The sequence below is a fragment of the Streptomyces collinus Tu 365 genome (assembly GCF_000444875.1).
GTDB classification, from domain to species: Bacteria; Actinomycetota; Actinomycetes; order Streptomycetales; family Streptomycetaceae; genus Streptomyces; species Streptomyces collinus_A.
On record NC_021985.1, the window covers coordinates 8,027,309 to 8,084,979 of the forward strand.

General features: G+C 71.4%; 39 protein-coding genes and 3 pseudogenes (2 of these 42 running past the window's edge). 17 read left to right on the plus strand and 25 right to left on the minus strand.

The window, feature by feature from the left end:
• Positions 1-210: pseudogene (locus B446_RS37690) on the plus strand (IS5/IS1182 family transposase); its annotated part reaches 66 nt to the left of the window's first position; the annotation flags it as partial.
• 99 nt (positions 211-309) lie between these two features.
• Here the strand turns inward: B446_RS37690 and B446_RS34400 are convergent.
• From B446_RS34400 to B446_RS34460, 12 genes are all read right to left on the minus strand, one after another.
• Complete coding sequence (locus B446_RS34400; protein ID WP_020937521.1) at positions 310-1,890, minus strand: AMP-binding protein; 1,581 nt, start codon at positions 1,888-1,890, stop codon at positions 310-312.
• 91 nt (positions 1,891-1,981) lie between these two features.
• Positions 1,982-2,347: a 4'-phosphopantetheinyl transferase family protein gene (locus B446_RS34405; protein WP_202807756.1), complete on the minus strand. Its 366-nt coding sequence runs from the start codon at positions 2,345-2,347 to the stop codon at positions 1,982-1,984.
• Positions 2,348-2,595: 248 nt separating this feature from the next.
• On the minus strand, positions 2,596-3,825 hold the full coding sequence (locus B446_RS34410) for an acyl-CoA dehydrogenase family protein (protein WP_020937519.1): 1,230 nt from the start codon (positions 3,823-3,825) through the stop codon (positions 2,596-2,598).
• Positions 3,818-4,978, minus strand: coding sequence for an acyl-CoA dehydrogenase family protein (locus B446_RS34415; RefSeq protein ID WP_020937518.1), 1,161 nt, complete (start codon positions 4,976-4,978; stop codon positions 3,818-3,820). Before B446_RS34415 ends, B446_RS34410 begins: the two co-directional genes overlap by 8 nt.
• The gene (locus tag B446_RS34420) at positions 4,975-5,238 is read right to left on the minus strand and encodes an acyl carrier protein (RefSeq protein WP_020937517.1); all 264 of its coding nucleotides are present in this window, start codon (positions 5,236-5,238) and stop codon (positions 4,975-4,977) included. Before B446_RS34420 ends, B446_RS34415 begins: the two co-directional genes overlap by 4 nt.
• Before the next feature lie 23 nt (positions 5,239-5,261).
• Positions 5,262-6,395, minus strand: coding sequence for an acyl carrier protein (locus B446_RS34425; protein WP_020937516.1), 1,134 nt, complete (start codon positions 6,393-6,395; stop codon positions 5,262-5,264).
• A gap of 41 nt (positions 6,396-6,436) precedes the next feature.
• On the minus strand, positions 6,437-7,150 hold the full coding sequence (locus tag B446_RS34430; RefSeq protein WP_020937515.1) for a maleylpyruvate isomerase family mycothiol-dependent enzyme: 714 nt from the start codon (positions 7,148-7,150) through the stop codon (positions 6,437-6,439).
• The gene (locus tag B446_RS34435; RefSeq protein ID WP_020937514.1) at positions 7,147-8,451 is read right to left on the minus strand and encodes a pyridoxal phosphate-dependent aminotransferase; all 1,305 of its coding nucleotides are present in this window, start codon (positions 8,449-8,451) and stop codon (positions 7,147-7,149) included. The genes B446_RS34430 and B446_RS34435 overlap by 4 nt, the downstream gene beginning before the upstream one ends.
• Positions 8,448-9,782, minus strand: coding sequence for a KamA family radical SAM protein (locus B446_RS34440; RefSeq protein WP_020937513.1), 1,335 nt, complete (start codon positions 9,780-9,782; stop codon positions 8,448-8,450). Before B446_RS34440 ends, B446_RS34435 begins: the two co-directional genes overlap by 4 nt.
• A complete protein-coding gene (locus tag B446_RS34445) occupies positions 9,782-11,446 on the minus strand; it encodes a carbamoyltransferase C-terminal domain-containing protein (protein ID WP_020937512.1) in 1,665 nt (554 codons plus the stop codon). The genes B446_RS34440 and B446_RS34445 overlap by 1 nt, the downstream gene beginning before the upstream one ends.
• Positions 11,447-11,480: 34 nt before the next feature.
• A complete protein-coding gene (locus tag B446_RS36520) occupies positions 11,481-13,880 on the minus strand; it encodes an ATP-grasp domain-containing protein (RefSeq protein ID WP_020937511.1) in 2,400 nt (799 codons plus the stop codon).
• Positions 13,881-13,957: 77 nt separating this feature from the next.
• Entirely contained in the window at positions 13,958-15,214 is a 1,257-nt protein-coding gene (locus tag B446_RS34460; RefSeq protein ID WP_020937510.1) for a condensation domain-containing protein, read from the minus strand.
• 254 nt (positions 15,215-15,468) lie between these two features.
• Between B446_RS34460 and B446_RS34465 the strand changes: the two genes are divergently transcribed.
• From B446_RS34465 to B446_RS34490, 6 genes are all read left to right on the plus strand, one after another.
• Positions 15,469-17,088: an amino acid adenylation domain-containing protein gene (locus tag B446_RS34465; RefSeq protein WP_020937509.1), complete on the plus strand. Its 1,620-nt coding sequence runs from the start codon at positions 15,469-15,471 to the stop codon at positions 17,086-17,088.
• A gap of 60 nt (positions 17,089-17,148) precedes the next feature.
• Positions 17,149-18,396, plus strand: coding sequence for an MFS transporter (locus tag B446_RS34470; RefSeq protein ID WP_020937508.1), 1,248 nt, complete (start codon positions 17,149-17,151; stop codon positions 18,394-18,396).
• Between the two features lie 87 nt (positions 18,397-18,483).
• Positions 18,484-19,809 carry an ATP-grasp domain-containing protein gene (locus B446_RS34475; protein ID WP_052352094.1) on the plus strand — a complete coding sequence of 442 codons (1,326 nt, stop codon included), beginning with the start codon at positions 18,484-18,486 and terminating at the stop codon, positions 19,807-19,809.
• A gap of 427 nt (positions 19,810-20,236) precedes the next feature.
• Positions 20,237-20,920 (plus strand): hypothetical protein, encoded by a 684-nt coding sequence (locus B446_RS36275; protein WP_020937506.1) that lies wholly within the window; start codon positions 20,237-20,239, stop codon positions 20,918-20,920.
• Complete coding sequence (locus tag B446_RS34485) at positions 20,917-21,255, plus strand: winged helix-turn-helix domain-containing protein (protein ID WP_020937505.1); 339 nt, start codon at positions 20,917-20,919, stop codon at positions 21,253-21,255. The genes B446_RS36275 and B446_RS34485 overlap by 4 nt, the downstream gene beginning before the upstream one ends.
• 101 nt (positions 21,256-21,356) lie before the next feature.
• Positions 21,357-22,562 (plus strand): alpha/beta hydrolase family protein, encoded by a 1,206-nt coding sequence (locus B446_RS34490; RefSeq protein ID WP_020937504.1) that lies wholly within the window; start codon positions 21,357-21,359, stop codon positions 22,560-22,562.
• 1,627 nt (positions 22,563-24,189) lie between these two features.
• Here the strand turns inward: B446_RS34490 and B446_RS34500 are convergent.
• Positions 24,190-24,768 carry a glycoside hydrolase family 25 protein gene (locus B446_RS34500; protein ID WP_020937503.1) on the minus strand — a complete coding sequence of 193 codons (579 nt, stop codon included), beginning with the start codon at positions 24,766-24,768 and terminating at the stop codon, positions 24,190-24,192.
• 628 nt (positions 24,769-25,396) lie between these two features.
• Here B446_RS34500 and B446_RS37700 point away from each other — a divergent pair.
• A pseudogene (locus B446_RS37700) lies at positions 25,397-26,003 on the plus strand (hypothetical protein); the annotation flags it as partial.
• 75 nt (positions 26,004-26,078) lie between these two features.
• Here B446_RS37700 and B446_RS34510 read toward each other — a convergent pair.
• The gene (locus B446_RS34510) at positions 26,079-27,029 is read right to left on the minus strand and encodes a DUF6424 family protein (protein WP_337587797.1); all 951 of its coding nucleotides are present in this window, start codon (positions 27,027-27,029) and stop codon (positions 26,079-26,081) included.
• A 386-nt stretch (positions 27,030-27,415) separates the two neighbouring features.
• Between B446_RS34510 and B446_RS37705 the strand changes: the two genes are divergently transcribed.
• Positions 27,416-28,009 (plus strand): lasso peptide biosynthesis B2 protein, encoded by a 594-nt coding sequence (locus tag B446_RS37705; RefSeq protein ID WP_020937500.1) that lies wholly within the window; start codon positions 27,416-27,418, stop codon positions 28,007-28,009.
• 1 nt (position 28,010) lies between these two features.
• Complete coding sequence (locus tag B446_RS34520; RefSeq protein WP_020937499.1) at positions 28,011-29,789, plus strand: asparagine synthase-related protein; 1,779 nt, start codon at positions 28,011-28,013, stop codon at positions 29,787-29,789.
• Here the strand turns inward: B446_RS34520 and B446_RS34525 are convergent.
• The 4 genes from B446_RS34525 to B446_RS34540 form a co-directional block, all read right to left on the minus strand.
• Positions 29,773-31,005 carry a hypothetical protein gene (locus B446_RS34525; protein ID WP_237751101.1) on the minus strand — a complete coding sequence of 411 codons (1,233 nt, stop codon included), beginning with the start codon at positions 31,003-31,005 and terminating at the stop codon, positions 29,773-29,775. The two genes, B446_RS34520 and B446_RS34525, sit on opposite strands and share 17 nt — an antisense overlap.
• Positions 31,006-31,362: 357 nt before the next feature.
• Positions 31,363-31,620, minus strand: a complete 258-nt coding sequence (locus B446_RS34530) for a peptidoglycan-binding domain-containing protein (protein WP_237751100.1) — start codon at positions 31,618-31,620, stop codon at positions 31,363-31,365.
• 15 nt (positions 31,621-31,635) lie between these two features.
• Positions 31,636-33,144 (minus strand): esterase/lipase family protein, encoded by a 1,509-nt coding sequence (locus B446_RS34535; protein WP_043477098.1) that lies wholly within the window; start codon positions 33,142-33,144, stop codon positions 31,636-31,638.
• 92 nt (positions 33,145-33,236) lie between these two features.
• The gene (locus B446_RS34540; RefSeq protein ID WP_078614863.1) at positions 33,237-33,926 is read right to left on the minus strand and encodes an AfsR/SARP family transcriptional regulator; all 690 of its coding nucleotides are present in this window, start codon (positions 33,924-33,926) and stop codon (positions 33,237-33,239) included.
• Between the two features lie 174 nt (positions 33,927-34,100).
• Here B446_RS34540 and B446_RS34545 point away from each other — a divergent pair, with 174 nt between their 5' ends.
• The 4 genes from B446_RS34545 to B446_RS34560 all read left to right on the plus strand — a co-directional run bounded on the left by B446_RS34545 (position 34,101) and on the right by B446_RS34560 (position 43,230).
• Positions 34,101-34,655: a PASTA domain-containing protein gene (locus B446_RS34545; RefSeq protein ID WP_020937494.1), complete on the plus strand. Its 555-nt coding sequence runs from the start codon at positions 34,101-34,103 to the stop codon at positions 34,653-34,655.
• A gap of 219 nt (positions 34,656-34,874) precedes the next feature.
• Positions 34,875-38,123, plus strand: coding sequence for a hypothetical protein (locus B446_RS39930; RefSeq protein ID WP_193384420.1), 3,249 nt, complete (start codon positions 34,875-34,877; stop codon positions 38,121-38,123).
• A 5-nt stretch (positions 38,124-38,128) separates the two neighbouring features.
• Positions 38,129-42,718, plus strand: a complete 4,590-nt coding sequence (locus B446_RS39385; RefSeq protein WP_020937492.1) for a peptidoglycan-binding domain-containing protein — start codon at positions 38,129-38,131, stop codon at positions 42,716-42,718.
• Positions 42,719-42,783: 65 nt separating this feature from the next.
• Positions 42,784-43,230, plus strand: coding sequence for a hypothetical protein (locus B446_RS34560; protein WP_020937491.1), 447 nt, complete (start codon positions 42,784-42,786; stop codon positions 43,228-43,230).
• Between the two features lie 103 nt (positions 43,231-43,333).
• Here the strand turns inward: B446_RS34560 and B446_RS40595 are convergent.
• A pseudogene (locus tag B446_RS40595) lies at positions 43,334-43,450 on the minus strand (transglycosylase family protein); the annotation flags it as partial.
• A gap of 356 nt (positions 43,451-43,806) precedes the next feature.
• Between B446_RS40595 and B446_RS34565 the strand changes: the two are divergent.
• Positions 43,807-44,295 carry a hypothetical protein gene (locus tag B446_RS34565; protein ID WP_020937490.1) on the plus strand — a complete coding sequence of 163 codons (489 nt, stop codon included), beginning with the start codon at positions 43,807-43,809 and terminating at the stop codon, positions 44,293-44,295.
• Positions 44,296-44,638: 343 nt separating this feature from the next.
• Here B446_RS34565 and B446_RS34570 read toward each other — a convergent pair whose 3' ends face one another.
• The 4 genes from B446_RS34570 to B446_RS41015 are packed head-to-tail and all read right to left on the minus strand — an operon-like array spanning position 44,639 to position 51,124.
• Positions 44,639-44,926, minus strand: coding sequence for a hypothetical protein (locus tag B446_RS34570; protein ID WP_020937489.1), 288 nt, complete (start codon positions 44,924-44,926; stop codon positions 44,639-44,641).
• Positions 44,926-49,632 carry a putative T7SS-secreted protein gene (locus B446_RS34575; protein ID WP_020937488.1) on the minus strand — a complete coding sequence of 1,569 codons (4,707 nt, stop codon included), beginning with the start codon at positions 49,630-49,632 and terminating at the stop codon, positions 44,926-44,928. The genes B446_RS34570 and B446_RS34575 overlap by 1 nt, the downstream gene beginning before the upstream one ends.
• The gene (locus tag B446_RS34580; protein WP_020937487.1) at positions 49,632-50,309 is read right to left on the minus strand and encodes a hypothetical protein; all 678 of its coding nucleotides are present in this window, start codon (positions 50,307-50,309) and stop codon (positions 49,632-49,634) included. Before B446_RS34580 ends, B446_RS34575 begins: the two co-directional genes overlap by 1 nt.
• Entirely contained in the window at positions 50,309-51,124 is an 816-nt protein-coding gene (locus tag B446_RS41015; RefSeq protein ID WP_337587801.1) for an SseB family protein, read from the minus strand. The genes B446_RS34580 and B446_RS41015 overlap by 1 nt, the downstream gene beginning before the upstream one ends.
• 471 nt (positions 51,125-51,595) lie before the next feature.
• Here B446_RS41015 and B446_RS34590 point away from each other — a divergent pair, with 471 nt between their 5' ends.
• The gene (locus B446_RS34590) at positions 51,596-52,876 is read left to right on the plus strand and encodes an MFS transporter (protein WP_043477090.1); all 1,281 of its coding nucleotides are present in this window, start codon (positions 51,596-51,598) and stop codon (positions 52,874-52,876) included.
• Between the two features lie 207 nt (positions 52,877-53,083).
• On the opposite strand, the gene B446_RS34595 is transcribed toward B446_RS34590, so the two are convergent.
• Together B446_RS34595 and B446_RS34600 are read right to left on the minus strand one after the other, a co-directional pair.
• Positions 53,084-55,594: an ATP-binding protein gene (locus B446_RS34595; protein ID WP_063632786.1), complete on the minus strand. Its 2,511-nt coding sequence runs from the start codon at positions 55,592-55,594 to the stop codon at positions 53,084-53,086.
• A gap of 98 nt (positions 55,595-55,692) precedes the next feature.
• The gene (locus tag B446_RS34600) at positions 55,693-56,502 is read right to left on the minus strand and encodes an intradiol ring-cleavage dioxygenase (protein ID WP_020937483.1); all 810 of its coding nucleotides are present in this window, start codon (positions 56,500-56,502) and stop codon (positions 55,693-55,695) included.
• Between the two features lie 779 nt (positions 56,503-57,281).
• Between B446_RS34600 and lanL the strand changes: the two genes are divergently transcribed.
• Positions 57,282-57,671, plus strand: the 5' end (the start) of a protein-coding gene (gene lanL, locus B446_RS37720) for a class IV lanthionine synthetase LanL (RefSeq protein WP_020937482.1). Its footprint extends 2,679 nt past the window's final position; the window shows 390 of its 3,069 coding nt (coding positions 1-390); the start codon lies at positions 57,282-57,284; the stop codon falls past the right edge of the window.

The window sequence follows — 57,671 nt, forward strand, 5'->3', positions numbered from 1 at the left end:
CTCCGGCCGCGCAAGCGGTTCCGCGAGGACGCCGTGCTCACCGTGGACGGCACCCTGGTGCCCACCCGCGATCGACGCCGACAGCCGTCTGGTCGTCGTGGTCGGCCCGCCGCTGCCCGGTGACCGCGCCGACTGCAACGCATGGGAGGAATCCGGGGTCAAGGCCGCCCTCGGCAGCACCATACGATCGCGGACGGCGACCGACCCGGCCATCTCCATTCGGAGATAAGTCAGGGACCACGCCGGGACGGTGATGCCGGCATCCTCGGATTTCGTGGGACACATCAAGCCGGCAGCAGCCCGGGAGGCTCAGGGCGAGACTCTCGTCTCCGATCGTCGATCCCCGTGACCGACCAGCTCCGCCACCGCACGCCGGTCCACCTTGCCGTTTCCGTTGAGCGGCAGCGCTGGGACCGGAACCACGCGGGCCGGGACCATGTAGGGCGGAAGCCGACGACGCAGCGCGTCGCGGGGCTCCTCCTCGACCCGGCCTGTGCAGGCTGCGGTGAGTTCGACACTGCCGTCCGGGGTGGGCAGGGCGAGGACCACCGCGTCCCGTACTCCGGGAAGGGAGCGCAACGCCTCCTCGACCTCGCTGAGTTCGACGCGGTAGCCGTGCACCTGGACCTGGTGGTCGAGGCGCCCGACATGGACCAGGAGGGTACCGGGGACGAGCGGTCCATCGGGCGGGGTGGGCCCGGTGAGCGGGGCCACCCGGTCGCCGGTGCGGTACCAGTGGGCGTCCGTCAGCTCGGTGGACGAGTCGTGCGCGGTGCCGTCGGCGGCGAGGAAGCGGCCCGCGTCGTCGGCCGGGTCCAGATAGCCGGGGAAGCGCTGCGGGCCCCGGACGCAGAGTTCGCCGTCGAGAAGGCGTCCTTCCAGGCCTGGGTGCAGAGAGCCGACGGGCACCGTGCCGTTGGCGGTTGAGGGCCAGTCGGCGGGGTCGGCCGGTAGCCGGTAGGTGGTGCACGTGACGGTCAGTTCGGTGGGGCCGTAGGCGTTCTCGACCGTACTGTGCGAGGCTGCCGCCGCCCATGCCCGGGCCTGACGCAGTGTCAGGGGCTCGCCGCAGAACACGGAGTGGCGCAGGGTGGGGAGGGAGCCGGGTTTGAGCGCACGCAGACGTTCGGCGAGCGAGATCACCGACGGTACGGAGTTCCAGTGGGTCAGGGCGCGGCCGGTGGCGAACCTCACCGGGCGCAGCAGGTCCCCACGGTTCGCCGCGACCAGCGTGGCGCCGGTTCCCCAGGCCGTGTACAGGTCGAGCACGGAGGGGTCGAAGGTCAGGTCGAAGGTCTGCGAGACGCGGTCGCCGGGACCGGTGTCGTGGTGCGGCACGGCGTGGGCCAAATAGGCGCAGATGTTGCGGTGCCGGACGGGCACGCCCTTGGGAGTACCGGTGGAGCCCGAGGTGAAGAGCAGATAGGCGACGTCGTCAGGGGCGGCGGTGCAGGCCGGCAGGGGAGGGGGCGGACTGGTCGTCAGGTCGGCAAGGGTGTCGCCGGTGACGGTCAGCAGGGGGGCGGGAAGCTGTTCGGCGTGGTCGCAGGTGCCGTCCGTGAGGATGGCGTCGAGGGTGGCGGCGGTGGCGACGACGGTGTTCCTGGCGACGGGGAAGGCGGGGCCGAGGGGGACGACGGTGGCTCCGAGACGCTGGACGGCGAGGTAACCGGCGTAGGCGACGGCGGTACGGCCGGTGAGCAGTCCCACCCTGCGCGGCGACTCGCCGCCGCACAGACGGAGAAGTCGCGCCGCCAGGTGCTCGGAAAGGTGCGCGAGTCCGGCGTATGACAGTCGGGTGTCACCGATCTCCAGGGCGGGCGCGCAGGGGTGCTCGGCGGCCGTGCGCGCGAACCAGTGGTGCAGGGTGGGAAGGTGCTCGTGTGTCACGTGCGGCTGTCGCCTTTCGCAAGTGGTGTGGAAGGGGGCACGTTCGCGGGTGGGCTGGGTGTGTGCGCCGCAGGGGTGCGCGCGACACCGTTCACTCCTCCCGGCAGGCCTCGAAGGCACAGCTCAGCGGCGTGTGGGAGTACTCACGCAGAGAGATCCAGCGATAGGGCCCCCAGCGTCCGCGGGAGGCGCCGGGCGCCACGTCGATGGCCCACGGCCGGCCCGCGAGACCGGATCCCGCGGCCTTGACGCACGCCTCCTGTGCGGTCCACACCCACGCCACCGTCTCGGCGGCCTCGGCGGGTGGCAGAACCAGGACCGCGGGGGCATGGGAGCGCAGCAGACGGTGGGCAAGACCGGCCCCGAGGGAGTCGGCGGGACGCTGGACGTCGACCCCGATGGCGCGGCCGGCGGCGAAGGCGCAGGCCAGTCGCCCCTCGCTGTGCGAGATGCTCACGCCCGCCCGGGGAAAACCCGCCAACCAGGGTTTTCCCCGCTCGTCGAGGACGACATCGGCTCCGGCCAGACGCGGGACAGTGGTGCCGAGGAGCTCGCGGAGCAGCCCTCGGCCGCGGAGGAAGCGGCCGGCCCGCCACCGCGGCAGACCTGCGGCGCGGCGAAGGTCGTCCCGGTGAGCGCTGGGCGGCACCTCCGCGGCGGCCCTGGTCAGCACCCACACGCCGTCTTCGACCTGGATCGCCGCGTTCACGAGGGCGTGCCGCGACCGGCCGGCCCCACCGGGAGTGGGCCGGGATGGGCCAGCTCCGCCAGGATCTGGTCGGCGCCTTCGGCGACGGTGTCCAGGACGACCTCGGTGGCGCCGCCGCCGATGCCGAAGAGGGCGGCCTGGGCGCGGATCTCCTGGATGCCGCCGTCGGCGAACCCTGCGGCGCCCCACAGCTGGGCGCACTCGCCCAGCACGTACGGAACGGTGGTGCCGGCCGCGGCCTTGAGCGTGGCCGCGGCCCGGGAATCGTGACGCAGGGCGACCCTGGGGCCGAACCGGTCGGCCAGGGCCCTGAGTTCCTGGACCCGCACGAGACAGGCGGCGAAGCGCTGACGGATGTGCGGGAGGTCCCACAAGGTCGCGTCGCCGTGGGCGCGGTCGGCGAGGCGGCTGCGCGTCGTGGCGAGGACGCGGCGGCAGAGGGCCACGCCCCACAGGGCGCCCGCCAGGCGTTCGACGGCGATGTGCCGGGCGAAGAGCGGCAGCCCCATGCCGACCCGGCCGACGAGATGGTCCCGGCCCAGCCGTACGGCGTCGAAGGTGACATGGCCGGCGCCGGAGGACGCGTAGAGGGCGGAGGGCGCGGGCCGGACCGTCACGCCGGGGGCGCCGGCGGGGACGAGGACCCAGGAGAAGCTGGTGAAGTGGCGGCCTGGCCGGTGCCGGGCGAGGACCAGGAAGGCCTCGGCCGTGGTCGTGTTGGCGATCCACTCCTTGCGGCCGGTGACGCGGACCGAGTCGTCGTCCAGGACGGCTTCGGTGCGCAGGGCGGTGAGGTCGGTGCCTGCGGTGGTGTCGGTGGAGGCGAGGGCAAGGGTGGCCCGCCCGGTCAGGGTTCGGCGCAAGGTCCGTTCGACGACCGGCCCGGTGCCGGTGGCCAGGACGGGCAGCGCGGTGGCGAGCTGGACGCTGGCCGAGAGGGTGGCCGGAATGGACCAGCGGGCGTCGGCGGCGGCGAGGAGGCCGGCCAGGCCATGGGGGTCCACACCGGCACGGACGTCGCCGCCCCGGTAGGCGCTGGTCAGCAGCCCGGCCGCGCCGAGGGCCGCCCAGACCTCGGCGCCGTCGGCGTTCGCGGGCAGCGCGTCGAGGTCGGGTGACGCGGCGGGAGGCGTCGGCGCCGAGTCGCCTCGTGTGCCGCTGTGCGGGCTCGGGTGGGCGCAGGCGCGGGTGGATCCGGGGGTATGGGATGGCCGTACGTCAGGCAAAGGTCACTCCGAGGTCGCGCAGCGCCAGTCGGCCGTCGGCCAGGTTCAACCGGTCGTTGTGGTAGTTCAGCGAGGCCGACCTGAGGTCCCGCAGGGCCAGTTCGAGGCGGGTGGGTGAGTCCTTGAGGTAGCCGTGGCGCAGTCCGACGGCCTCCACCAGGTCGTCGACGGCGGCCAGGCACTCCTCGGAGGCGGTGACCTTCAGGGAGTTGAGGAGGAGCTGGCGTGGGGGCCGGGAGAGGTCCCCGCCGCTCTCGACGTCCGCCAGGGCCCGGTGCAGAAGGGCGTGGACGGCGTCGAGCCGCCGGCGGGCGCGGGCGAGCCGGCTCAGCAGCAGCTCGGAGGAGAGGTCGAAGCGTCCCCGGCCCGCGGGGCTGCGGAGCAGGCGCAGAACGCGTGAGAGCGCGCCGGCCGCGGTGCCGAGCCAGGCCGCCGACCAGCCGAGGTGGGCGAGGGGGCCGAAGACCTGGAGGGCGATGTCGTGGAATCGGCCGTGGCCGCCGATCACGTGGTGGCCGGGAACGCTGCCCGTCAGGTGCAGCGGCACGCTGTGACTGGCCCGCATGCCCATCGGTTGCCAGTCACCCGAGCCCTCGATGGTGAGCTGGGCGCGGTCGGCGTAGACGAGGGAGACCTCGTGCGCGGTGGTGTCGCCGGGGGCGCCCATGGTGACGAGGAAGCCGTCGGCGTGGGCCCCGCCGGTGACGATCGGCGCGAACCGGTCGAGGGTCAGGACGTCGTCGTCCCGGTCCAGCTTGGCGTCGGCGCTCAGGAGGTGACCGCCTGTGCCGGTCTCGGTGGTGACCGAGGCGAGGTAGACCTCGCCGGCGGCGACGCGGGGGAGCAGGTCCTTGCGCAGACGGTCGTCGGCGTACCGGGTGAGGGCGGCGGTCTGCTGGCAGTGCATCGCGAAGATCATGGAGACGGACATGTCGGTGCGCCCCAGCACTTGCGCCGCCGCGACCAGGTCGCGGGGCGAACCGCCGAGGCCGCCCTCGTCGGCGGGGACGAGCAGACCGAGCAGGCCCGTGCGACGCAGGGCGTCCAGGGCCTCCACGGGGAAGGCGGCGTCCCGGTCCACGCGGGCCAGGTGTGCCTCGGTCACCTCGGAGACTTCCGAGAGCCGGGCGGTGAGGTCGGGTACGGCGGTCACGCGGACGCCTCCGCCGCCCGGTCCGGCAGTTGGCGCGAGACCGCCTGCCAGAGACTGCCGGCGGTGGCGAAGGTGGCGTCGTTCATCTCCTCGTCCGGCAGGGCGATGCCGAAGGTGTCCTCCAGCGAGAAGAGCAGCTCGATCGCCTGCATGGAGTCGACGCCGAGGCGGCGCAGGTCGGTGTCGGGTGTGATGGTGATCTCACCGGCACCGGCCAACTTGAGGAAGGGGCGCAGGAGTTCGGCGAAGCGGGGATCCATGGGGATCGGTTCCTTTCGGGAAGTCACGCCGGGCGGGCGATGCGGCACAGGTCGTCGACCCGACGCAGGTTTTCGGGGATCAGCTCGTCGGCGTCCAGTTCGCGGCCGAGTTCGCTCTCGACCCGTTCGACTATCTCGACGAGCCGGAAGGAGCTGAAGGAGGGCAGGGAGTCGAAGGCGGCGTCGGCCAGGAGAACCTCGGAGGGGACGTCGAGGACGCCGGCGGCGACGGCGGCCACGCGACGGCGCAGCTCGGGGTCGACGGCGTCGCCGTCCGTCGCGACGGGCGCGTCGGCGAACACCTCGTGGTCGGCTGCGAGGAGTTCACGCAGGCGCTCGACCGTGCCCGGCGGTTCGGCGCGGCTTCGGCCGACGCGGCGTGCGGCCAGGTAGGTCTGCTCGACGAGCTTGTCCCATGCCGCGAGGTGTGCCTGCTCGGCGTCGCTCTCCACCGTGTGGCCGGCGACCTGAGCGCGGCGGGCGGCGTGCAGCTTGCGGGCACGCGCCAGCAGCCAGGTCTCGGCGGAGAGCTGTTCCAGGGCACGGGCGCGGTCCGGCCAGGTCGCGTACGCCGTCAGGTAGGGCCCGGTTTCATAGGCCGCGACCGTAGGGGTGGCCGGGGCGGGCGGGACGGGGGCGAAGGTGATGGCCTCGGCGGAGTCGAGGCCGCGGAGAGCGGCGGGGTCGAGGACGTGGGTGCCGGGGGAGGCGGCGCCCCACCGTGTCTCGATGCGGTAGCCGTCGGTGATGTGCACGCCCTCCGGCCCCGTGACGAGCAGGAAGCTGTGCTCCATGTGGGCGTTGCCGTGGTAGGGCAGCCAGGGCAGGTGGAAGGCGTCGGCGACGACGTACAGGACACCGCCGTGCCGCGCCGACTCGTCCAGCAGGGCGGTTCCGGAGAGGTGGGCGCGCCGGACCGGGTCGAGGCCGGCCTGCGGCGCGGCGCTCTTCAGCCGGTCGTCCAGAGCCGGGTCGGCGGTGGGCAGCCCGTCGGGCAGGAGGCGTAGGGGCAGATCGAGGCGGGCGCCCAGGCGCAGATGGGTGCCGGTGCCGTGGAAGTGGTCGGCGAGCACGGCGAGGTTGACCTGTACGCAGTCGAGCAGGTCGGTGCGGACGCCGTCGAGCGGCAGCGGACCGGGGGCGGGGATAGCGGACATCGGGGTCGCGGTCCTCCTGGGTGCGGGGGCGGTGGCGTCGGTCAGATCCACGGGGGCAGGTCCGGCAGTTCGCCGGGGGCGGTCAGGGCGGCGCCGTCGGAGCGGCCGCTCAACCAGGCGAGGAGGTCGGACGGTTTCCCCGAGACGTCGGGTCCGCCGTCCCCGAACCGCGCGACCGGGGTGCCGTCGGCGTCGCGCAGGGTGAACGCCGGTAGGCCGTCGGCCTGGGCGTAGTAGCCGAGCACGTCGTCCAGGACGATGTCGCGGACGCCCGGCGGGATGTCGTCGATCTCGTGGCCGAGGTCCAGGTCGACCAGGTGGAGGGCGAGTTCGCGCAGTCGGATCACGAGGATGCGGCGCGGGGTGCACAGCTCGCCCGTGAACGGGCGGATCGTGGCGTCCCAGGTCCTCTCGGGCAGCGACTCGACCGTGGCCTGCCAGTGGGTGGCGCTGTCCCTCACCCGGGAGACGAGGGCGGCGGCGGGGAGGCGGCTGCCGCTCTCGATCTCGGCGTCCCGGGCCGCGCGGCTCGCGTACTGCGGGGTCTCGACGCCGGTCCGGGCCCAGGTCAGCAGACGTTCCAGGGCCGGGGCCTGGGCGGCGAGATGGCTCAGGACGTGACCGCGCGTCCAGCCGGGCAGGCGCGAGGGGGCGGCGGCGCCGGCGTCGGTGAGCCCGTCGACAGCGGCCAGCAACCGGTCGGCCGCGGCGGCGAGTGCGTGGAACGACGTGGCGTCGGGCGCGATCTCCTTCATCGTGCCTCCTCCGGGTGGGGGTGGGCGGAGGCCGGACGGCCGGTGAGACGGGCGAAACCGGCGGCTATCCGCGCCAGTTGGTCGGAGATGTGCGGCAGGCGGACGGGGTCGTTCGCGCAGAGCGCCTCCTCCTGCTCCTTCTCGTCGCCGTACAGGAGGCTGGTGGCGGCCTTGAAGCGCAAGGCGCCGGGATCGTCGCCCAGGAGATGGCCGCCCAGGACCACGACGCCGGACTCGTCCAGGAGTCTGTGGGCCAGCGAGGCGGAGTCGGTGACGCCCCGTGCCGTCAACTCGGCCCGCAGCGGCTCGAAGTCGGGGTAGACGTAGAAGGCGCCGGTCGGTGGGCGGCAGCGGGCGCCGGCGTCCACGGCGATGCGGTGCACGGCGCGGGCCACGGCGCCGTGCAGCCGCGCCGCGGCGCGCAGTCGCTCCACGATCTCCGGGGGCTCGGCGAAGGCGTATTCGGCGACCTGCTGCATGGGTCCCGCCAGCGTCGACCACAGCTCACTGGCGGCGGCGAGGACCCCGTCCCGCAGGCGCCGGCCCGTCGTCGCGGCGGGGAAGCGGGCCGCGCCGATCCGCCAGCCGCCCAGGCCGAGGTTCTTGGACAGGCCGGTGGTGACGACGGTGCGCTCGGGGGCGACCTCGGCGGGGCTGAGGAACCCGGTCGCGGAGGGGTCGTGGACGACGTCCCGGTAGATCTCGTCGGAGACGATCACCAGGTCCTCGGCCCGTGCGAGGTCGCACACCGCACGCACGAGGGAGGCGGGGGCCAGGGTGCCGGTGGGGTTGTCCGGCAAGGTGACGACGAGCAGCCGCGGGTCGCGGCCGGCGGCGCGGGCGCGGGTGATCGCGGTGCGCAGTGCGGCGGGGTCGGGCACGCCGCCGCACTCGTCGGGCACGGGCACGCCGATCGTCCGCTTGCCCGCGTAGGTGGCCTGCGGGGCGTAAGTGTTCCAGGCGGGCCGGGGGAGCAGCACATCGCCGGGCACGGCGAGTTGCAGTGCCATCAGCAGGGGCTTGCTGCCGGGAGCGACGACGATCTGGCCGGGGTCCGTGGGCAGGCCGCGCCGGGCGAAGTACCCGGCGACCGCCGCCCGGACGCCCGCGCCGCCGGCGACCGGACCGTACGCGGCGCGGGCCGCACCCTTGGCCAGCTGTTCGGCGAGCTGCGGCAGCAGGGGCAGGCGTGCCTCCCCGAACGCCAGATGCACCAGCGTCTCGCCGGCGGCCCGCCGCTCGGCGACGAGTTGGTTCAGGGCGAGGTTCGCGGAGGGGGGCGGTGGCGCGGCGGTGGTCATGCCGGACTCCTTTCGGCGAGCGTGCCGCCGCGGACGGCGGCGGCGATGTCGGCCGGGGTCGCAGGATCCAGTTCCAGCTCGTCCAGCCAGGCGGCCTCGGACGAGAAGCGGGCCCTGAAGGGGCGACCGACCAGTGCGGGGTCGCGGGCCTGGAGCATCCGCAGCCGGAAGAAGGAGCCCTGGGGGGTGTCCTCGACGCCGTCGACGACGACCTTGCCGGGCGTGGCCGACATGACCGGGCCGCGCACGGTGCGGGCCAGCCCGGGAAGGGTTCGGTAGGCGGTCCGGAAGATGTCCGCCGCGCGGGCCAGCGGCACCTTGAAGTACTCGTGCGGTCCGGTGTCCCGCTCCACGAACAGGTAGTACGGCACCGCGCCGGCCGCCAGCTCGGCCCGCCACAGCGCGGCCCACACCTCCGCGTCGTCGTTGACGTGGGCGGTCAAGGGGGCCTGGCAGTAGACGACGGCACCGGTGGCACGGATGCGGGCCAGGGCCCGCCGGGCCAGGGAGGTCTCCAGTTCGCGAGGATGGCTGAAGTGGGCCATCACCGCGAGCTGTTTGCCGGCGGCCACCACCTCCTCGAACAGGCGCAGCACGTCGTCGGCGTCGGTGTCCGTGGTGAAGCGCTGTGGCCAGTACGCCACCGACTTGGTGCCGATCCGGATGGTGTCGACCGACTCCACGGCCAGGAGCGGCGTCAGGTGGCGGCGCAGCCGCTCGGTGGTCATCACCATGGGGTCGCCGCCGGTGACCAGGACGTCGCTGACCTCGGGGTGTGCGCCGAGGTAGGCGAGCAGGCCGCCGGGGTCCGGGACGGCGAAGCGCAGGTCGGCGTCGCCGATGAACTGGGCCCAGCGGAAGCAGTAGGTGCAGTACGCGTGGCAGGTCTGCCCCTGGGCGGGGAAGTACAGGACCGTCTCGCCGTACTTGTGCTGCAGACCGGGCACTTCGACGCCGTTCAGGTGCGGCACGTTGTACCGCTGCTGGCCCGACGGGTGGGGGTTGAGGCCGGCGCGGATGTCCGCGATCGCCTCGCGCAGCAGGAGCTTGTCACCGGGGTCGGCGGACAGTTTGCCCAGGAGTTCCTCGTCGGCGAGGGGGAGCATGCCGCGCTGGGGGAAGGTGAGCTGGAACATCGGGTCGTCGGGTACGCGGTCCCAGTCGATGAGTTCGTTCAGGACGTATTCGTTGACCCGGAACGGCAGGACGAGGGAGATGCGGCGTACGGTCTCGCGGATCTCCCCGGGCAGGTGGTGACGGGCGGCGATGTCGTCGAGCTGGCGCGGCCCGTAGGCACGGAACCGCTCGGGGGCCGTCGGGCCGGCCGCCATCAGCGACCCCCTCCCGCCGAGGCCTTCTTGCGGTACAGCTCGTCGCCGAGGACCAGGAAGTCGAGGTCCATGGAGCGGAACGCGGCCAGCGCGTCGGCGGCGGTGTCGACGACCGGTTCGCCCTTGTCGTTGAAGGAGGTGTTGAGCAGCACCGGGGGCGCTCCCTGGGCGGCGAGGGAGTCCAAAACCGCGCCGACGGCCGGGGCCTCGTCGCCGAGCAGGACCTGGGGGCGGGTGGTGCCGTCGACATGGACGACGCCGGGAGCGACCTGACGACCCAGGTCGGTGACGCGTGCGGCGCCGAGCATGTAGCGGCTGAGGTGTTCCTGCTGCTCCCACAACAGGGCCCCGTACTCGGCCCGGGTCACCCCGGCGAAGGGCCGCCACTGCTCTCGGTTCTTCACCGCGTTGACCCGGGTGTTGACGTCCGCGGTGTCGGGCACGGCGACGATGGAGCGTCGGCACAGGGCTCGGGGCCCGACCTCGGCACGGCCTTGGGCGACCGCGCCGATCCGCCCCGCCAGGAGCAGGCCGGTCAGCTCGTCGGTGTCGAGCGCGCTACGCACCAGGTCACCGGTGTCGTCCAGGGGCAGACCGCCGGTGAGGACGTCGACGCCCAGGTAAGGGGTGAGCGGTTCGGTGCGGGGGCCGGGCGGGCGCACGCTCCAGGCGGCACCCAGGGCCACGCCGGCGTCGTGCGGGACCGGGGGCACGTAGAGGGGGCCCGGCAGGGTGCCGTTGGTGGAGCAGTTGAGGGCGACACCGCCGCTCAGGCACAGGTCCTCGACGCCGGCGGCCTTGCGGGCCTGGGAGGCGAGGTGGGTGACCGTCTCCTCCACCAGGCGCTGTGCGGTGTAGGCGACCAGCACCGCGCGGGGGTCGTCGGCGAGGCGCTCCTCGGGCGCGCCGGGTCCGTCGGCGCCGGCGATCCGGCTGTAGAGGCCCCGCCAGCGGGCGACGACCTTCTCGTACTGTTCCTTGATCTCCTCGGAGTCGGCTCGTCCCGCCCGTTCGGGCAGGGGGTCCAGGACCAGCCGGAAGTCGTCGCCGTCGAAGGAGACGAGGGGCTCGGGAGTGAGGCCGCCGGCGCGTCCGTAGGCGGCCAGGCCCATGGTCTTGCCGGCGTTGAGGAAGGAGAAGCCGAGCCACGTGGAGGCGGCGTCGTACGCGTACCCCAGGGAGGCGGTCCGCTGCCAGCTGCGTTCCAGCCGCGGTGCGCGGCCGTCCTCGTACGTCCAGATGCTGGAGGACTCGTTCTCCCCGTGTCCGTCGACGACCAGGACCCCGGCCTTCTTGAACGGGGAGGCGTAGAACGAGGAGGCGGCGTGCGCCTGGTGGTGGCCGATCCGCACCACCTCGGGGAGCCGGTCGCCGAAGTCCAGGCCGACGGCGTAGGCGAGGAACGAGGCGTCGTCGGCGAACCGGCCGGGATACAGCTGCTCGTCGTCCCAGCCGACGGCGACCACGTCGATGTCGGCGGCGGTGATGCCCGCCTGCTCCAGGCAGAAGCGGGCGGCGCCGCGCGGCTTGCGGTACAGGGAGTGACGGCGGCGGTTGCGCCGCTCCTCCTCGCAGAAGGCGACGACTCGGCCCTCGCCGTCGACGAGACAGGCGGCGGTGTCGTGGTGACCGGCCGGCGGCGCGTTGACGCCCAGGATCCACATACGGCGTTCTCTTTCTTCGGAGGCGGGGTGAGGGTCAGGAGCCGAACCGCTGGAGGGCGTAGCGCACCTCGTGCCGGGCCCGCTCCAGCGCCGCGGCACAGTCCTCGGGGGTGTCGCCGACCGCGATCAGGGCGGCGAGGCGGGGCACTATGCCGTGCGGCGGCAACCGCAGGACGGTGCCGGGCCCGGCGACGGCGCCGCGCACGTCCAGGGAGCGGACGACGGCGTCGTACCCGGGGTAGAGGAAGCGGACCTCGGCGCAGCGGTCACGGCTCGGGGTGAGGGCCGGGGCCCGGCCCAGTGCCAGGGCGGCCGCCGCGGCGACCTGGTCGACACCGGTGGCCAGTTGTCCGAGCAGGGGGATGAAGTCGCCGCCCAGACGGCCGTTGACCTCGACGACGCGGGGCCCGGCCGGGGTCAGACGCAACTCGGTGTGGGTGACCCCGGTGCGCAGTGCCAGGGCGGTGTGCGCGGCGGTGACGACCGTCTCCACGTCCAGGGCCCACGGCTCATGGCGCCAGGGAGCGACGAGGTGCCCCACCTCCTCGAACGACGGGGCGAAACCGAGGCGTTTGCGGGCCACGTTGACGACGCGGACGACGCCCTGTTCGACGACACAGTCCACGCTGATCTCGGGGCCGGTGAGGTACTCCTCCACGATGGCCCCGGCGAGCGGGTCGATGCCGGGGAACGACGAGGTGCAGGCGCGCTCCCAGGCGCGCTCCACCTCTTCCGGGGTGTCGGCCAGGGTGACGCCCACCGATCCGGCCAGGGACCGGGGCTTGACGACGACGGGCAGGCCGAGTTCCTCGGCGGCCAGGCGGGCCGTGGCGCGGTCGTGGGTGTGGCGGAAGCGAGCGGAGGGCACACCGGCGGCGGTCAGGATGCGGCGGGTGGTGAGCTTGTCACGGCACGCGCGTACCGCGCGGGGGGTGAGGTGCGGCAGGTCCAGGCGCCGGGCCACCTCGGCGGTCGTCTCCAGCAAGGTCTCGTCCCAGGTGAGGACGGCGCCCGGGCCGGGACGGCCGGTCAGGAGACCGGCGACGGCGGCGGTGGTGGCGTCGGCGTCCGATGTGTCGGCGGCGAGGAACCGGTCGCCGATGTGGGCGCGTTGCCAGTCGGGTTCGTGTGGTTGGACCAGTGCCGTCTCCGTCGTCGCGGCCAGCGCCTGGAGGGCGTACGCGCGGTAGGGCGGATTGCCGCAACCGACCAGGACGAGCCGGGGCGGCGCCGCGGCGTCCACCGGCTCGCACACAAGGACCGTCTGTCGCGCGGTGCGCAGCACGGCGGCCTCGACCTCCGCGGAGTCGGCGCCGGAGAAGCGGAAACGGACACCGGCGTGCTCGTAGCCGCTCCGGTCCATCGACCGGCCCACCTCCGGGGCCCGGTGGGCGTAGGCACCGGAGTCCGGCACGTCGACCGAGGTGACCCGGCAGGGCTGGGGCACCGACGGCGGCACCAGCAGCCAGCCAGCCACCCGGCCGCCCGTGGGCAGCGCGGCCGGGGTGGGGTCGGGTGTGCCGGTCTGGTGGGCGAAGGCGGCGGCCATCAGATCGACCCCGTGCACCTCGCGCCAGACGAACGGCACCTCGGCGCCGCCGGGCCGGGCCCCCAGTTCCAGGACGGTGAGCTCGCCGGTGTCGCCGAGGAACAGTTCCAGGTGGAAGACGGTGGCGTGCGGCAGGAGAGCGGCGACGGCCTCCTGGGTCAGGGCGCCGACGCGCTGGAGGAGGGCGGCGTCGTCCAGTTCGACCGAGCCGAGGGCGTGGCCGGTGGTGAAGTCGAGGCAGGTGTTCAGGTAGCGCGAGGCCCGCCAGACACCCAGCCGCTGTCCGGTGTAGACGCCGTCCACGTGCAGGATCTCGTCCGGCAGCCAGGGCTGGACGATCATGTCGATGCCGGCGGGGAAGGCGTAGGCGGCGAGTTGGTCCGGCGTGTCGATCCTGGTGACGTGCGAACTCGCCGTGCCGCGCCGGGGTTTGACCAGGACCGGCCAGCCGTGAACCGCGGCGAAGGCGTGCACGGCGGCGTGGTGGGGCGCCTCGGCGGTGGGCGGCGCCGCCACCCCGGCGCGGGTCAGCCGCCGCGCCATCAGGAGTTTGTCGCGGACCGGCCGCAGCTCCTCGACTCCCGGGCCGGGCAGGGCGAATTCGTCGCGCAGGGTGGCGGCAAGGTCCAGGTCGGTCTCCTGGAGCGCCACGATCCGCGTCGGCTCGCCGATGTGCTCGATCAGGGAGCCCACCGCTTCGCGTACCGCCTTCTCGTCCTCCGTGCTGTCCACCAGCCTTACGGCGGCCGCCAGTTCGGTCGGGAGGTGGTCTGTGGCGAGTTCGGTGGTGACGTAGCTGACGCGGTGTTCGGTGTGGTCGAGGTATGCGGCGTAGTCGGCGTACCGGTCGGTCCAGCGGTGGATGACGATGACGTGGTCGGACACGGGATCTCCTTGGCGCGGGCGTACGTTCGCTGGACGGTCGAGTCGGGCGGGTCCGCTGGACGCGGCGGGGCCGGGAGTCAGCGTCCGGGCCGCCGGGCCGCGGCCAGCAGCGTGTCGTGCAGCTCCCACAGGAGGTCGGCGCACACTTCGTGCCCGATGCCGGCGGCGGTCAGGCGCACCGACAGGGTGCTGCCGCTGTCCGTCGAGCGTGCGTAGCAGCGCGGTCCGAGGGTGGTGAACGGCGTCTCACGGTCGACCGTGGCCTTGGCGTGGTCGTTACCAGCCTCGTCCCGGCCCTCGCCCGGGGGCAGGGTGACGTGGTTGAACGCGCAGACCGGACTGGGTGCTTCAGGCATGCCGGCACGCAGGGCGGCCACCTCGTCGACGTCGTGCATGCCGTGCCGGACAGCCGCGACACTGCTCCAGTGGACCCGTCGGGCGAGGTCCACCAGATCGGTGTCGGTGTGCTCGACGAGAGCCGGCACCCACTGGTTCATCGAGGAGACGAGATCCTTCCAGCGCCCGGCGAACCGGTTGGCGCTCATCAGCTGGACCAGTGCCGAGGTGACGCCGCACCGCCGGGCGACGACCGCGCTCCAGGCCGCCAGGACGGCACTCGCCACCGATGCCCTTGCCCGCTCGGCCACGGTTCGGGCGGCGGCGAGGGCTTCGGTCGAACGCAAGGTCGCCTGGACGACCTCACCGGCATTCCCACCGGTCTGCGGCAACTGGGCATGCGAGGCCCGTGCCAGGAGCCTGGCCCAGTGGTCGAGAGCGGCTTGCCGACGTCGCAGCCCGTCCGGGGCGTACTGCTCGCGCGCGAGGTGCGCGGGACCCGGCCGCTCGGCCACCGGATGCGCCGAGCCGGGGCCGGCCAGCTCGGCGAGGAGTTCTCGGCGCAGGAGCTCCTGCGCCCAGGCGTCGGCCACGATGTGGTGCTTGACGAAGAGCAGGTGCGCCACGCCGTCCGGTCCTGTGGCCAGTTGGGCTCGCCAGGCTTGCTCGCGGCCGAGGTCGAAGGGGCGGCGGGCCAGTTCGAGGGCGGCGCCGCGGTGGTCCGCGGCGGTGGTCACCGGGAGATGTGCGGGGTCGGCGCCAGGTGGTTCGACCCACTGGCGCGGGTGGTACGGGTCACGCAGGTCGTAACGGGTGCGCAGCGAAGGATGGCGACAGGCGAGGACGGTGAGTGCCGCCGCCACCTCGGGGGCCGTCGGCCCCGGCGGCAGCGCCCACACCGCGGCATTGTTCGGCTCGTGCCGGCGGCCCGACGGGAGATCCCGGATGTCGTGCCAGACGGAGAGCTGGCCCAGCGAGAGTGGTTCCGTCGCGGTCATCCGCACTCCGTTCCCTACGACTTCCGGTATGTGGAATAACCTTTCCGTCGTGCAGGACCCAAGCTGTCATAGGGAGTTGAGGTGTGTCCAGGCCGATTTCCGAGGGGCGTCGGCGGCATCGCGACGATGGAGGTGGCCAGTGGCGGCCGGTTGTGAGAGTGTTCTGAACCATCAAAGTGGAATCATGTTTCCGTAATGCGGAAACTCACGTGTTGGTGGTGCTCGCTGCCGCGCCACCCCGCCGGAAGGACCTCGTGACCGTGTACGACGAGCAGGCCGCCCACCCGGAGGCCACCGGGGAGTTCCTCCACGACCTCCTGCTCGACCCTCGACGGCACACCTCGCACGACCCCGCGGTAGTGGAGCCCACCGGCTCCGGCGCCGTCACGGTCACCACGTACGCCGAACTCCGCGACACCGTGGACGCCTACGCCCGCCGGCTCATGTCCTTGGCCCTGGAGCCCGGCGCCCGCGTCCTGCTGGAGGCCGAAGCCGGGGCACAATCCGTCGCCGTGCTTCTGGCCTGCTCCCGCGCCGGCCTGACCTTCGTCCCCGTCAGCCCGGAGACGCCGCAGGAACGCCTGCGCGGCCTGATCGACGCCGCCCGCCCCGCCCTGCACCTCCAAGCCGGCGCCGGCACCCGCACCGAGCTGCCGGCCGGCCTGGGGACCGCACGCTTCGACAACGGCACGCTCACCGTCGAGCAGGCCCCGCATCCCGCTCGTCCCCGGCGCCACACCCCGAGCGTGACCGACCCCGCCTACATCGTCTTCACCTCGGGAACCACCGGCCGCCCCAAGGGCGTTGTCATGAGCCACCGCTCCGTCACGGCCTTCTACCGCGGCATGCTGGCACACCGCATCGCCGCCCCCGGCGACCGCGTCGCCTCCACATCCCCCCTGCACTTCGACTTCTCCCTCCTCAACATCGGTCTCGCCCTGGCCAGCGGCGCCGCCGTCGTCCCCGTACCTCAGCGCCTCGTGCGCTGGCCCCGGCACTTCCTGCGCGCCCTCGCGGACACCGCCGCCACCCACGTCAACGGCGTCCCCTCGATCTGGCGCCAGGTCCTGCGTCACGAACCCGCCCGCCTCGCCGCGCTCGACACCTTGCGCTCCGTCCTGTTCTGCGGCGAGGAGTTCCCCCTGCCGGAACTGCGCCGGCTGCGCGAGCTGCGCCCCGGGCTGCGGATCGTCAACTGCTATGGCGCCACCGAGTCGATGGCCTGCTCCTTCGAGGACGTCCCCGACCCGATCCCGGCGGACCTGGAGCGCCTGTCGATCGGCCGCGCCCACGCGGGGGCCGAACTCCTCCTCGTCGACGAGGAAGGCCACGTCGTCGACGGTCCCGGCATTCCCGGCGAGATGTACCTGCGCAGTCCTGCCCTGTTCACCGGCTACTGGGACGACCCCGAGGCCACCCGCGCCGCCCTGGTGCCCGACCCGCTGTGCCCCGAGTCCGGACAGACCGTGCTGCGCACCGGCGATCTCGCGGTACGGGGCGCGCGGGGCGAGTACTACTTCCTGGGCCGCAGCGACTCCCAGGTACAGATCAACGGCAACCGCGTCGAACTCGGCGAGGTCGAACGCCGACTCCTGCAGTACCCCGGCGCCACCGCCGCGACCGCCGTGCCACTGCCGCTGCCCGGCGGCGGATCCCGGCTCGCCGCTTTCGTGGTCCTGTCCCCGGACGCCACCCCCGTCCGAGACGCCGGCGGCGCCGCGCGCCAGCCCGACGACATCTCCGGTGCCCTGCGGGAGTTCTGCGCACGCGCCCTGCCCGCCTACATGGTGCCGGTCGAGATCCGCCTCCTGGACGCCCTGCCCACCACGCCCAACGGCAAGGTCGACCGGGCCGCACTCACCGCCGCGCACTGACTCCGGCGCATCCGCCGAGCCCGTCCTCCGCGCGGGCCCCCGTCGTCACCGAGGAGACCCATGCCCGACACAGCCACCCCCCGCCGGACCCGGCTGCGGGCCCTGGTCCGCGTCCGCGTCGGCGGGCTGCCCGGTCCCTTCTGGGTCCTGTGGTCGGGCACCCTGGTCAACCGACTCGGCGCCATGGTCAGCCCGTTCCTGAGTCTCTACCTCACCCAGACGCGCGACGTCCCCCTCGCCACCGTCGGGCTCGTCCTCACCGCCGTCGGCGTCGGCTCCGTCATCTCCCAGCCCCTCGGCGGCTTCCTCACCGACCGCCTGGGCCGCCGCGCCGCCCTCACCGGCGGCATGCTCGCGAACGCCGCCGCGCTCCTGCTCCTCGGCCAGGCCCGGACCCTGCCCGCCATCACCGCGGCCGGCCTCGCCGTCGGCGTCACCGTCGACCTCTACCGCCCGGCCGCCCAGGCCCTGGTCGCCGACGCCGTCCCCGCCGCCGACCGCACCCGGGCCTTCGGCCTGCTCCTGTGGTCGGTCAATCTCGGCTTCTCCGCCGCCATGGTCCTGGGCGGCCGCCTCGCCTCCCACGGTTTCCACCTCCTGTTCTGGGTGGACGCCACCGCCTGCGCCGTCTTCGGCTTCCTGGTGTGGTTCGCCGTCCCCGAGACCCACCCCGCGTCCCCCGACCACGTCACGGGCAGCTACGGCACCGTCGTCGCCGACCGCGTGATGCTCGCCTTCGCCGGTGTCGTCGTCATCTACGCCACCGTCTTCCAACAGGCCTTCGCGACCCTCCCCCTCTCGATGGCCGGCCACGGCCTGGACGGCAGCGCGTACGGGGCGATCATGGGCGTCAACGGCGTCGTCGTCATCCTCGTCCAGCCCCTCGTCGGCCATCGCCTGGCCGCCCTCGACAAGAGCCGGGTGCTCGCCGCCGGCTTCGTCCTCGCCGCCGCGGGCAACACGCTCGTCGCCACCGCCGCCAATCTCACGATGTACGGGCTCGCCGTGGCGGTGTGGAGCGTCGGCGAGGTCCTCGTCTTCGGTGTCACCGCGGCGATCGTCGCCGACCTCGCCCCGCCCGCCCTGCGCGGACGTTACAACGGCCTGCTCGGCATGGCCTGGGGCACCGGCTTCCTCCTCGCGCCCCTCGTCGGCACCCGACTGCTCGCCGGCGGCGCCCCGGTGCTCTGGCTCTCCTGCGCGGGCCTGTGCCTGCTCGCCGCCTTGGGTCAACTGGCACTCGCACCGTCGATCCGGGCCCGCACGGAGGTCGGCTCGAAGGAACCGGCGACCGCGCAGGCGGGCTGAGCGGCCGCCGGGCCCCAGCTCCCGCGAGCCCACCGACCGCCCACCCCAGCTCGACCCACGCGACACCCGCTACCGAAGGAACCGAGCATGGCACCCGGAACTGACTTGCCTACTGCCGAGAACGCGCGCGCTCCCCGGCTCCTCGTGCTGGAGGCCGGTGTCTCCGCCGGTGAGCCCCTGCTGCGGGCCGCCGCGGCGCTCGGAGCCGAGACATACGTCGTCACCCACCCGCACATGTACGCGGGATACCCGCCCGAACTCAGGCAGCTGATCGCCGGCACCATCTGCCCCGACTTCACGGACCCGACCGCGACTCTCCGCCAACTCACCGCCTTCTGCCGCCGTACCGGGATCGACGGCGTCGTCGCCTGCTGGGAGTTCCTCACCCCGCTCGCCGCCCACCTCGCGGCCGGCCTGGGCCTGCCCGGGCACGATCCCGCACGGGCTGCGGCCTGCCGCGACAAGCGCCTGATGTCCGAGGCCTTCACCGCCCACGGCATCCCCGCCCCGCGGACCGTCGCCGCCCGCGAGCCCACCACCCTCGCCCGTCTCGCCCGGGAAGCCGGGCTCACCTACCCGCTCGTGGTCAAGCCGGCCGAGAACGCCGCCTCGATCGGCGTCAGCGTCGTGTCCGACCCCGCCGCCCTGCCCGACGCCGTCCGCCGGGCCGGAGCCGAGACGCACAAACTCCCGCACGGCATCGCCCTCGACACCACCGTCCTCGCCCAGGAGTACGTCGAGGGAGACGAGTTCAGCGTCGAGACCGTCGTCGTCGGGGGTGAGGTCCACCACCTCGCCGTCACCGAGAAGTTCACCACCAGCGGCACTGACCGTGCAGAGACCGGCCACACCGTCCCCGCCACCCTCCCCACGGCCGTCCGCGAGTCCCTCCTGGACACCACGAGCCGCGCGGTCACCGCCCTCGGCCTGCGCGACGGCCTGGCCCACACCGAGATCAAGGTCACTCCCCACGGTCGGCCCCACGTCATCGAGGTCGGCGCCCGTCCACCCGGCGACGGCATCATGCGTCTGGTCGCCGAAGCCACCGGCGTCGACCAGGCCCGGGCCTGCGTCGAGACGGCCCTCGGTATCCGCCCCGACCTCACCGGCCACCACGGCCGCGCCGCCGCCGTCCGCTTCCTGCTCGCACCACATGCCGGCACCCTGGGCAGCATCGAGGTCCCACCCCGGCGCGGCCACGTCCGGGACGTCACCGTCACCGCGGCACCCGGCGACACCCTGACCGCCCCCCACGACAACCTCCAGCGCCTGGGCCACATCCTCCTGCGCGGAAAGACGGCCGAAGAGGTCAACGAGGCGGCGGCCCGAGCGATGGCGCGGGTGCGGGTGGTCATGACGCCGAGACCACTCGATGCCTCCGAGGGTGCGTCGGGCGACCCATGCCCCGACTGAGGGAGCCGCTCGCGCGAGCGGCAGCGATCGGCGCCGTCCGCGATGTGCACTCGGTGCGCCGGTCGGCGTGCCCTGCAGCATCCAGGCGTCACCACCTGGTCCGGTGTGGCCCCGACCTCTCGAGCGACGTCTGCCGGCACGCGCAGTGGCCGTAGCGGTCGAGCGGGGGGCGAGCACCAGGGTGGCGCGGGCAGCGAGGAAGGCGTGGCAGGCCTTGAGGTCGGGCCGGAGGTCGTCCTTGCCGGACCTCTTGTCGGCGAGGACGCGTCGGCACCCGGCGGAGTCGACCTCGGACCGCCGGATCCGATCTTGGGGTGCACACAGGTTTCTTGCCATAATTAGTTTGTGATGCAAAGCTGACTGAATGACAGACGCTTCGATGCCTTCGCAAGGCACGCCTCACGAAGTCCTCGCTGGTCTCGGTGAATTGGCCCGCAAGGTCCGGGCCGCGCAGCGCGGCACATGGTTCCCCCTCCTGCTGCTGGGCGTGCTCACACTGGGCGGCATCCTGGTCGACCGTTTCACCTTCAAGGTCGAGACCGTCGCCTGCCCGGCGGGTGAAGCCGCGGCGGGCAGCGCCTGCACCTTGGTCACGCAGGGCTCGGCGGTTTACTGGCCCCTCGGGCTCGCCCTGGCCTACGCCGCGACGGCGTGCTTCTACATCCGCCGCTCCCGCAACCGCGGTGTCGGGACCCGGGTCCGGCCCTACGTCCTGACGGGGATCGTCCTGGTCGGCCTGTCGAGTGCCACCGCGGTCTGGAGCCTGCGGCACGGGATGCCACAGCTCGGCGAGCGGCTCGACTTCTGGGGCCTGCAACTCGACCCCACGTCCGGGGTGACGAAGTTCCTCGAACGGCTCGCCGGGAACGCCATGGCCGTCGGGCTGCCGCTGCTGGTGCTGGCCTGGGTGGAGCGCAGCCGCGCCCTGCTGCTGCTCGCCGTGGTGTACCTGCCCATCGAGCTGGTGCCGCTCACCACCGGCTGGGCGGGGATCCCGTTCACCTCGCCGTGGTCCGCTCTGCCCACCTTCGGCGTCCCCGGCGTCCTTCTCCTGCTCGGCGCCCTCGGCTTCGGCCTGGCCGAGCTGTCCGGCCGGCGTAACGCGTCATGACCGATCAGCCCGAGCAGCACCCCGTCACCGGCCTGGACGACGTGGTCCACCAGCGCGTGCGCCTCGGCATCCTCACCGTTGCCCACCAGGCGCGCCGGGTCGAGTTCGGCTTCCTACGTACGGCGCTCGGCCTCACCGCCGGAAACCTCAGCCAACATCTGTCGGTGCTGGAGAAGGCCGGTCTGGTGGAGATCGAGAAGGGCTACGAAGGCAAACGCGCCCGCACCTGGCTCTCCCTCACCCCCGCGGGCGACCGCGCCCTGCGCGACGAGGTCACGCAGCTCAAGCGGCTCATCCACCAGATCGAGCACGGCAGCTCAGCCCCGGAGTCCTGATCCGTGCCCCGGCGAACCGCGGTGAGTCGTGAGCGGTTCCCACCGACGTCCGGCGGACCCGGACAGCACGCCGAACACCGTCCAAGACCCAGGGAGGACACGTGACCATCACACCGGTCACCACGACGGACGTGACGCGCCGTCGCCTGCTCGCAGCCGCGCTGGTGACAGGGCTCGGGGCCGCGGTGCCGATCAGCGCGGCGCGCCAGGCGAGGGCGGCTCCCACCGCCCCCGGTCCGTCGCAGCTCACGCTGCCCGTGCCCACCGGGCCGCACCCGGTGGGCACGGTGCCGCTCCACCTCGTCGACACCTCGCGTCCGGATCCCGTGGCCGGCCCGGGGCGTCACCGTGAGCTGATGGCCAGCGTCTGGTACCCCGCTCGTATGACGAAGGACCTGCCGCGTGCTCCCTGGATGACCCAGGGTGCGCTGCGGGCGATTCTGGCGGACGTCGGCTTCCCGCTCGATCCCGCCCTCGGCCCACTCACCGCCGCACACGTGGGCGCGCCCATGCACCGAACGGGCCGCCGCCTGCCCGTCCTCGTGTACTCGCACGGCTCGGGCAGCCATCGCGGCGACCACACCATCATGGTCCAGGAACTCGCCAGCCACGGCTACGCCGTGGTCACCGTCGACCACACCTACGACGCGTTCAGCGAGTTTCCCGACGGCCGACTCACCGTTCCGGCAGAGGTCCCGCCGTTCCTGGGGCCCCGGGACTTCGCCACGGACATCCGGTTCGTGCTCGACGTCGTCGAGGGCCTTGCCGCCGGGCACAACCCCGACGTCGACGGCAGGCCACTGCCCCAGGGACTGCTCGGCGCCCTCGACCCGAGGTGCATCGGCGCGTTCGGCTGGTCGAAGGGGGGCACCGCCATCGCGCTCACCATACTCGCCGACCAGCGCGTTGGCGCCGGGCTCAGTATCGACGGTCCGATGCAGCCGACCATCATCACCGACCTGCACCGGCCGTTCATGATGATGACCGCTTCGTTCACCCGGGCCGCCATGCCGGACGTCGCCGAGTTCTGGACACACCTGCGTGGTTGGCGGCTGAACATCCAGGCCGACGGAGCCATCCACAACACGTACGGCGACGACGTGACGCTGATCGCGCAAGCGGGCAAGGTCCTCGGCATGACGAGCCGGCAGATCCAGGACATGATCGGCACCCTCGATCCGGCTCGGGCGGTCCGGACCCAGCAGGCCTACCCGCTCGCGTTCTTCGACCTCCACATGCGACACCGCCGGGGACCTCTGCTCGACGGCCCGAGCGCGGCCTTCCCGGAGGTGAAGTTCATCCCGTGAGGGGCGTCGGGCCGCCCAACGCGCGCGGTCCGACCAAGACCGCCAGGAATGCCGTCGCCATCCGGGCGAGGCCTTCGCAAGGCCGGCTATCGGCACAGCCCTTCCATCGCGCGATCGGCGCTCCCACCGCTCGTCGTCGTCCCCCCGGCCGATCGAGGGTTCGCGTAGCGGCCGCGTCTGGTCATATGTCCAGGCGCAAGCGCAAGCGCAGGCGCAGGCGCAGGCGCAGGCGCAGGCGCAGGCGCAGGCGCAGGCGCCGGGCCTCCCCGAGTGCTGGCTTGAGCGACGCCGGAAGCACCGGCTGGGCGCAGGACAAAGCCGTCCACCGAACGTTGCGCCCTCGCTCAGCGCCGCGGGCACGCGCATGAACTCCTGGCTGCCTCCCTTTGCCCTCCTCGGAGACATGCAATATCGCGGCTTCCCCCGGACCTGCCTGGCGGCTCCATAGTGCCGTGACTTCTGGGCCAGGGCATCGGCGTGCACGGGGCTGGGATGGCAAACGGAATGCTAACGAGTTACCAGTCGATGCGGACGTAGACAATATTATTCGAGCTGGGGTCGCCACTGATCGTAATCTTGTAGTGCAGGTCAACGGCGGCGGGCACGGCAAACGACAAGTCCACGTCATCGGTACCGTTCGTATCTGTCTCTTGCCTGTCAGTGTAGGTTGCGCCTTGGTCATCCTCGGACCATATGTCGACGCTAATATGTGTTACGTATGCGCTTGAGAATGAGAACGATACAGAGGTCGAGCTTTGATTGACGATCTCACCATCAACAGGAGTGAAGCTCGACATTTGGAATGACGAAGTAGACATGATCTCCCCGCTAACTCCGGACGGGACCGCCATTTATTCCGTGCCCACCGTCTCGGGAACTCCGCAGGTAGTGCCAGGGGATTAAGGTGCTTATCGCCAACCATAATGCTGCGAGTGCCGACAAACCGACCTGTGGCATCCAGAGGCCCCCCCTCTTTGCAATTTGACGCCCGCCTGATGATGCTATGTTGAAGGACACATCGGCTCTGGCGAGTGGGTGAACGTTATTCGCCTGTTCGGGGAGCCGGTGCCTCCTACCCAGGATCGGCGCAGTTATGACCAGTCAGAGTCAAATATGGAGAATCGAACTCCTGTGATTCCTTCTGGATTTTGACCGGTTCCGCCTGAGCAGGCCCCGCCTCCTTCCGCTGAAAGGAAATAGTGGGCGGCCGTCGGGTATGGGGTATGGATATCGTCTCTCTCCAAATCCCAATTGATAAGCTGCGTCTCTTGTCCCCCTGGCGCGATCGAGCCGAAAGTCGCATCAGCGGAATTTCCGGTCCCAAAGGGAGCTGCCGTAAGTCGCACTGTGCCGCCAGCGGCGATAGTACGACTTGATTTGTTGAACAGCGTTGCCAGGATCGTAGCGCTGGATGCGTTCGAGTCCACTACAGCCGCGTCGATCTCTGTCATTGTGCATCTCCAATCTCGCGTGTCTCAGCTGGCGGAAACCGATGCCCTTGTTGGCACGTAGCATCCGGCCCATCGATCGCCGTCGGGGAGTAGGAAGGTCAAGCGGCCCGGTGGGGGGCCGCTGAGCGCGTGCGCCGTTGGCGGGCGCACTCCGAGGTCTCGCCCGGTGTCAGGCTCTAGTTCTTCACGCCGTTGATGCCGCCGGCGAACGCGACCAGCTCGGCCTTGGAAGTGAAGACGCTCACGTTGGTGTCCAGCGGCTTGTCGGTGTACTGGTGGAACAGCCACTTGCTTTCGATGTCGGGTTCGCCGGCGGTGACGCCGTACTCGGCGATCCACAGAAAGTCTCCCGCGTTACCGGTGGTGTCCCGGTTCCGCCAGAAGTCCCGGTTGCAGTACAGCCCGACCTTGTGCTCGGCGCCGCCGAGCCGCTTGACTTCGGCGATGAAGGAGTCCTTTTCCGCACAGGACGCCGCGGTGCCGTTTGGGTTGGTCTCCCAGTCGACGACCAGCATGTCGTACTCGATGCTCGCGGAGCCCTCCACGAAGTGAGCCGCCTGCTCCTTGATGTGACCCGGGTGCAGGAAGTGGTAGAAGCCCACTACGAGTCCCTCGGCGCGGGCGTGCGCGGCCTGCTCCTTCTGCTTGGGGTTGACATAGGAAATCCCTTCGGTGCCCTTGATGAATACGAAACTGGTGTCGGCAGTGGGGAAGTTCGCGTCCTGGAAGACGGATACGTCATGACCTTTGATCATCGCGGTGTTCCTCCCGATGCGTTGATCTGGAGGGAGCGCCGTGGGGTGGCCACGCGGACGATGCCGCCGTTTCCGGTGAGGGATACGTCAACGAACTCGGCGGCCGGTGATCTCCATGGTCACCACCGCGCGCCTGCCGCGAGGCTGCTGCCGCTCCAGATGCCAGGCGTCCGCGCGCCGGTCCAGCACGGTGCGGTCCTCCACGGTCTCTCTTCCACGATCTGACGAGTTGACGGATCCCGCAACTTGCGGCTGGCGGCGCTGAGACGATGCCGCCGCGTTGCGTGCCTCTACGAGCCGCCTCTCGGCCGCTCCGGAACTCCAGCTCACCAGGACGACACACCGTCAACTACTTGACGCGTCAACGTCTAACCCCGGACACCACACACTGCGCCGTAGACGGTGGGTCGGCGCGATGCCCCGCACCCGGCCCGCGCATCGGGGCCGCCACCTTCGACCTGCTCGTCCGACCCGCTGACATCGACGCGTCTCCCGACGACGCCCCCGACACGGCCGTCACCTGCACCACCGGCGACCTCCGGATCACCCACGAACTGCTGAACGGCACACAGCCCAGCGGCCTGCTGCGCGTCACCGACACCCTGGTCCAATCGCCACACCCGGGAAACCCGCCCGGCTCGTCCTGCTGCGTGGCCGGCGAGAGGTAACTGCCCGACGCGCTGTCCCGGCGCAGCGCCGCCCGCGCGGCCCGGGCCGCCCAGGAGCGGCAGCCCCGGTCCCTGCCCGGCTTACGCGCGCCACCGACGCCTTCGCGCCCCCGCAACTCCCATCGCTGCCGCTGCCGCTGCCGTTGTCGGTGCCGCCGCATCCCGAGCAGCCCCCGGGCACCCGGCGGCCCGGGTCCCTTGGCACTGGATCAGCTCGCCACCGACGCCGCCGCCCGCGCGCACGCACTGCTCGGCATCGGCCGCGACCCGGTCGGCGAACTGACCCTGTGACAGGACGCGGTGCGGCTGGTCGCCGCCTGCCCCGGGTCCGGGCTGACGGCCACCACTCGTGCTGCTCGCCGTCGACCTCCCCGCGTTCCGCCCCTGGCGCAACCACCTCACCCACCCACGTGGCCACGTCCAGCTCCGCCTCGGCCGCGACGGCCTGTGGTCCGCCTACGAGTCCGAGCCCGCACAGGACGACTGGTGGCCCCGCGGCACCCGGACCTGGACCCGGTGGGCGCCCTGCCGGGCCTTGGCCTTGGCACCCTGGACCACACCGCCTGAACAACACCCGCCCCGGACAAGGCCGTCGGGACGGCCGGCAGCGGCCGGGCGGGATACCGGTGTCCCGATGTCCCGCTAGCGGGAGCTTCGGCCGGCATGCCGTCGTGCGGGGGGCGACAGCGGGCCGGAGGCGGTGCGCCGGCCGGGGGCGACCTGCTGGGCGAAGGCCTGCAGGGCCACGTCGCTGTTCGCCGGCAGGACGGCCATCAGGCCCCGGTCCTGGGCCTCGGCGACCGTGGGGGCGGCGGCGCTGCCTTCCGGGACGAAGGTGAGCCGGACGTGCCCGTCACCGGAGCCGCGCCGGTCCACCGGCGCGACGGCGCCGTGGGTGCCGTCGGGCAGGGTCACCCACAGTTGGAAGTCGTCGTACCGGACGAAGTCGGCGCCCTTCACCGGCCAGGGGTAGTGGTGTTCCCCGGGCACGCTCGGCAGAATGCCCTGGTGGTTGCCGTGGCTCAGCGGCACGCACGAGTTGAACAGGGAGTCGGTCCACGCCTCGACCCCGTCGGCGTCCTCGATCGGCGTGCGCAGCAGGTCCTCGGCGCGCTCGTAGCCGAGGTCCGCGAGCGCGGGCAGGGTGAGCGGGAAGGCGTCGACCAGATCGGCGGCGTCCTGCCGCAGCCGGTCCACCTTCGCGGGATCGGCGCAGAACTGCATGCTCCACTCGATGCCGACCCGGGCGCGGTACATGAGCCAGCCCCGGGATCCCTTGACCCACAGACTGCCGCCGTGGTGCATCTCCCAGCGCTCGGAGTTCTTCGCCACCTGCTGCGCGTCCACGGGCCTCGGCCCGTACGGCAGGTCAGCGTCCTCCATGGCGTGGAGGATCTTGTGGGCCGTGTCCTTGGCGGCCCGGAATTGTGACGATTCAAACCGCTTCGGGTGTTCGACGAGGCGGATCCTCCACGGATGGTTCTCCGATTCGAAGCCGCCCGGCCGGGGTTCGGGGTGGCCCATGGCTGATCTCCTTGGCTCGGCCTCACGGGCCGGCCGCCGGCTCGCGGGGCGGAATCCCCCTGCCTCCATCGTGCTCCCCGCACCGGCCGGCCGCGACCCAGGCGGCGCTGCTTGGCGCACAACTCAACTACTCACAAGTCTTATTGACGCTGTGTAACTTTCTGTCGCGGACGGTCGTGGAAGCCGGACATGACCGGCGCCGGCGATCCGGTTGCGGGGCATTCCGGGCGGAGTAGCCTGGAGTTGATCGGCCCTGCCTGATCTGGAGGTGGGCGATGTTTCTCCGATTGCTGCGGCGTCGTCAGCCGCACCGGCTGGTCCTTCTCGGCAACGGCCGTCTGATCCGGGGCTTCAGCGGCGGGTTCTACGACGGTCACGGTTACCAGTCCTGACGCCGTTCACGGCGAACCCTTGGAGGAAGCGCGGTGACAGAGGACGCCGATGCCCTGACAGCCATGGCAAGGACCCTGTCACCGCACTGCCGTGTCACCGGGATGTCCGACGGCGCGCTGATCGCGGACTGGAGGCGGACGCGTTTTCTCGGCATGGCGGCGGCGGACGTCCGCAAGTTCGCCGAAGGCACCCCCGAGGAACGCGCGGAGCTCGTCACCGTCTTCCTGCGCGCCGGGTGCGCGAAGGACCGCCGGCAGCGGCACACGGACGCCGGCGCCGGGCCTTGGCTGCGGGGAGTGCATCTGCTCATCCGGACCGTGGGATTCGGTCGCGTCCTGCGGCTGCTGTCCCTGGCCGCCCCGGCGTACGCCCGCGCCGACACCCCCTCCACACAGGAAGTCCGCCGACTGAAACGAGCGATCCTGGCCCACAGCCGCCGCAGCTGGCTGGTCGACGGCGACTGCAAGTCCGAGGCGGTGACAGCCTTCCTCCTGCTGCGGCGGTCCGGCCTGCAGGCCGTCCTCCACATCGGCGTGCGCGAGCACCCGTTCGCCCTGCACGCCTGGACCGTCTCCGCCGGCCTGTGCATCCCGGACGCCGATCCGCGGGGGCACGCCTTCGAACCGGTGCTCACCATCGACGGCGGAGGCCGGTGACATGGACGCCCTGCGCCTTGAGTGGGCGGGCGGCGCACCGAGGCTCCGGACCACCGACGCCCTGGCACGTCGGGGACTCGTGACGACGGTCTCCTCGCCGGCCGGCACCGCGGCCGTCGTCGGCTGGGCCGGTTCGGCCCGCGACCGGGTGACGGGCGCACGCGGCCTCCTCGACGCCTGCGGCAGGCAGGGAGAGGCCCCGACGATGCCGGCCGGCGACTACGCGGCCGTCGCCGTGTGCCGGGACCGCATCCTCCTGACGCGCGACGAACAGGCACGCATCCCCCTGTTCTTCAGAGAGTCCGCAGGTCGCGTGGACGCCGTGAGCACCTCTGCCCGCACCCTGGGCCGCGCCACCGAGTTGGAACCCCGCTACTTCTGCCGCTACCTCATCGGGAACCTGGCGCAACCGCACACGGACCTCACGCCGTTCACCGGGGTCCACCGTGTCCTCGGCGGCGAAGTGGTGGAGCTCTCCCTCGCCGGGCGGTTGCGCGTCCGTACGCCGCGACGCGCCCGTGCCACCGCCGACGCGCCCGCGTCCCTCGTCGGCGGACCCGGCCTCGACGAGGCCGCGCGGGAGCTGCGCCTGGCGCTGGAGAACGCCGTCGGACGCCGTATGGGCACGACGACGGCCTGCCATGTCTCGGGCGGCACCGACTCCACCGGTGTGGCGCTGCTCGCCGCACGCCTGCTGGCCGCGGGACACGCCGGAACCGGGGAGCTCGTCCTGCTCGCCGGGCGCTTCCACCACGGGGAGCTGGCCGGGGAGCAGCCGTACCTCGACCTGGCGCTGGAGGGGATCCGGCGGCACGCCCCCACGGGCCGCCCGGTGGTCGTCGACGCCGACGACGTGGCCGACTTCGACGACTTCCCGCACCACGCGGGCGACGCGGACGAGCCCCATGCGCACGCGTTCCGCGCCCCGTTCTGGAGCAGACTCCACGACGCGGCCGCGGAACTGGGCTGCGACACCCTCCTGACCGGCTGCGGGGCCGATCCGGTCGTCGACGCCAACCCCTTCCACCTGCACAGGCTCGCCCGCACGGGCCGGCTCCGGCAGCTGACCCGGCAGGCACGCGCCTGGGCCGAGGGAAGTGAAAGGGGCCTGCGGGACGTCGTCCACGCCTACGTCGTCCGGCCGACCGCCCCGCTCACCGCCGAACGGATCACCGCACTGGCCCGTGGCGGAACGATGCTGGGCGGACTCGGCACCTTCGACCGCCCCCGCTGGCTGCGGCCCGGCTTCGCCCGGGCCCACGGGTTCCGCGAGGCCCGGATCGCGGAGAGCCGCTTCGTGTTCGGGCGCAGACCGGAACAGTCGCTGTACGACGCCGCCAACTACCTGGCCGCGCCCGATCCGCTGTCCTGGCACCGGGCCGAACGGGACGGGTTCTTCCTCTCGCACCCGTTCCTCGACCCGGAGGTCGTCGCCACGATGAGCCGCCTGTCCGCCGCGGCCGTGTTCCGGCCGGGCCGTCCGAAGGCCGTCCTCCGCGAGGCCCTGGCGGACCTGCTCCCGGCCCCAATCAGCGGCAGGGCGGTCAAGATCCCCTTCGACGACCTCTACGCCCGCGGCCTGCGCAGACACGGCGACGAACTTGTCGCCCTGTGCCGCTCCGCCCGGCATCCGCTGATCGCGGAGATGTTCGACGTCGACACGCTGTGCGGGGCCGTGCGGGAGGCCCGGCTCGGCCTGGGGGACGCGTACTCCTGGGACCGGATGAACAGCTCGCTGGCGCTGGTGGCGTGGCTGGAGGGGCTCAGCGCTGGTTCTTGATGTCCCACAGAGTCTGCTCGACAGGGCCGGCGAAGAGATCGACGAGACCGTACCGGCTCACCAGTTGCCGTAGTTCCTCCCCGGACGGCTCGCTGTTGTCGTCATCGCCCTTGCGTGTGATGCTCGTCGACACCGTTGCACCGTGTGTGCCGAACTGCCAGTACACGGTGACGAATCGCGGCTGTCTGATGGCTTCGTCGATCGCGTTGTTCTCGTGCACCCGAGCGCGGTAGACGAGGGAGTCGGTGCCCTTTTTCTGTAGGTTCTTCACCCGTTGCGGGATGTGGCCACGTCCCCAGGAGGTCGTGACGAAATTGAGCGGTGGATCCAGCACGATCTGATCCTTGCGCGCAAGGCTCGCGGTGGCATAGAAGGCCACCTGGTCGTACCGCGTGTCCACGGGTAGTTGTACGACCATGCGCGTGGTGAACGCGTCGTTCGGCTCGATCCAGTTACCGGGCTGCATCCAGGGTTTCGCTTCCACCAGCTCGCCAGTCTGGTGAATCTCCCTGCGGGAGAGTGGATACATGTCCCCCGAGGAGGCCGCGAACTGCTGGGCATCGCTTCGCCACTGCTCACGGAGGCGGTCCCTGCTGGCCAGGTGCACCTGTTCCCCCATGGCGTGGAATTCGGTGCCGAGCACATAGAACCCCACGTCGGCGTGGTTCTGGAACGTGACATCCACGGGCACGGCGAACGCCTTGCGGTCCTTGGCCAGCACAGCCTTTCCCACGGACAACGTGATGAGAGGCCTGGCCTCGCGCCGGTACGGCAGATAGAGGTTCTGGTAGCCGAAATTAGCGACGGCGAGGATCGAGGAGACCAGCAGCGCAGCGGCCACCCGTTTCGGTGCGGGGACCGTGACCGACGTCCGCCACACGGTGACGAGAGCCCAGGCCGCCCCCGCCGTGAGTGCGCCGAACAGCGCCGGGAAGAGCGTCAGATCGCCGTTCTTCAGCGTCCTGAGCAGAAGCAGGGCGTCGATCAGCAGCGCCGCGAACGCTCCGATCAGTACGACGAGGCCGGAGTACTGGAAACTGTGCCCGACCCAGTAATCCAGGGCCGCGCCTGCAGCCAGGAGCGTGGTGAACGCGACCGCGATCAGGACGGCACCGGTGAGGCGTCCGGGGAAGGTGAGGGCATGGGCGAAGTTGCCGAGCCCGAACCAGCCCAGCAGCACCGTGGTACCGAGGAGGACCAGCAGGACCACTGACATGTCCAGCTGTGCCCGCCGGGTTTTTAGCGAGGGCCGTAACACCTTCGGGCGCAAGCCGGTGTGCGGTTTGGGGGGAGTCCGCACCCGATCACCTCCTGGGATCCCGAGCCGGGGCGGGACGCACGTGTGCGGCGCGGCCGCGGGGGTTCCGCCGCCGTGCCGGGGGTTCGTCACCATCGTCCGTGGTGATCCACGGGGGCGCCATCGGACGCCCCCGGACGTGGGACCTCCCCGATACCCGCGCGGTCTGCCGGGCGGGTTCCGCCGGGGAGGGCGCGGCCTGGTCCTACTAACCGTGCGGCCGGCGGTGCGGATCCGCCTGCTGCACCCGGGCGGCGAAGTTCGAACCGGTGAGGTTCACGTGGTACCGGTCGCACCGAGTGCGCTCAGGGAGGCGTAGCCGGGGATGCCGTCGGGCTCGGTCTCCGCGTAGCCCAGGGCGAGCTGTTCCTCGCGGTAGGCGGTCCTGGTCTGTTCGCCGAAGAATCCGGTGGGGCCGCTGGGGATGGCGTGGCCCTGGTCGATCAGGGCCTGCTGAACGGTGCGGACGTCGTCGTTGCTCGCGCCGGGACGGAGGTTGGACAGGGAGACCATGGCCGGTTCGCTTCCTTTCATGTTCGGCTCGTGTCGTCAGCCCCAGGGGGTCACGGTGAGCCTGATCCGCGCGTCCTCCCCGAGGATCGGGGCGGCGGTGGCGGGCAGGGGGACGTGGCCGGCCCAGGAGCCCGGAACGAGGTCGTCGTCGCGAAGAGCGTGGCTGTCGGGCCGGTAGGCGCTGATCGGTCCGGTGATGGCGGAGTTCCAGCAGGCCGAGACCGCGGGTATCGGGGCGGCGGGGTCCGGGCGGACGTCGATCACCAGGATGTCGTCGAAGTCGGCGGTCTGCTCCAGATGGTCGGCGAAGCTCAGCAGACCGTCACGGCGCCGCAGCGACAGGATCCGCAGGTGTAGCGCGTACCGCATGGTGCCCGTGTCGTCCGGCCGGAGACTGCTGCACAGGAACGTCTCCGCCAGGGGGACCGTCGCCCCGTCGTCCGGGCCGCCGTCCGGCAGTTGCAGGGGGCACCAGTGGGCGCTCGTCCGCTCGTGCGTGACAATCTGCAGGCCGCGGACCGACAGCCGCACCTCGGCCTGCCACACCGTGTCGGGCCGCTGCGGCAGCCGGACCCCGACGAGCGCGGCCTCGGCCCTGCAGTCGCCGAACAGGAAGCGCCGCATGTTCTGGTAGCCCTCCTCGGAGTTGACGAGTCCGTAGCGCCCGCTGTGACTGCGGTGCACGTACGCCTGGTGGGTGTCGGGGACGTACGCGTTGCCGATCTGCACCAGGCCGTCGCTGCGCGGGCCGACCGTGGCCGCTGACAGGCCGTACGCCACGTCGTAGTCGGTCGGGTCGGTGCCGATCAGGCAGAAGACGCGGTCGGGGGCGTGGAACGTCCCCTCGTCCGGCATAGCGCGGGCGTCCCACCGCGGCGGCGGGCCGTCGGGATCCGTTCGCGCCTTCGGCGTCAGATACTCGTACATGCGTTCACGCCCGAAGATGTCCGCGCCGTCGATGCCGGTGACGTCACGCAGCCTCTCCAGCACACCGAAGCCGACGTCGAACGCGATGCCGCCGTGAGGGGTGCCGTAGGTGAAGAGCCGGCCCACGCAGTCGGCCGGATCGCGGCCGAGGTCCGGGAGGATCTTCTGGATCAGGCAGCGGCACACCAGGCCGCCCATGGAGTGCGCGACCAGGTGCACCCGTTCCGCTCCCGACTTGGCCCTGATCATGTCGATCAGCCGCAGCAGGTCCTCCGCGGCCGTCTCCAGCCGGAACGCCCGGGGGTGCCCGCCCCAGGTGGTCGCCGAGGCGTCGTAGAACCGGTGGATCCAGACGCTGTCGGGCGGGATGCTGTCGTGTCCGGCGAGATAGAGCTCCTGGCCGCCGTCGACCAGGATCCGGTAGCCCTCGTCCAGGTGCAGACGCAGCAGCGGGCTCTCGAACTCGTAGAAGCACGGAGCGTCGTCCGGCCCGATACGGACGTGGGTGGAGCCCTGGTTGAACCCGTAGAACGGATCCGTCACCACCTTGTCGATGCCGGCGGTGTCACCGGCGTATCCCCGGACGTAGACGATCGGCAGTTTCGGGGTCGGTGCCATGCGGTCCTCCAGGATCTGCATGTCGAGGCTACGGACGTGCCGTCAGCCCGGCGTCAATGGGGCGTCAATGCGGCGTCAGGCCGCCGTCGGCGTCACCGGCTCGTCAGGCGCCAACCGTGGCGGGCCGGCATCCGGGTGAAGCGAGCGAACGGCTCCACGCCCAGCTCCTCCCGCAGCCGCTGGAACGAGCGGTAGTGACGAACCGCTTCGCTGAGATTTCCTTCCGCGAGGTGCGCGGAGACGGCGGCCCGGTGCGCGCTCCCCCGGAGCGGCTCCGCGCGCACGCTCTCCCACGCCGCCTCCAGGGCGAGCGCCAGCCTGCCCTCGTGGACGAGCGCCTCGGCCAGCGCGTCGAGGGCGTGCAGCCGCAACTGCCGCAGGCGCTCACGTTCCGGCAGCAGCCATTCCTCGTCCCAGCCGGGCAGCAGGTCCTCTCCGCGCAGCAGCCCTTGCGGGAGCTGGGCGGCGGGCGGCGGCCCGCCGCCCTGGACGACACCGAGCGCGGTCTCGGTGAAGGCGTGCACGTCGACGTACAGGGTGTCGGCGCTCACGAGCGAGTCCCCGGAGCACCGGACCAGCGGCTGATCACCCCGCGGGAGCTTCCACGGGGTGGTGCGCAGGCTGCCCCTGGCGTGCTCCTCGGTGACCTCGGGCCACAGCGTCCCGGCGAGGACCCTGCGGGACACGCGTCTGCGCAGCGCGACGAACGCCAGCAGGCGCTGCCCGTTGCGGCACAGCTCGACCGGCTCGGCACCGCATTCCAGCCGGAAGTGGCCGAGCAGTCGCAATTGGGGAGGGGAAGACACCGTGAGCCTCTCGACAACAGTCTCGGCCGGTGCGGCGGGACCGTGCAACTCCGCGGTTTGCGGACCCGTCGGCCGACGACGAGACTCGGCAGGGGGAACTCCACCGAAGGCACGGCCGGTCTTCCGGAAAGCCGGCGGGAGGACCGAACCATGGGCGTTCTCCGTTTGCAGACGGACGACCCGGCGACCATCTCGTGGGGGCACGTCCAGGTCCTGCTGTGGATCCTGCTGTCCACCGTCGTGGCCATCGGGATCGTCCTGGTCGTCGCCCGGCGTGTGGTGCCGGGCCGCACGGTGTCGTCGAACAGCGTCGTGCGCAGCTGGGTGGCCATGGCACTGGTCACCGGCCTCATGGCGTTCTGCGCGGTGGCCTTCGCCGTACGGGACACCAACCTGCGCAGCACGCTGATCGGAGCGCTCGCCGCGGCCGTCGGGTCGGCGGTGGCCTTCTACTTCTCGGGCAAGGCCGCCGAGGATGCCCGCAAGGATGTGCTGAGCGCCGCCTTCGGGGGCGAGGAAGTGGTGCCCGACCTGATCAGGTGCACCAAGGACGAGGCCGCCGTGAAGCTGGGCGGGACCACGCTGAAGCTGGAGCTGGCACCCGACTCGGGGCCGTCCGCGGCACCGGCCGCCATCTCCCGCCAGGACCCCGCCAAGGGAGCCACGGTCCCCCGGGGCACGGCGGTGAAGGTGACGTTCCCATGAGCTGATGCTCCGTCAAATATTATTGAAGCGTCACTGGTTGATGATGAAAATGCCTGCTCGGGGGCCGGTCTCCGGTGGCGGGAACGCGTCGAAGGAGTGAAAATCGGGGGAGAGGTGGGCGGCGCGGCGCGGCGCGCACTGTTCTCACGACCTCGAACGAGGCGTTTTCCCATGCTTCTCCCCACGACACGTTCTGTCGTCCTGAGGTCCTTCGGCGACTTGCGCGACCCTTCCGTCGTGGCCCACCACGGCGGCGACGGTGGTGGCGGGGGTGGTGGTTTCCGCGGAGGCTTCGGCGGCCGCCGGCCCTCCGGCCGCGACCGCGGGCGGGACTCCGACGACGACGGGCCTCGCGGCCCGCGCGGTCCCGGTCCCGACCCCGGCCCGCATCCCCCGGACCCGGGAAGGCCCCCGGATCCCGGTCCGCCGGACAGCGACGACGTCACACAGAAGCCGATCCGGGTCGTGCGCCCGGCCGACATGCTCGTCGTCGACATCACCCTGCTCAATCTGCGCCTCGACGGCCACCGCCTGGTGCCGCGGGACCCGGGTGCGGCGGCGTTCCTCCTGGCGACGCTGCCACCGCAGCATGTCGTGGAGCAGTACTTCCCGGTGGGCAGTTCCGCCCCGACCGATCCCGTCGCGGCCTTCGCGTCGGGTCCGACGACGCTGGCCTTCTCGGCGCCGACCGACCCCGAGGGTCTGGACCTGTCGCTGGAGGCGTTGCTCGACTGGGGCCGCCGACTCGTGCCGTTGAAGGTTCCGGACGGCCTGCAGGCCCCGGACACCGCGGGGTCGGTGATCTTCCGGGGTGTCCCCGGAAGCGTCCTCGAATTCCCCACCCGGCTGCTGCTCACCTACGACGAACCGGTGGGCTGGTCGGTCCGGCCGCAGCCCCATCAGGCCGACGGACGCACCGCGCTGTGGCACGCGCGGCTGTTCGCCGCACGGGGCGGAGACGTACGGCTGCGGGCGTTCTCGGCGGTACGGGACCGCAGTCCGAACCTCGGCGACGACGGACCCCTCACCAGCCTGAACCGGGAGGACCTGGTCACCCTCACCAGCCGGGCCCGGCCCACGCCTCCGGGTGGTACGCCCACCGAGGCCCCGAACGCGCCGTTGCAGTCCGAGCAGTTCATCGTGACGCCGCTCGGCGCGTCGGCCCACCTGCACGGCGTCTGGAAAGCACCGCTCAAGGACGACGGGACCCCGCAGCCCGGGCCCTTCCCGGCCCTGGAGGCGTACGACCACATCACGGGCCTGGGACGGGACCAGTACATCCGCGTGGTCACCCGTGGCCGGCTGTGCACCGGTCACCTGGCATCGCACGTGACGGAGTTCCGGAGGGTGTTCGCCGCGAGCCAGCACGACGGGATCGTCGCCTACCTGCGGCGGGAGGACCGCATCATCGTCAAGCAGCCGGAGGTCCAGTACGACCAGGAGAAGCGCTACACGTTCGCGGGACGGGAGATGCCCTTCAGCAGCCTGCGCATCACCGACCGTGTCACACCGCTGATCAAGCAGCCGGACGTGCGGTCGGATCCGGGCGACAGGACGACGCCGATCAGGGACCACACCGCCTTCTGGGTGCAACTCGCTGCCGATGGCAAGGACTTCCTGTTCACCGTGATCGGTACGGACTGCGAGAACAGACAGGTCGGCTTCCAGATGCCACTGGTGTTCGTGCCCGACGGGCAACTCCTGACGCGGGCGCCGGACAACTCGCTGCAGCCGTGCGACACCGAGACGCTGTTGGGGAGTCTCTACCTGAAGGACCCGGACCGCAGGACCTGCGAGCTGCGCGGCCAGGTGATGGCCATGGCGCAACCACCGGGTGGTGCTCCCGGCAGCACCAGTCACGCGGTCGGCAGGCTGACCTTCGGCCTCGGAACCTTCGTACGCGCCACGGACGTGCAGCAGGACTCCGGCCGCTGCGTGGTCGGCATGCCCTACGTGCAGCGGGCGCAGGTACGCGTCGAAGCCGTCGAGCAGTTCACCGGGAAGACCGGTGACGTGGGGGTCGTGCCCAACGAGACCTATCTCGAGCAGGGCATGGCCGCGCACCCGGCCGGCGCCTACCTCACTCTCCAGCAACCGGTCACGCTCGCGATCGGGGCGGAGAAGGCCGGCGGGCTCGCCGGCCCGAAGACCGTGCTCGAACTGATCACCGCGCAGGCGGGGGTCATCCCGGACGCCTTCAAACGGGACCCGACGACCAAGGCCGTCGTCGCCGCGCTCGACCTGGACGCCATGAAGAAGGCGTTCGCCGGAGCGAACCTGCTCGGCATGATCCCCCTCGACCGGTTCCTGCGGGACATCCCGGCGGACCACCACGGCACTCTGCAGCAGCTGGACGACAAGCAGATCGACGACATCCTGGGAGACGTCAAGGGGGTGCTGCCCGCACCGGTGCTCCGGGTCCGTGACCTGGCGGACGGCCCTGGCAAGGAACTGCGCTACGTGTGGAAGACCACGCTGGGCGGAGTCGACGGGTCGAACGAAGCCGAGCAGAAGGGGCCGTCGCCGTTCCCCGTGAAGCTGAACGACGCCACCCTGACCCTGGACGCCCGTACCGTCCGCTCACCGGACGCCGTCGACCAAGCCACCGTGCGGGGCAGCCTGACCGACTTCGCGCTGGACTTCTTCGAGATCGCCGAGGTGCACATCGACGAGCTGAAGTTCGCCTCCGGCCCCGGCAAGAAGCCCGACGTCACGGCAGGCGGCGTGGAGCTGAAGTTCAGGGGCGCTCTGGAATTCGTCAACACCCTGCGCAGTGCGCTGCCCGCCGACGTCTTCGGGGCCGGTGCCTACGTGGACGTCGACGGCACAAGCATCCGGGCGGGCTACAAGTTCGCCGTCCCGGCCCTCGAGATCGGCGTCTTCACCCTGTCGAACGTCTCGCTCGCCGCCGAGCTGACCATCCCCTTCGACGGTCCCGTCTCGTTCCGCTTCTCCGTCGCCGAACCGGAACACCCCTTCAGAGTCACCGTGTCCCTGCTCGGGGGCGGCGGCTTCTTCTCCCTGCGGGTCGACACACGCGGTGTGCAGGAGATCGACGCCGCCATAGAGTTCGGCGGCGCCGCGGCGCTCGATATCGGGGTCGCGCGCGGCGGGGTCTCGATCATGGCGGGCATCCGCTTCACCCTGCAGAAAGGGGCACAGGACCGGATCGTCTTCTCCGGACATCTGCGCTGCAGTGGCTTCCTGTGCGTGCTCGGCATCGTGACGGTGTCCGTCGAGTTCAACCTCGAACTCACCTACGTGAAGCAAGGACGCCAGTCGGTGGTCACCGGCAGGGGAACGCTCACGGTCAGCGTACGGATCGCCTTTTTCAGCAAGTCCGTGTCGCTCGATCTCGAACGGAGCTTCTCCGGCGCCCCGTGCGACCCGTCCTTCGCCGACTGCGTTCCGCTGGAACCGCACTGGCGCGACTTCTGCAAGGCGTACGCCCCCCAGCCCCACGGGTGAGGTCCATGTCCAGGTCTTTCGAACAGCACATCAATTGGACGGTCCTCCCGGCCGGGCTCTCGGACGACGGCTCCCGGGTGCGGGTGCGGGTGTTCGTCGCCCCCCGGCTGCAGCCCCCCGACAACGGGAAGGCGACGCTGGCCCGCTTCCCCGACTTCCTCGACTGGCCGGGGAAGGTCACGGCGGCCACCTTCGAGTTCGCCACCACGCTCAGCGAGGTGCCGCCGCCCGCACCCGTCGCCTTCACCGGTCAGCTCCGGCCGCAGGGCCCGGCTCCGGACACGCATCTGTGGCAGAGCATCTTCCAGGCCGGCACCCAGCTGGAGAGGTTCCCCGACGACCCGACCCCGCCGGCACTGCGCAGCTACTCGACGCAGGGGGTCAGCGGGTACACCAGGGACGTCTATGCAAGGGCGGCCAAGGACTCGCCCGAGGCACCACCCGTGACCACGGAGGTGCTGCGGGACTGCAGCGCCGCCGTGAAGAAGGACCCGCGGAGCCGTCTGGAAGAGGCTCCAGCAGGAGGGAACGGGAACGGATTCGTGCCCGCGGAACTGCAGGACCTGATGGAGTTCCACAAGCCCTCGAAAGCCGCCCCGTCCACGGGCGACGGGACGCCGGCCGGAGCGCAGACACTGGCCGACGGACAACCACCGGCCGGTGGACCGCCGCAGGCCGGGCAGGAGAAGCCTCCGCCACCGCCGGCCCCACCTCCCACCGACTTCCATACGATGCTCACGTCACTCGGTGACCATCCCGAACTGCTGCAGCACCTCGGACTGGTGCTGACCTTCGAACTGACCGGGCTCCCCGAGTCCTCGGGCGAGCGGCTGCTGACCGTCCTTCCCCATTGGGACTCGGCGCTGGGCTCCGACTCGTACGACGTCGCCTGCCTCACCCGCTACTTCTTCGGCGACGACCCCTTTCACCCGGACCCGGCCGTACCCGTCCGCCGCATCTTCGTCCCCGCGGCGGCGCAGGCGCCGGGCACGGGTGGCCCGCTCGCCGAGCCGTCCCGCGGGCTCGTCCCGCTCGCCGGGCAGTTCACCGTCGAGGAGGCGGACATCGACGGCGCCGCGCTCAAGATGCTGGATGTCCCCGAGAACGCCACAGGACTGTCCCCGGTGCGGACGCAGGGGATCTCGCTGATCCAGGACGCGCGCGCGGCGCGACTCGGTACGGAGTTCCGCCAGGCGGCCGGACTCCACGCGGCCTTCAGAGGCGTGGTCCAGCAGCAGAGGGAGCAGACGTCGGCGCAGGACCCGCAGAGCCCGCAGGACCCTCAGGGTCCACAGGCCCCCCAGAGCCCCCACAGCGCTCAAAGTCCCCAGGACCCGGACGACCACGGATCCCCGGCGGCCCCGCCCGTCCTCACCGCTCAGGACCTGATCCGCGGACACCGGATGGACATCTGGGACGAGCAGCGCAATGCCTGGTTCTCGCTGCACGCACGCGAGGTGGAGTACCGGCAGGCCCGCGGCGGACCGGTCCTGCTGAGGGCCTCCGACGAAGGCTTCTTCCAGGCCCATTTGGCTTCATCGCCGAGCGATCCGGCGCTCCACGTACCCGAGACGCTGGCCGTCTGGCGCGGCTGGTCCCTGTCCGCGCCCTTCCCGGGCCTGGTGCTGGACACCGACGTCGGGGACCCCGACGCTCACAGGGCCCCCAACCCCCCGGTACCACTTACCAACGAGGCGCCGCCAGGACTGCCGTTGGAGATCACGGTCAAGCCGGCGGACGCCTCCCTGCCGACCCTGCGCTACGGCCACCGGTACCGAGTACGGCTGCGCACCGTCGATCTGACGGGCCACGGGCTCGACCTCGCGCAGGCCGATGCCCTGATGCACCTGCCCGGCGTCGCGGTCCCCGATCCGCCGCTGCTCTTCCGGCGGTTCGAGGCCGTACCGGGCCCGGCGGTGGTACCGAGACTGCAGCCGGCCGAGGGCGCCTCCACCTTCCGGATGGTGATCCGCAGCAGCCCCGGGGACCAGCCGCCACCGGCTGCCGCGCCCGGCCCCGCGGCATCCCTCCCCCGAGTGTCGCTGGCCAATGTCCGGCCCAGACTGACGAACGACGACGTCGTCGTCGTCCAGAAGGCACTCATGGCCCTGGGCCACGACCTCCCGCACGGCGCGGACGGCAAGTTCTTCGACCACACGACGGCCGCCTACGCCGAGGAGCAACGGGACCAGGGCTTCTTCGGGGCCGACGCCGACGGCACACCCGGCTGCCTCACCCTGACCGAGCTGGGTCTGAAGTGCGGTTTCACCGTCGACTGCGGACCCGGATCGCGCGGGGGTCCGATGCCCGGCGGCACGGCGGAGCAGTACGCCGCGCAGTTCAACAGGACCGGGCTGGTCACCGAGCGGGGCCACGCTCCCTACCAGGGTGTCGACGAACGCCACGTGGTGGCGCCGAAGACATCGCTGCGGTGCGTGGAGTGGCACGGACTGCTGGACGAAGCCATCGGCTCCACCGACCACGCCGTACAGAACGCGGTCTACGCACTGGCCGTACGCGAGAAGGACTCCCTGGACGACCCCGGCCCGGGCGTACAGCTGAAGCCCGTCCCCTCACCGGCGGCGGACCCCGAGCATCCGGCGGTGACCGCCCTGCACACGGGGGAACAGGTCGAGATGCGAGGCCTTCCCGACCCGCTGGCCCGTGGGGCCGTCCTGTTCGGCCTGCCGGGGGTGCCCGCCGGGCAGCCCTTCCCCGTCCCCTGGGACGGCGACGTCTGGCACCGTCCCAAGTCCTTCCGGCTCAGGCTCGCCGAAGGAACCGCGCCGCCCCGCTTCGACGCGGCGTCCCGGGTGCTGACCGTGTCGCTGCCCCAGGGCGCCACGGCCACCGTCCGCGTGAGCTCCGGCATCGACTTCGACGCCGACCTCATGGGCATGGCGTCATGGTGCACGGCGCCCCCGGAGCCGAAACCCGGACTCGCGGCACCGCCGGAGGAGGTGACCGAGGCGGGGAGAACGGCCGAGCGGCAGAAGGCCGAGCGCGCGCTTGAACTCGCCGCGGCCGGCCGCCACTGGATGTTCACGCCCTGGCACGAGCTGACCCTCGTCCACGCCGTGCAAAAGCCCCTGCGGACCCCCGTGCTGAACCTGTTCCCGCCGTCTCCGAAGAACCCGCGCGCCGAAGGGGCGACGGCGGAGCACCTCGCCGGCACCATCGCACTGGACGAGAACAGCACGGGCCGCGTCGATCTGGTCGCCGACTGGACCGAGGTGACGGACGAGGGCCCCGACGGCCGCGTCACCCAGCACATGACCGCGCCGGTGTTCGGACTGCTGACGGCGCGGGCCGTCCGGACCGGCACGCCCGGCGAGAAGCCCGCCGTCCTCCAGGACGGCGTCCTGACCTTCAGCACCGAGGCGGCCGAGGCGGAGGCCGCGGCGGGCTCGACGCCACTTATCGGGAAGCACGAGTTCGGCGACACCAAACACCGCGTGGTGCGCTACCGCCCGCTGGCCGGCAGCCGGTTCGGCGACTGCTTCCCGCCGGAATTCGCCGAGCCCGGCGCGGGCGAACTGACCGTGCGCGGCGCCGTGAGCACCCACTCGGTGCCCAGCAGCGCGCAGCCCACGGCACCGCGCGTCCTGTACTGCGTCCCCACGCTCTCCCTGGAGGAGGACCACGGGAAGCCCGGCGCCATCGTCCGGCGACGGCGCGGTGGAGGCATCCGCGTGTACCTGGGCCGTCCCTGGTACTCCTCCGGAGACGGCGAACTGCTCGGCGTGGTCCTGGGCGAGCCGCCCGGCGGCGATCCGGCATCCGCGCAGGACGCCTGGGTCACCCTGATGGGCCGGGACCCCCTCCACCGCTCCGCGCCCGTCGTGGCCCCGGCCCCTGAGGTGTTCACCAACACGGTCGGGGCGCCCGAGCCGCTCACCCTGAAGACGCCCAACGGACCGCTGCCCGTGACGGTCGTGGGGTTCACCCCGCAGTTCGACAGGGACGAGAAGGACGGCCGCTGGTTCTGCGACCTCGAACTGGACACCGGCGACACCTGTATGCCCTTCGTCCGGCTCGCCCTGGTCCGGTACCAGCCCGACTCGATCCCCGGACACGAGGCCTCACCGGTCGTCCTCGCCGACCTCGTCCGCACCCTGCCCGACCGCGAACTGACGGTCCTCCCCGGCCGGTCGCTCTCGGTCGCCCTCACCGGCCCCTCCTGGGACCCGACCGGTTCCCGGCCTCCGCAGATCACGGCCGCGTTGCAGCGCCGGCACGAGGCCGTCGGCGACGCGGATCTCGGCTGGGTGACGCTGGACGACACCGTCACCCCCCTCGTGTCGGTGGAGGCGGAGTCGACCGACAGACCGACCTACAGGGGCCGGATCGCGGTACCGCCCGCGCCGGGCGGGGCACCTCTGCGGCTGCTGGTCATGGAGACCGAGGGCGTCCCGCCCGACGGCCCCGCCCCGGCCACGCCCCCGGGACCGGTGATCTACTGCGACACCGTCGACCTCCCGCCCGTGCACGACGACCACGACGAGCCCGACGACCACGAGAACGACGACCGGCACGACCGCCGCGGCGACGGCGACGACCGACGCGGGCGCCACGGCGGCGGCTTCCACCACTGAGTCGACATTCCCTCGACGCGCACATCACCCCGTACATGCCGCAGCAGGAACAGGAGGAAATCGTCATGTCCGACGAAACACTGCAGGACACGCTGCCCAGTTCGCAGACCGACGCCGCCGACCGCTTCGAGGCTGCACCCGACCCCGACGGGACGCTGATCCCCATACCGAGGGAAGCGCCGGCCGGGACCCCCGTCCGGGACGACGCCACGATCAACGTCAGCCCGCGCCAGAACAGCGGCTACTACGTGACCATCTACAACGGACCACCCGAAAGCTCCTCGGAGATGGAGGAGTTCGTCGGGGAACTGCTCCAGGAAGCGTCACTCAAGCGGATCGCGCAGATGTTCGCGGAGACCGCGGCCGGTGGGGTCCTCGAATTCCTGGAGGGGCCCGTCGGCGTCGCCGTGTCGCTGCTCAACTCCAAGCCCACGATGAACGAGCAGTTCATCCGCACCAAACTGGACGACGGGACACCGGTCACCTACGCCGTGCTGTCGCCGGGACACTGAGCCGCGGACCCACCCCGGTGGGGGCCGCCGTGCGCCGTGTGCGCCGAGCGGGGTGACGGCTCGAGCTGCCGCCCCGCTCCGAGGGAGCGGTACCCGTGACCGCTCAGGCGCAGCCCCAGGCCGACATCCCCTGGATGGCCGCCAAGCGTCTGGCCACGGCGATCTGCTCCCTGCGCGTGGCCCCGTCGGCCCGGCTCGCCTACTTCAGGCCGCCGGCCGCCCCCAGCTTGACCGCGGGCCCCCGACGCCGGGCCAGTCACTGATCTCGGCTGCGGGCCTGCCACGTGACGGCGCACCTTCAGTCTTGCGGGCGACCGCGTTCGGCATCGACCTGTCGCCCGAGACGGTTGCGGTTGCCCGTCGCAGGCATCCGGGCTCGCGATTCGACGAAGGGTCAATGACCGACCGAAATTTGGCGGATGGCAGTCTTGGCGGCATCATCGCCTGACGTCCAGGTGTTGGGCGAGTGTGGTGGCGCGCCATCCGGCGCGTGCCAGGTCGGCCAGCAACCAGGATGCTTCGGCTTAGTCGGTCAGGGGGATGACGTCACATCGGCGCACCATCGAGGAGCAGACCGTGTGGTCCAGCATCGTCGCCGTGCTCGGCACCCTCGCCGGTGCCGCTCTTGCGGGCTACGCGCAGCGTGCGACAGACCGGCGGGCCCGTGACGCGGCAAACCGTCAGGAGGTGACGCGCGCAGTCGCGGATCTGCTAGAGGCAGTGGTCCGGCACCGGGAGGTGCACTGGCTGACCGTGGCCGCTCGGCGAGTGGGCGACGCCGAGACGAGCGAAGAGCGCTCCCGGCTGGCCTCAACGCGCAGCGCGGCAACCGTCGCACGGGACCGGCTAGGGCTCCTGGTACTCACGGATCCAGCGCTACTGGCTGCTGCTGAGACAGCCTGGAGGACGGCGATCAGACTTCCCGACATCGCCTTGGGCCCGGCAGCCGACGGGCGGTTCCGACCCGACGTCGAAACCGCCCTTGAGGCCGCCCGGGACCGTTCCCGGAGTGCGCATACGGCACTGCGGATCGCAGGGGCGGCGTACATCGACAGCGGTCACTGATCCTCTGGCCAGTAGCCTCTCCACGGAGCGAGAAGCGGCCACGCCCGCCAGTAACCGAAGGTGGCACGGTCCACTCCCAGGCTGTCTCGACCCGGGGACCTGCAGCATCTTCTGCGTCCGACGGGGTCCAACGGCCTGGATTCGACGGGCAGGGCGGACCCTCACGCACGGTTTCAACCACTTCCTGTTCGCCGAGACCACCGATGGCACCCCCGCCTCCACGGCCGGGAAGAAGGCCGCCGCCGAGAAGGCGACGGCGAGCAAGTCGGCGGCCGAGGCGGCGGGTGGCAAGAAGGCGACCACGGCCAAGACGGCGGCGAAGAGGACGGCGTCCCGGAAGCGGTCAGCGTGAACGGCGGTCGAAGGGGTCCAGCGTCAACGATTCGTGGGCGCTGAGCAGTCGGCATTCGCCGGTCGTGCGGTGCACCGAGATATTGGTGGGTCCGTAGAGGAAGTACGTGTCGTCCCTGGTGGCGACGTATTTCGCCCCCTGGAAGGCGAAGTAGAAGAACTCGCCCTTCTCCGCCCGGTATCCGTCCTCCTCGAACAGGGCGAGCTCGCACTCCGACTCAGCGCTTTTCTCCCGGAGGAAATCCTTGGCCAGCTGTTCCGCTTGCTGCATCGTGTACATCAGTTGGTCCTCATCAATTTGAACGTCTTGTAGAGCATGGGGTCGACGAATCCCGTCTGCACGTCGACGAAAAGTACCCGACCCTGGTGGTTTACGATGTGGAACACATGACCGGGGTCGTCTGTCCAGGGGCGTGCCGCGACTATACCGCGCGCACCGTCACCGGAGTTCCGGATATGGTCGACCATTTCCCAGAAACCCTTGCGCTCGAAGCTGCCTCCGTACACGTGCTCCAGTCGGTCGAGTTGCTGAATTTTGATGTCTCCCGGCACGGGGTTTATTCCCTCGCCGCGAAGATAGCGCTCGAATGCGTCGACGGTGTAGGTGCAGTTCGTCATCCCTCCCTCGGGATTGAACTGCTTCGCCAGGTCTGCGAGATTCGGCGTCTCGTACGGCTTCGGCGGAATCGGTGACTTCTGGGGCGCGAGCCCGAGGGGATCGCAGAGGACCGAGGGGCGGTCCACGTACCCGACGGGGTTGGCCGCCGGAGCCAGGCCGAGCGGGTCCTGGCTGACGTACTGGCCCACCTCGGGATCGTAGTACCGGAGGTAGTTGTAGTTCAGACCCGTCTCGGAGTCGCAATACTGCCCCGGGAAACGGAGCGGAGTGTAGGCGTGACTCCGCACCGACCAGGACAGCTTTCCCCAGTTCGTGGCCTGCGACCGCCAGGCGATCTCACCGGACTCGTCGACCAGTTCGCAGGGAGACCCCGAGAGATCGGACACGATGGCGAAGAAGCGGGCGTCGATCTCCTCCTGCGAGGCCGTGGCCCTCGTCCCGCGCTCGCTCTGCGCCACCGCCTCCGCGCCGTGGAGGTGCCACGTCACGGTCACCGCGTCGCCCGAGTCCCCCCAGCTGGTCGTCTGCTCGCACAGCGAGACACCGTCCCAGGCGAAGTCGACCTGCTCCAGCACGTCGACGCCGTTCTCGGCCATGCGCTGCTTGCCGACGCGCCTGCCCAGCGCGTCGTACCGGTACCGCCACACCGTTCCGTCGGGAGTGACGACCTGGGTGAGCCGGTCCTCCGCGTCCCAGCTGTAGCGCCAGGTGTCCGGCTTGCGGGACAGCCGGGTCTTCTGGCGGAGTACCACCCGTCCCGCGGCGTCGTGCTCGTAGCGGATCCGGCCGGCGCGCACCAGGTCGGCGCCCCGGTAGGCGCGGTCGCCGCACCCGTCGTCCCCGAACTGGCGCCCGGGCCAGTCGGCCGAGAGCTGGTTGCCGAGCGCGTCGTAGGAGTAGGACTCCGCCCATCCCGCCCCGCTGACCCGGGTGGTCCTTCCCGCCGGGTCCAGCTCGTACCGCCGCACGCCGTTCAGCTGGTCCTGGACCTGGAGGAGACTGCCGTCCGCGCGGTACTCGTACGTCCTCGACTGGATACGCCCGCGCGCGTGGTCCACCGCCTGGGAGATCAGCCGGTTCATCGCGTCGAACGACCGGGAGACGCTCAGGGACTCACCGAACCGGCGGCCCACCTCCCGGCCGACCCGGTCGTACTCCAGCGCGATGACACGACCGTCGGCCGTGAGCCGGAAGGGCCTCCCCGTGGAGTCGTACTCCCACGTGCTCACGGCGCCCGACGGCGTCGTGCGGGCAGTGGGCCTCCCGGACTCGTCGTAGCGGTACGCCACTTCACGGTCGCCGATCCTCTCGGAGACCAGCCGCCCATGCCGGTCGCGCAGGAGGGTCAGGTCGGTGTGGGCGTTGGCGGCCTGCGCGATCTGGTCGGTGAAGTCGTAGGAGTACGTCGTCACCTCCCCGTCGACGGTCTTGCGAACGACCTGCCCCAGTTCGTTGTGCTCGAAGGAGACGACCTGCCCGAGCGCGTTCGTTCGCGACACCAACTCGCCGTCCGCGTTGTAGGCGTAGCGGCTGACCCGGCCGCCGAAGTCGGTCTCCGTGACCAGCCGTCCGACCGCGTCGTACGCGTACGTCCACGCCGGCCCCTGGGGGTTGGTCACCCGGGTCAGGCGGAGCTCCTTGTCGTACTCGAACTCGTAGCGGGAACCGTCGGGCTCGATGCGCGCGGTGAGCAGGTCGAACCCGGAGTACTCGAAACGGGTCACGCCGCCGATCGTGTCCGTGTGGGTGAGGCAGTTGCCCTCACCGTCGTAGGTCCACGTCTCCTCGGTCCCGTCCGGGTTCCGCCGGCGAGTGATCCTGCCCTCGACGGACCACTCCATCTCACCGGTCGCGCCCACGGGGTCCGTGATCGACACGACGCGGCCGAGCGCGTCCCGCTCGTACCGCATGACGTTGCCCGCGTGATCACGTACCTCGACGGGCAGGCCGGCCGCGTCGCAGCGTATCTCGGTCACCCGGCCGTACTCGTCGCTCAGCGAGGTCAGGCGCCCGTACTCGTCGTACTCGAAAGAGGTCCTGCCGCCCGCGGAATCGGCGACCGACGTCCGGTTCCCGCGGTCGTCGAACTCCTGCCGGACGGTGCTTCCGTCCGGGCGCACCACACGGGTGAGCAGCCCGCGGGCGTCGTAGGAGAACGTCGTGCGCCGGCCGTCCGGGCGGACGGTCTCCGCCACGTTCCCCAGGTCGTCGTAGCGGTAGGACGTCGTACGGCCGACCGCGTCCGTCTCGGACAGCAGACGGTTGAACCGGTCGTGCGTGAAGCGGCGGGTGTGCCCCGCCGGATCCACGATGGCGACGATCTGGTGCAGGTCGTTGACGAAGTACTGGCGTACCGCGCCCTGCCCGTTGACCGCCGTCGTGGTCCGCAGCCCGGTCTCCGGGTCGCGTTCGCCGTAGGACAGCCGGAGGCTCATGTGCCCTTCGGTGCTGCCCTGCGCGACGCACCGGTCCGCGTCGTCGTACGCGTACTCGTACGCGTGCCCGTTGGTGTCCGTCCACGACGTCACCCGGCGCGCCTCGTCGTAACCGAACCGCAGGGGCCGCCCGGAGGAATTCACGACCTCGGTGAGATTCCCCTGCGTGTACCCGTACCGGACCAGCCGGAGGTCGGATCCGCCCTCGCCGCCGCCGGCCAGGTGCAGGCCGGTGACCAGCCCGTCGGCACTGTCGATCCGCAGGCGGTAGCCACCGCTGTGGACGATGGCCGAGGGGACCCCCGCCTCGTCGTACTCGAAGCCGATCCAGTTGCCGTTGCCGTCGTCGATCTGTACCAGCTCGGCCAGTGCCTCGTTCCGCTCGGCGAAGTGCCACACCCGCCGGGCCTGCGGATCGGTGACCGTGTAGCCGTCGGCCTCGCGGCTCAGGGGCCAGCGCGGGCCGTGCGCCGGCATGACGGGCAGGCCCGGCGCCGGGTGCGGGTAGGAGAGCCGCATCCCGTCCTCGTGGACGAAGGCGATGCCGGCCGGGGTGATGTCCAGCCGCTGGTCGACCGTGCTCGCCCACGAAGGACCGAACCGGCGCCCGTGCGTGCAGCCCGACTCCACCCGGCGCTTGAAGGCGAACTGCAGGGAACCGGGCAGCGTCACGTCGGTCTGGGCGAGGTACATCTTGCCCGTGGCCAGGTTGATCGGGTCCGTGCCCCCCGACTCGACGTCCCCCGGACCCTGGCTCTCGGCCGCCCCCGGGGTCTCGGCGGCGGCACCGTCCGCTGCCGCGGTCTCCGCACCTTCGGCCGCGAGTGCTCCGTCCTCGGCCACCTCCGCGGCTCCGGCCCCGTCCGAGGCCACGGCCAGCGCGGCCTGGGGGAGCAGTTCACCGCCGAACTGGAACGGGTCCGACTTGAGCGAGTTCCAGGCCGACTGCAGGGCACGGTCGGGATGCGTGGCCATGGAGACCACGCCGCCGAGCAGCTCCACCTTGTTCTGCAGGAAGGCGGCCGGGTGCGTGAGGTTGTACGGATCCATCGGGTCGAGGCTGCGGGCGAAGTTCACGATGCCCGCCGTGCCCTTGACGGCGCCGGCGAGGAAATGCGCCGCGTCGACGCTCTGGGATGCCATGAAGTCCATCCCGTCCAGCTTCAGCTGCCCGCCGATCGACGGCTCCTTGGGAGCGTGCTGGAGCGCGGCCCGTAGTTTGGTCCCGGTCTCGCCGGCGATACTGTCCCGCTGCCGCCGGGCCGCGTCGAGGATCTCCTGCGCCTCCTGCATCGCGTGCTCGCCGGGATCCTTCTCGGAAGGCCGCGGCCCCGGGTCGTCATGGCCCAGCTCCGCCTTGAGCCGGTACGCCTCCACCTGCTCGCGGTGCGCGTCGGAGGCGGACTTGCCCTGCTTGTAGCGGCGGATGGCCTCCCTGGCCTGCCCCTGCGCCCATTCGATGGTGTCGGCGAAGCCGTTCAGTGCCCCGGCCGCCTCCTGGCAGGCCGCCGCGGACTGCAGCCACTTGGCCGGATGCAGGGCGAACTTCTCCCGGAAGGTGTCCGCCGCCCGGCCCTTCCAGCCGCCCGAGTCCACGGCCTTCATGCCCACGCCGACCTCCTCGAAGGCGGTCGCGAACACGAGCAGGTGCTTGGCCTTGTCACGGATCGTGGACGGCTTGCCGTGGATCAGATCGGACGGCTCGACGTCCGGTCCCAGCTGCCGCTCGGCAACGTGCGCACCGAGATACGAGGCGACCCGGTCTCCGCCGTGCCGTACCTTCTGGGCCACGCCGTGCGCGCCGACCTCGTCGAACATGTCGCCGGTGAGGTCGGCTCCCTCGTCGACAAGATGCCCCGTCTCACGCTTGGCGTGGTCGAAGAGGTTCTTGCCCCCGCTCAGCAACTCGCCGCCGTACTTCCAGACCGACATCAGCCCTGCCCCTCCTGCTTCAGGCCGAGCTCCTTGTTCACCGCGGCGTTGTACTCGTCCTGGTCGACGCCGAGCACGGTCGGTACGCTCTCCATGCCGGGCAGCGTCTCGGTGGTCACCACGTCACGTGCCATTCCCTTGAGAACCTGTTCCGAGGCCGAGGCGCCGTCGCGGAAGGACTTCTCGCTGTAGTCCGGATGCAGCCACGCGGGCGTGGCCAGCTGCCGCCGGCTCTGGCTCTCGATCTGCTGCTCGGAGGCGTACGGGTTGCCTTCCAGGGAGTTCAGCCCGACCTTGAAGGAGTTCTTGACGAGCTGGTCCGTCTGGTACATGGTCCCCGCCGACAGCCCGACCGCCTCCGCGAACGCGTTGCCCTCGTCGACCAGGGCCCGCACCCCCCATTGCCAGCGCTCGCAGAACGAGTGGAAGTCGGCCCCGACGGACTCGTCGCCGATCGTCATGCCGTCCATCTCCAGGTCGTCGAAGCCGCGCCCCACGCCCGACCAGCCCACCTTGTCGGTGAAGCCGAGCTTGCCCAGCTCGCCCAGGGCCTTGTTGATCCCGTCGGCGATCATCGCCAGCCCGACGACCCGCAGGTCAGGAGCCCCGCCCGGAACTCCGCCGAAACCTTCCTGCCCCTCGCCGGCACCGCCGCCTGCCGCGGGCATCGCCCCCATCACCGTTCCTCCTGCCTGCCCGGCCCAGCGGCGCCGGGCGACGAATCAAGGGGGCCCGGCGATGCAGCGGCGCCGGGCGACGAATCAAACGAGCCGGGCGAGGCCGCCGGGCCGGGGCCGCCGGGCCGGTCCACCGCGACCTCCTCCGGCACCACGCCCACCACCGGTGGCAGCACCAACCCCCGTGCACCGTCGGCCGCGTTCACCAGCACCCCGCAGGGCATCCCGGACTCGGCCACCGTGGGCACGGCCGCATCGAGCAACGCCGCACCCCACACGCCGCGGTACGGCCACTGCCGATCCCCTTCTCCACGGGCCACCGCGAACCGCGCCAGCGCGGCCTCCCCGGTGAACGCGAGAATCCACCGCACCCCGCCCATGTCCACCGTCAGCGGAGCGACCTCGCCGCCCTGCCCGTCGGGCGCTCCGACCGGCACCAGCACCTGCGACCGCCGGAACTCACCCAACTGGGCCGGGAACTGCCGCCGTCGCGCCCGTGCGGCTTCCTGTTCGCGAGGGGACCCGTCCGGTGACGCGGCAGGCGCCGGTCCATCCGCGTGCTTTGCCGGAGCGACGCCTGTCCGTGCCCCGCCCGGAGCCTCCGCGCCCTCGTCGCCGTCCGGCGGTTCGGGGGCGGCCCCGGCTCCCGCCCTCCCGGTGCCCGGGCCCATACGTTCGGCGTCCGGGCTCTTACGCCCGGTGTCGAACACCGTCTGATCGGCGATGTCCGTCAGCCGCGACCGCGGCGGCCCCGGCACACCTGCGCTCGCTCCAGCCGGGCCGCCGCTCCCCGTGTCCCCTGCGTCGTTCACCATCAAGTCCCCGTAGCAGGACGGCCGTTGCGACCGACCCAGCGATCAAACTTCGGCAGCTTCGCACACGGGAATCACTTGTCGCAACGCGGTACGGCCAAGCGCGGGCAAAGGAATCGCTTACGGGCTGTCCCTACGGTCGGCCGTTCGCCTATCACCGTCCTCACCACCATGCTCCTGACCGGAGCCGTCACGGCCGGCCAGCACCCCCCGGCCACCTGGTGCGCCTCCTGGCCCTCCTCGCGGCCGTGCTGGGCGCTCTCACCGCCACCGTCGCCCTCGCCGCGGCTCGCCCCCCACCGCCACCTCCCGCACCACCCTCGACCTCCTGCTGCGCCTGGTGCCCTGGTACACCCCGCACAGCTGAGCACGTCTTCCTGGTCTCAGCTCTTCGGTGCGCATGGTGCTGTCTTGTTCACGCGGTGGTGGGTCCGGGTCACTACGCTGAGCGTCTTCACGCCTCGGGAGGTTCGGTTGGTACGGCGGAGCACGCTCGGGCGGGACTTCCGGCAGTTGTGGGGTGCCTACGCGGTCAGCGCGGCGGGCAGCGCCGTCGGCATGGGGGCATTGCCGTTGGTTGCCCTCCTGGTGCTGGACTCCTCTGCGTTCCAGGTCTCTCTGCTCGCCGCGTTGTCTGCCGTGGCCAGTGCAGTGATCGCTCTGCCGCTCGGTGTGGCCATCGAGCACCGGTACAAGCGGCCGGTCATGGTCACCGCTGACCTGGCCCGCTGCGTTCTGCTGGCGAGTGTTCCGGTCGCCCTGGCTTTCGGCGTGCTCACCTACGCCCAGTTGTGCGTCGTAGGCGTTCTCCAGACGGCGGCGTCTGTGGCGTTCGAAGCGGCGAGTGGCGCGCATCTGAAGACACTTGTCCTGCCTGAGCACCGCCTTCGTGCCAACAGCTTGTTCGAGACGACCAACTGGATCAGCGTCAGTGCCGGGCCGCCCGTGGGCGGGCTTCTCATCGGGGCATGGGGCACGGCCGCCACGATGGTGGTCGACGCGCTGTCCTTCCTCGGATCGGCCCTGGGTATCCGTCGTATCCGGCAGCCCGAACCCGAGCCCCTGGCCCACGCCGCCATCTGTCACCTGGGCCGCGACATCGCTGCCGGGTGGCAGTACCTCCTGCGGCACCCAGGACTTCGGCCGCTGTTCTTCAACGCGCTGCTCTTCGGTGGATCCATCATGATGACGTCACCACTGATGGCCGTCCTCATGCTGAATGACCTTGGCCTGGCACCGTGGCAGTACGGACTTGTCCTGGGGCTGCCGTGCCTGGGCGGCGTGCTGGGCTCACGCTTGGCTCCGCTGCTCACTCAGCGAGTCGGACGGCGCCGCATTCTGTTGCTGTCCGGTGTTACGCGGACGCTCTGGACGATCCTGCTGCCACTGACGCCCTCCGGTGCCCTCGGCGTGTGCGTCATCGTGGCCGCCGACTTCGGCCTGCTCTTCTCCGCCGGGGTCTTCAATCCGTCGTTCACCACGTATCGCATGGCGGCCACACCGGACGCTTTCATGTCCCGCGTCGGAACATCGTGGTCCGTCGGCTCGAAGACGTGCCAGGCCGCCTTCATGATCGCTGGCGGCCTCATCGCCGCCCGGGTCGGCGTCCGCGGCGCCCTGCTCATCGCTGGGCTGTTGTGTATGGCGAGCGCGTTGCTCCTGCCATGGCGGAGGGAACGCACCTCCACGGGGAATGTTCCGGCGCCCACGACGGAAGCGGCTCCGTCGCCAGCCACGGACAGTCCCTCCGCGTAGCGGCTTCGTCGATTGCAGTCATGCGGCTCTGCCGGGGTGGGAGAGTGGTGCTCAGGGGCTGCGTCCGGGCCAATGGCCTTTTGATGGCGTTGCACCGTCAGCGCCGAGGTGATCAGTCTCGTTGGGCCTCGCGGGAGGCTGGCTGTCCTGCCCTGTGCAGCATCCCCGTTCGCGGTAGGGCGTTGAGGCGTGGCGGCGTGACGGATGTCAGGGAACCGAAGTTTCCGCCTCTCTTCGACCGAACCACAGAGCGATCTGTGTGCGTGAGCGAAGACCGACCTTGTCGCGCACCCTGTCCAGGTGCGTGGCGACCGTATGCGCCGAAAGTCCAAGTTCGCCTGCGATCTGCCGGTTGGTCAGCCCCTTCGCGACGAGTTCGACCACCATGGACTCCCTGGCGGTCAGCCGCCACCGCTCGTCCTCGGCCCCCGTGGTCTGCGGCCCCCGCCGGACCTGCTCACCGCTGCCTGTCCGCAGGGCGTAGGCGACGAGCCGGTCCCCGCGCAGCTTGCGAGCGCCGACGACCGCGGCCTCCCGCGCCGCCGTCGTCAGGCGAGTCCGGGCGCCGGCCGCCGCCTGCTCGATCCTGCGCCGCCAGGGCGCCTCGGGCTCGGTGTCCAGCAGGCGTCGCGCCTGCGCGCTCGCCTCGCACAACCGCAGGGCGCGCTGCATGTCGCCGCTCTCTGCGGCCACCAATGCCAGGCCCTCTACGGGGTACAGCGCGTGGAAGCTCCCCCCGGGGGCGATGCGCAGCACTTCGGTGAAGAGGGCCTCGGCGCTCTCCAACTGCCCCAGAGCCAGCCGTACGGCGCCCGCGGTGTGCAGCGCGGCTGCGGCCCGGGGCCAGGGCGCCTGCTCCCTGAGCACCGGAAGGCAATCCGCCATCAGCTCGTCGGCTTCGCCCTCCCGTCCCGCTTGGAGCAGTGCCCAGGCCAGGTGCTGGGTGCACCACGCGACGTCCTCGGGCGAGCCGAGCGGGACGACGACGTCCACGCACGCGCGCAGATCCGTGACGGCCTCGGTGAACGCGCCGCGACACAGCCACGCCGCGGCCCTGGCGTCGAGTGCGTTGGCGAGCCCGGCGGGCACGTGACGCCGCCGCTCCAGGTGCACCGCCCGCTGGCCCAGGGACAGCGCTCGGTGCGGGTCGGCCTGCTGGGCGGCCACGCGTGCGGCGAGCGCGGCCACCTCACCGCCCAGTGCCCGGCCGCCGGGCTCTCGCAGCAGTCCGCTCAGCAGCGCGCCCGCGGCTGACGGTCGCTCCTGCTGGTAGTGCACCCGGGCCAGCTCCAGGGCCAGCCGTACCCGCGTGGTCTCGTCCTGGCCGGTGATGTGGGCCGGCACCGAGGCGAGGTTGTCCCGTTCCGCCGTCAGCGGGCTGTTCGCCTGGTCGGCGAACACATCCCCACGATCACGCCCGGCCACCTCCTGGAGCCACCCGAGCGCGCTGCGCAGGGTGGGGCCCAACTCGCCGGATGCGCGCAGACGTTCCATGGCGTAGGCGCGGGTGACACCGAGCTGCCGGAAGCGGGTGGGCGCCGCGTCCCCCGGCAGCCGTACGATCAGTGACTTCGCCTCGAGCGCGCACAGGAGGGGCAGGACCTCTCGCGGTCCGACGCCGCCGCCGGCGCACACCGAGCGTGCCGCGGCCAGATCGAACCCTCCGCCGAGGACCGCGAGGCGCCGGAAGACGGCCTGTTCCGCCGGATCCAGCAGCCGGTGGCTCCAGTCGACGGTGGTGGCGAGCCCGCTGTGCCGCGGGGGCCCGGTCCTGCTGCCACCGGTCAGGAGATCCAGCTGGGACGCCTGGCCGTCCAGGCCGGCGAGGATGTCGCCCGGCGCGAGGGCGCCGATGTGACCGGCCGCGAGTTCCACGGCGAGCGTCAGGCCGTCCAGCCGTCGGCAGATCTCCGCGACCAGCGGGCCGTTGGTCCGGTCGAGCGTGAACCCCGGCGAGCGGTGCGCCGCGCGTTCCACGAACAGCCGCACCGCGTCCGCCCGCAGCAGGGCCGTCACGTCGTCCCCGGCGTCAGCCGGCGGCAGGGACAGCTCGCCGACCCGGAACACGGTCTCTCCGGGCACCCGCAGTGCCTCACGGCTCGTGGCCAGGATCCGCAGCCGGGGGCAGCGGCCCAGCAGGGTCACGACCAGCCGGGCGCACGGCTCGGCGAGATGCTCGCAGTTGTCCAGAAGCAGCAGCCGGGAGGCATCACCGATGGCACGGACCAGGACGTCGACCCCCGTACGGCCCGCCCGTTCGCCCACGCCCAGCGCGGCGGCCACGAACTGCGTCAGAGTCGCGCCGTCCCGCAGCGCGTCGAGCTCCACCAGGTCGAGCCGGGCGTACCGGCTGGACATGTTTCTGGCGAACTCCAGCGCCAGCCGCGTCTTGCCCACACCGCCCGCCCCTGTCAGCGTGAGCAGCCGTGTGCTCCTGAGCAGCGCGCGCAGGCCCGACAACTCCTGCCGCCGGCCCACGAAGGAGTCGAGCGCCGGCGGCAGGGCGCGGCCACGGGTTGCTGCGGTCGCCGCAGCGGGTGCTGTGGTGGGGGCCGCGACCGACGCGGCGCCCTGGGTCCGGAAGGCGTCCCGCGCTGCCGTCCGCCACCGGAGAGCCCGCTGCCGACAGGCGTTGGAACAGTAGCGAGCCGGCCGGCCGCCCTGCGGCCTCGTGATCAGCGTCGTACCGCATACCTCGCACGTTCGACTCCGGCTCATCCCCGATTCCTGGCCGTGCGTTCTCGTGCCGAAACCATGCGTGGCGAGTGGGCGGTGCGCGCGGCGGCCGGGCTCGGCCGCCGCGCCCTGATCGACCGTCAGGGTGTGGCGGTGGGGTCGATCCCGAGTACGACGGTCCCGGTCACGCCCTTGCTCAGGTCGCTGCCCGTCTGGGTGAGGGCCAACAAGGTGGCCGAACCGCCGTTGCGGTAGATGCCGTCCCTCGCGTTGAGCGTGCGCGTGGCCGTGTTGTTCCGGTAGGGCGACAGGGCGGCGACCCTGGTGTTGTACGTCTCCGGGAAGTAGAGCTGGCCGGTGTGGGAGACATGGCCTCCGTGATAGGTCCCGTTGGAGACGGTGCCGCCGGCGTGCGTCTTGACGTGGATGTGGAGGGCCCGGCCGACGTACCAACCCGGGTAGACGGTGGTGAATTCCGCGACCCCGGACGCGTCGGTCAGCTGCACACCGCGCAGGAAGGTCGTGTCCGGGGTGGATCCGCCTGCGACGTAGCCGGAGTAGATCCCCAGCGCGTCACAGTGCCAGATGTCGACGGCCGTGTTGGGCAGCGTGGCGCACGTGGTGCTGTCTATGACCGTGACGCGCAGGGTCAGCGGAACGCCGGCCTTGCCCTCGGTGATGTCCTTGCGGACCCGCTCCAGGTCCAGGTAGTAGGGGCCCTCGGTCTGCTCGGGCGTGAGGACGCACGCCGCGGCGAGCGGGGGAGTGGACCGGTTCGCGCTCAGGGGCGCCGCGGCCGCGCTCTGCGTGGCGGCGAGTCCCACTGCGGCCAAGCCGAGCGCGGCGCCGCCGAGGGCGGCGATGACGGACCTGCGGCTGGTGCCGGGCGCCTCGCCCGGCTCGGGAGCGCGCTGCGGGTCCGCGGCGTTGGGGTAGGGGGTGTCAGTCATGCAGCGACCATGGCGCGCACGACGTTCCACCGGATCGCTCGGACGAGCGACGAGATCGGACGCGTTACGAAACTCGTGCGGGTGCCCGCCGGCCCCGGTGCCGCGACCGGAACTGCGTCGTGGCACCGGAGCCGACCCGCCGGTGGGCGGGGCGTCCCGCCTGCCTCCCCTCGTGAGACAGCACCTGGCTGCACGGCGAGCCGGTGTTTCTGGAACTGCCGACGACCTGTTGCCTTTAGGGGCGGGCCGGGTCCCGAAGGTTCTGGTTCGTTTTGTGAGTCGTTTTTGAGTGTTGACCGGCCTTTCGGTGTCTGGTGTTTTTCGTGTCGGGTACGGGTGGGGTTGCTGGGTCCGGCCGTGCATGCAGTTTCGTTTTCTTGTGTTTCTTCGGGTGGGTGGTGGTGGAATTCGAACTCGGTCCGCGCCTATTTCGTGAACCGTGCGGGTCGGGTGTCGAGGGTTGGGGTGGCTGGGGTTGGTGATGGTTGTTTGTGGGGGCAAAGATACTGGTGGGGGGCTATTTGGGGGTGGGGGTGTGTTCGGTTTTCTGGTTTGTTTTCTCGTGTTTATGGTGGTGGTGCCTTCGAACGGGTGGATTATTTAAAGCCGTGGTGAGGGTTTGTGCGCCTGGTGGGTGCGCCGGTCTGCGCTATCTTCTGTCGTTATAGCTTTGTGCGCTCGCTGGTTTCGGTGACGTTTTCCGGGTGGGGGCTGTACGTTCTTTGTGTGCTGAGGGCGTATTCCAGCCGGCGGTTGTTGCCGTTTGAGGGGGAACGTATATGACGAGCCACGCGACCGGAGTCGACCTCGAAAGTCTTTGCCGGCGGGCGTTGGAGGCGACCGGCACCGGCGCGCGGTGGACGGTGGATGCGGGTGAGGTGTGGTGCCGGCTCACCCCTGCGTGCGGGATGCGGCTGCGGCAGGGCTGGAAGCTGCATGTGTCGGCGACGTCCGTGTCCGCACCGCAGGTCCTTGTCAGGGCTTTGGACGTGCTGCTGGGGGAGGAGTCGGGATTCAAGTTCGTGCGCTCGCTCGAGCAGGTGAGTGCGCTGAATTCCCGGGCGACGCCGCGGGGGAGTGCGGGGAAGTTCATCACCGTCTATCCGCCCTCGGACGAGGCGGCGGCGCGGGTGGCGCTCGCACTGCACCGGGCGACGGCAGGTTTGGCC

Bases quoted from the DNA above. Each gene is read 5' to 3' on its own strand.
- B446_RS34420 (WP_020937517.1), bottom strand. From the start codon at position 5,238: ATGGATCCCCGCTTCGCCGAACTCCTGCGCCCCTTCCTCAAGTTGGCC.
- B446_RS34425 (WP_020937516.1), bottom strand. From the start codon at position 6,395: ATGTCCGCTATCCCCGCCCCCGGTCCGCTGCCGCTCGACGGCGTCCGC.
- B446_RS34430 (WP_020937515.1), bottom strand. From the start codon at position 7,150: ATGAAGGAGATCGCGCCCGACGCCACGTCGTTCCACGCACTCGCCGCC.
- B446_RS34435 (WP_020937514.1), bottom strand. From the start codon at position 8,451: ATGACCACCGCCGCGCCACCGCCCCCCTCCGCGAACCTCGCCCTGAAC.
- B446_RS34440 (WP_020937513.1), bottom strand. From the start codon at position 9,782: ATGGCGGCCGGCCCGACGGCCCCCGAGCGGTTCCGTGCCTACGGGCCG.
- B446_RS34445 (WP_020937512.1), bottom strand. From the start codon at position 11,446: ATGTGGATCCTGGGCGTCAACGCGCCGCCGGCCGGTCACCACGACACC.
- B446_RS34460 (WP_020937510.1), bottom strand. From the start codon at position 15,214: ATGACCGCGACGGAACCACTCTCGCTGGGCCAGCTCTCCGTCTGGCAC.
- B446_RS34470 (WP_020937508.1), top strand. From the start codon at position 17,149: ATGCCCGACACAGCCACCCCCCGCCGGACCCGGCTGCGGGCCCTGGTC.
- B446_RS34475 (WP_052352094.1), top strand. From the start codon at position 18,484: ATGGCACCCGGAACTGACTTGCCTACTGCCGAGAACGCGCGCGCTCCC.
- B446_RS34485 (WP_020937505.1), top strand. From the start codon at position 20,917: ATGACCGATCAGCCCGAGCAGCACCCCGTCACCGGCCTGGACGACGTG.
- B446_RS34500 (WP_020937503.1), bottom strand. From the start codon at position 24,768: ATGATCAAAGGTCATGACGTATCCGTCTTCCAGGACGCGAACTTCCCC.
- B446_RS34510 (WP_337587797.1), bottom strand. From the start codon at position 27,029: ATGGAGGCAGGGGGATTCCGCCCCGCGAGCCGGCGGCCGGCCCGTGAG.
- B446_RS37705 (WP_020937500.1), top strand. From the start codon at position 27,416: ATGGCAAGGACCCTGTCACCGCACTGCCGTGTCACCGGGATGTCCGAC.
- B446_RS34520 (WP_020937499.1), top strand. From the start codon at position 28,011: ATGGACGCCCTGCGCCTTGAGTGGGCGGGCGGCGCACCGAGGCTCCGG.
- B446_RS34525 (WP_237751101.1), bottom strand. From the start codon at position 31,005: ATGTCAGTGGTCCTGCTGGTCCTCCTCGGTACCACGGTGCTGCTGGGC.
- B446_RS34530 (WP_237751100.1), bottom strand. From the start codon at position 31,620: ATGAAAGGAAGCGAACCGGCCATGGTCTCCCTGTCCAACCTCCGTCCC.
- B446_RS34535 (WP_043477098.1), bottom strand. From the start codon at position 33,144: ATGGCACCGACCCCGAAACTGCCGATCGTCTACGTCCGGGGATACGCC.
- B446_RS34545 (WP_020937494.1), top strand. From the start codon at position 34,101: ATGGGCGTTCTCCGTTTGCAGACGGACGACCCGGCGACCATCTCGTGG.
- B446_RS39385 (WP_020937492.1), top strand. From the start codon at position 38,129: ATGTCCAGGTCTTTCGAACAGCACATCAATTGGACGGTCCTCCCGGCC.
- B446_RS34560 (WP_020937491.1), top strand. From the start codon at position 42,784: ATGTCCGACGAAACACTGCAGGACACGCTGCCCAGTTCGCAGACCGAC.
- B446_RS34570 (WP_020937489.1), bottom strand. From the start codon at position 44,926: ATGTACACGATGCAGCAAGCGGAACAGCTGGCCAAGGATTTCCTCCGG.
- B446_RS34575 (WP_020937488.1), bottom strand. From the start codon at position 49,632: ATGTCGGTCTGGAAGTACGGCGGCGAGTTGCTGAGCGGGGGCAAGAAC.
- B446_RS34580 (WP_020937487.1), bottom strand. From the start codon at position 50,309: ATGGGGGCGATGCCCGCGGCAGGCGGCGGTGCCGGCGAGGGGCAGGAA.
- B446_RS41015 (WP_337587801.1), bottom strand. From the start codon at position 51,124: ATGGTGAACGACGCAGGGGACACGGGGAGCGGCGGCCCGGCTGGAGCG.
- B446_RS34595 (WP_063632786.1), bottom strand. From the start codon at position 55,594: ATGAGCCGGAGTCGAACGTGCGAGGTATGCGGTACGACGCTGATCACG.
- B446_RS34600 (WP_020937483.1), bottom strand. From the start codon at position 56,502: ATGACTGACACCCCCTACCCCAACGCCGCGGACCCGCAGCGCGCTCCC.